The 57,671-nt window shown below is 44.9% G+C and carries 34 protein-coding genes, 2 pseudogenes and 3 CRISPR repeat arrays (1 of these 39 cut by a window edge); of the genes and pseudogenes, 23 read left to right on the top strand and 13 right to left on the bottom strand.

Translation table 11 applies throughout. The annotated features are described in order from the left end of the window. The 7 genes and pseudogenes from dnm_RS30935 to dnm_RS16125 form a co-directional block, all read left to right on the top strand. Positions 1 to 353 (top strand): annotated as a pseudogene (locus tag dnm_RS30935) (LamG domain-containing protein); its annotated part reaches 1,915 nt to the left of the window's first position; the annotation flags it as partial. 311 nt (positions 354 to 664) lie between these two features. Next, positions 665 to 949 (top strand): annotated as a pseudogene (locus dnm_RS31450) (LamG-like jellyroll fold domain-containing protein); the annotation flags it as partial. Positions 950 to 976: 27 nt separating this feature from the next. Then, positions 977 to 4,981, top strand: a complete 4,005-nt coding sequence (locus tag dnm_RS16105) for a LamG domain-containing protein (RefSeq protein WP_337833616.1) — start codon at positions 977 to 979, stop codon at positions 4,979 to 4,981. 312 nt (positions 4,982 to 5,293) lie between these two features. Further along, the gene (locus tag dnm_RS16110) at positions 5,294 to 5,509 is read left to right on the top strand and encodes a hypothetical protein (RefSeq protein ID WP_207677944.1); all 216 of its coding nucleotides are present in this window, start codon (positions 5,294 to 5,296) and stop codon (positions 5,507 to 5,509) included. 70 nt (positions 5,510 to 5,579) lie between these two features. Continuing rightward, positions 5,580 to 6,734: a radical SAM protein gene (locus dnm_RS16115; protein ID WP_207677945.1), complete on the top strand. Its 1,155-nt coding sequence runs from the start codon at positions 5,580 to 5,582 to the stop codon at positions 6,732 to 6,734. 1 nt (position 6,735) lies between these two features. Then, positions 6,736 to 7,833, top strand: a complete 1,098-nt coding sequence (locus dnm_RS16120) for a radical SAM protein (RefSeq protein ID WP_207677946.1) — start codon at positions 6,736 to 6,738, stop codon at positions 7,831 to 7,833. Between the two features lie 129 nt (positions 7,834 to 7,962). Further along, a complete protein-coding gene (locus dnm_RS16125) occupies positions 7,963 to 8,814 on the top strand; it encodes a hypothetical protein (protein WP_207677947.1) in 852 nt (283 codons plus the stop codon). Between the two features lie 46 nt (positions 8,815 to 8,860). Here the strand turns inward: dnm_RS16125 and dnm_RS16130 are convergent, their stop codons facing one another. After that, positions 8,861 to 9,148 (bottom strand): hypothetical protein, encoded by a 288-nt coding sequence (locus dnm_RS16130; protein ID WP_207677948.1) that lies wholly within the window; start codon positions 9,146 to 9,148, stop codon positions 8,861 to 8,863. Positions 9,149 to 9,403: 255 nt separating this feature from the next. On the opposite strand from dnm_RS16130, the gene dnm_RS16135 reads away from it, so the two are divergent. The 3 genes from dnm_RS16135 (at position 9,404) to dnm_RS16145 (ending at position 13,110) form a co-directional block, all read left to right on the top strand. After that, positions 9,404 to 10,426, top strand: coding sequence for a tRNA dihydrouridine synthase (locus dnm_RS16135; protein ID WP_207677949.1), 1,023 nt, complete (start codon positions 9,404 to 9,406; stop codon positions 10,424 to 10,426). Between the two features lie 33 nt (positions 10,427 to 10,459). After that, positions 10,460 to 11,887 (top strand): aminopeptidase, encoded by a 1,428-nt coding sequence (locus dnm_RS16140; protein WP_207677950.1) that lies wholly within the window; start codon positions 10,460 to 10,462, stop codon positions 11,885 to 11,887. Between the two features lie 302 nt (positions 11,888 to 12,189). Beyond that, positions 12,190 to 13,110, top strand: coding sequence for a lytic transglycosylase domain-containing protein (locus dnm_RS16145; RefSeq protein WP_207677951.1), 921 nt, complete (start codon positions 12,190 to 12,192; stop codon positions 13,108 to 13,110). Positions 13,111 to 13,119: 9 nt separating this feature from the next. Here the strand turns inward: dnm_RS16145 and dnm_RS16150 are convergent, their stop codons facing one another. Further along, complete coding sequence (locus dnm_RS16150) at positions 13,120 to 14,031, bottom strand: AEC family transporter (protein ID WP_207677952.1); 912 nt, start codon at positions 14,029 to 14,031, stop codon at positions 13,120 to 13,122. Positions 14,032 to 14,570: 539 nt separating this feature from the next. Between dnm_RS16150 and dnm_RS16155 the strand changes: the two genes are divergently transcribed. Next, the gene (locus dnm_RS16155; protein WP_207677953.1) at positions 14,571 to 14,759 is read left to right on the top strand and encodes a hypothetical protein; all 189 of its coding nucleotides are present in this window, start codon (positions 14,571 to 14,573) and stop codon (positions 14,757 to 14,759) included. Between the two features lie 26 nt (positions 14,760 to 14,785). Here the strand turns inward: dnm_RS16155 and dnm_RS16160 are convergent, their stop codons facing one another. The 6 genes from dnm_RS16160 to dnm_RS16185 form a co-directional block, all read right to left on the bottom strand. Further along, positions 14,786 to 15,892, bottom strand: a complete 1,107-nt coding sequence (locus dnm_RS16160; RefSeq protein ID WP_207677954.1) for an ABC transporter substrate-binding protein — start codon at positions 15,890 to 15,892, stop codon at positions 14,786 to 14,788. Further along, positions 15,882 to 16,679: an ABC transporter ATP-binding protein gene (locus dnm_RS16165; protein ID WP_207677955.1), complete on the bottom strand. Its 798-nt coding sequence runs from the start codon at positions 16,677 to 16,679 to the stop codon at positions 15,882 to 15,884. Before dnm_RS16165 ends, dnm_RS16160 begins: the two co-directional genes overlap by 11 nt. Before the next feature lie 49 nt (positions 16,680 to 16,728). After that, entirely contained in the window at positions 16,729 to 17,499 is a 771-nt protein-coding gene (locus dnm_RS16170; RefSeq protein ID WP_207677956.1) for an ABC transporter permease, read from the bottom strand. A gap of 138 nt (positions 17,500 to 17,637) precedes the next feature. Next, positions 17,638 to 18,678 (bottom strand): chemotaxis protein CheB, encoded by a 1,041-nt coding sequence (locus dnm_RS16175; protein ID WP_207677957.1) that lies wholly within the window; start codon positions 18,676 to 18,678, stop codon positions 17,638 to 17,640. Positions 18,679 to 18,741: 63 nt separating this feature from the next. Next, positions 18,742 to 19,713 (bottom strand): P-loop NTPase, encoded by a 972-nt coding sequence (locus tag dnm_RS16180; RefSeq protein ID WP_207677958.1) that lies wholly within the window; start codon positions 19,711 to 19,713, stop codon positions 18,742 to 18,744. Positions 19,714 to 19,754: 41 nt separating this feature from the next. Further along, positions 19,755 to 20,801 (bottom strand): chemotaxis protein CheB, encoded by a 1,047-nt coding sequence (locus dnm_RS16185; protein ID WP_207677959.1) that lies wholly within the window; start codon positions 20,799 to 20,801, stop codon positions 19,755 to 19,757. Between the two features lie 504 nt (positions 20,802 to 21,305). Here dnm_RS16185 and dnm_RS16190 point away from each other — a divergent pair. After that, entirely contained in the window at positions 21,306 to 21,548 is a 243-nt protein-coding gene (locus dnm_RS16190; RefSeq protein WP_207677960.1) for a hypothetical protein, read from the top strand. A gap of 578 nt (positions 21,549 to 22,126) precedes the next feature. On the opposite strand, the gene grpE is transcribed toward dnm_RS16190, so the two are convergent. The 5 genes from grpE to dnm_RS16215 form a co-directional block, all read right to left on the bottom strand. Further along, a complete protein-coding gene (gene grpE / locus dnm_RS16195; RefSeq protein ID WP_207677961.1) occupies positions 22,127 to 22,582 on the bottom strand; it encodes a nucleotide exchange factor GrpE in 456 nt (151 codons plus the stop codon). Continuing rightward, complete coding sequence (locus tag dnm_RS16200) at positions 22,579 to 22,866, bottom strand: hypothetical protein (protein WP_207677962.1); 288 nt, start codon at positions 22,864 to 22,866, stop codon at positions 22,579 to 22,581. Before dnm_RS16200 ends, grpE begins: the two co-directional genes overlap by 4 nt. 181 nt (positions 22,867 to 23,047) lie before the next feature. Further along, positions 23,048 to 25,189, bottom strand: coding sequence for a tetratricopeptide repeat protein (locus dnm_RS16205; protein ID WP_207677963.1), 2,142 nt, complete (start codon positions 25,187 to 25,189; stop codon positions 23,048 to 23,050). 358 nt (positions 25,190 to 25,547) lie between these two features. Beyond that, complete coding sequence (locus tag dnm_RS16210; protein WP_207677964.1) at positions 25,548 to 26,567, bottom strand: hypothetical protein; 1,020 nt, start codon at positions 26,565 to 26,567, stop codon at positions 25,548 to 25,550. Then, the gene (locus dnm_RS16215; protein WP_207677965.1) at positions 26,564 to 28,879 is read right to left on the bottom strand and encodes an Hsp70 family protein; all 2,316 of its coding nucleotides are present in this window, start codon (positions 28,877 to 28,879) and stop codon (positions 26,564 to 26,566) included. Before dnm_RS16215 ends, dnm_RS16210 begins: the two co-directional genes overlap by 4 nt. 459 nt (positions 28,880 to 29,338) lie before the next feature. Here dnm_RS16215 and dnm_RS16220 point away from each other — a divergent pair, with 459 nt between their 5' ends. The 11 genes from dnm_RS16220 (at position 29,339) to dnm_RS16270 (ending at position 56,961) form a co-directional block, all read left to right on the top strand. Continuing rightward, positions 29,339 to 29,902 (top strand): metal-dependent hydrolase, encoded by a 564-nt coding sequence (locus dnm_RS16220; RefSeq protein WP_276571803.1) that lies wholly within the window; start codon positions 29,339 to 29,341, stop codon positions 29,900 to 29,902. Between the two features lie 619 nt (positions 29,903 to 30,521). After that, the gene (locus dnm_RS16225; protein ID WP_207677967.1) at positions 30,522 to 32,960 is read left to right on the top strand and encodes a hypothetical protein; all 2,439 of its coding nucleotides are present in this window, start codon (positions 30,522 to 30,524) and stop codon (positions 32,958 to 32,960) included. 541 nt (positions 32,961 to 33,501) lie between these two features. Next, positions 33,502 to 35,163 (top strand): hypothetical protein, encoded by a 1,662-nt coding sequence (locus dnm_RS16230; protein ID WP_207677968.1) that lies wholly within the window; start codon positions 33,502 to 33,504, stop codon positions 35,161 to 35,163. Then, on the top strand, positions 35,144 to 36,913 hold the full coding sequence (locus tag dnm_RS16235) for an RAMP superfamily CRISPR-associated protein (protein WP_207677969.1): 1,770 nt from the start codon (positions 35,144 to 35,146) through the stop codon (positions 36,911 to 36,913). Before dnm_RS16230 ends, dnm_RS16235 begins: the two co-directional genes overlap by 20 nt. Positions 36,914 to 37,214: 301 nt before the next feature. After that, complete coding sequence (locus dnm_RS16240; RefSeq protein WP_207677970.1) at positions 37,215 to 38,780, top strand: RAMP superfamily CRISPR-associated protein; 1,566 nt, start codon at positions 37,215 to 37,217, stop codon at positions 38,778 to 38,780. A gap of 158 nt (positions 38,781 to 38,938) precedes the next feature. Further along, entirely contained in the window at positions 38,939 to 41,392 is a 2,454-nt protein-coding gene (locus dnm_RS16245) for a TIGR03986 family type III CRISPR-associated RAMP protein (protein ID WP_207677971.1), read from the top strand. 116 nt (positions 41,393 to 41,508) lie between these two features. Beyond that, positions 41,509 to 42,306 (top strand): GxxExxY protein, encoded by a 798-nt coding sequence (locus dnm_RS16250; protein WP_207677972.1) that lies wholly within the window; start codon positions 41,509 to 41,511, stop codon positions 42,304 to 42,306. Between the two features lie 128 nt (positions 42,307 to 42,434). Continuing rightward, on the top strand, positions 42,435 to 43,430 hold the full coding sequence (gene cas6 / locus dnm_RS16255) for a CRISPR system precrRNA processing endoribonuclease RAMP protein Cas6 (RefSeq protein ID WP_207677973.1): 996 nt from the start codon (positions 42,435 to 42,437) through the stop codon (positions 43,428 to 43,430). Positions 43,431 to 44,182: 752 nt separating this feature from the next. Further along, positions 44,183 to 45,810: direct repeats of the CRISPR family, unit length 36 nt; unit sequence GTTGACCAAAGACCCGGAAATGGAGGGGATTGAAAC. 799 nt (positions 45,811 to 46,609) lie between these two features. Continuing rightward, positions 46,610 to 47,687: direct repeats of the CRISPR family, unit length 36 nt; unit sequence GTTGACCAAAGACCCGGAAATGGAGGGGATTGAAAC. Positions 47,688 to 48,485: 798 nt separating this feature from the next. Beyond that, positions 48,486 to 49,968: direct repeats of the CRISPR family, unit length 36 nt; unit sequence GTTGACCAAAGACCCGGAAATGGAGGGGATTGAAAC. A 668-nt stretch (positions 49,969 to 50,636) separates the two neighbouring features. Then, positions 50,637 to 51,893 (top strand): IS110 family RNA-guided transposase, encoded by a 1,257-nt coding sequence (locus dnm_RS16260; protein ID WP_207677974.1) that lies wholly within the window; start codon positions 50,637 to 50,639, stop codon positions 51,891 to 51,893. 506 nt (positions 51,894 to 52,399) lie between these two features. Then, complete coding sequence (locus tag dnm_RS16265; RefSeq protein WP_207677974.1) at positions 52,400 to 53,656, top strand: IS110 family RNA-guided transposase; 1,257 nt, start codon at positions 52,400 to 52,402, stop codon at positions 53,654 to 53,656. Positions 53,657 to 55,704: 2,048 nt separating this feature from the next. Then, positions 55,705 to 56,961 (top strand): IS110 family RNA-guided transposase, encoded by a 1,257-nt coding sequence (locus dnm_RS16270; RefSeq protein WP_207677974.1) that lies wholly within the window; start codon positions 55,705 to 55,707, stop codon positions 56,959 to 56,961. The last annotated feature ends 710 nt before the right edge of the window (positions 56,962 to 57,671 follow it).

Here is a 57,671-nt window from a genome sequence, read left to right on the forward strand (position 1 = left end):
GCAGCTACGAGGACATTCTCGCGGGCACGGTCGCCGGCACCCACGGTGTCCTCGTGGAAATCAACAAGTCCGGCCAGGTGCGCTATTTTCACCGCTCACCCCCGGGAACCAACAACATCGAGATCCGTTCCGAAACCGCCTTCAATGACGGGGAATGGCACCATGCGGCATGTGTCAGAAGCGGCGCGGACATATTCCTGTATGTTGACGGCGAGCCGGCAGGCCGGAACTCGGGCGCAAAGGACTTTGACAAGGCAATAGATATGGTTCTGGGCAGGCTGGGCGCCGCACGGAGCGAGAGATACTTCGGAGGCCCCCTGGCCGAAATCCGCATCTGGGGCAAAGCCCGCAGCCAGTCGGAAATTCGGGCGGACATGACCCGGACCCTGACAGGGAGCGAGCCGAATCTCCTGAGCTACTGGCCCCTGACCGAGGGCTCGGCCGCGGATATCGGTCCCGGAGGCAGCCACGGCCAGATTCACGGAAATCCCGGAACCGTGCCGTTTGACAAAGTTCGGATTCAGACCGGGGAGATGCCGCTTCTGACGGCCCTGAAGCTCGACGGGCAGGACGATTATGTGGATCTGGGAGGAATTGACTTTGCCCGGGGGATTACACTGTCGAGGCATGGTTTGCCACCGCCGGCAGTTACGAGGATGTTCTCGCTGGCACGGTCGCCGGCACCCACGGCGTCCTTCTCGAAATCAACAAAGCCGGACAGGTGCGCTATTTTCACCGCGCCCCTCCGGGAACCAACAACATCGAGATCCGTTCCGAAACCGCCTTCAATGACGGGGAGTGGCACCATGCGGCATGTGTCAGAAGCGGCGCGGACATATTCCTCTATGTTGACGGCGAGCCCGCAGGCCGGAACTCGGGCGCGAAGGACTTTGACAAGGCAATAGATATGGTTCTGGGCAGGCTGGGCATCGCACGGAGCGAGAGGTATTTCGGAGGTCCCCTGGCCGAAATCCGCATCTGGGGCAAAGCCCGCAGCCAGTCGGAAATTCGGGCGGACATGACCCGGACTCTGACAGGGAGCGAGCCGAATCTTCTGAGCTACTGGCCCCTCTGCGGCGGCTCTGCCGCGGATCTCGGTCCCGGGAGCAACAACGGCCAGATTCACGGAAGTCCCCAAATCGTGCCGTTTGACAAGCTTCAGGCTCAGGCAGCCCAAGTTCAGTCTGTGATGGTTCTGGAGTTTGACGGGCAGGACGACTATGTAAAATCAGAAGGATTCCAATGGGCGGAAGGCGGACCCGTGACAGTCGAGTTCTGGAACAAAACCGGGGTGGCCGATCTCAGAGCTTCCGGTGTTTTCAGTGTCGGCAACCAGGACAATCCGAATCGCTTTCAGGCCCATGCACCCTGGGACAACCGCATTCTCTACTGGGATTACGGGCATTGCGGGGGAACCGGAAGGGTGTCCGTGGACTACTCTCCCCACCTGGACAAATGGACCCATGTGGCCCTGGTGTCCGAGGGAAACGGCGGGAGCTTCATGGGGATCTACCTCGACGGGGAGCTGGTCGCATCGAGCCAGAACTCGGACGGGCCGGACATTCCGCTTTCAGGACTCTGGATCGGATGCTGGAAAAATAAATTCCATAAAGGAAGCATTGCCGAGTTCCGGATTTGGAACAAGGTTCTCTCTTCCGACGAAATCCGGTCAAGAATGGAATGCCGTCTGAATGGCGATGAACGCTGTCTGACCGGGTACTGGAGATTTGAGGAGGGGCAGGACGCCCAGGCTGGCGACCTGAGCCTCAAGCTCAATCACGCGGATATAAAAGGCCCTGTCTGGACAGAGAGCGAACTTCAGTTTCGGCCGCCTTCTCCCCGTAATGCGGTCGTCAAATTTGACGGGGTGGACGATTATATTATCATTCCGGACGCTCCTGAATTAAGAGTCTCCGCGTATACGGCGGAACTCTGGATCAGACCTGAAGGAAAACCGCCCAATTTGGCAGGCATCATGGGCAAACCTGGACCGAACTTCAATATTTGGCTGAATCCGAACGGGTATGTTTTGCATTCGGACGGAGATTTGAGCATAAACACGCCAAACGGATCTGTCAGATGGGATGAATGGAACCATGTCGCCGTAACCAATGACGGCAAAGCCATGAAAACCTACATCAACAGTGAGGAGGCCGCATCAGCAGCCGTGAGCGGGCTGCCGGCAGTAAAAAATGAGGCAATTTGCATCGCCAGAAGTCTCTTCGGAGGAGATGGCTACGAGTTTAAGGGAGAAATAGACGAAGTCAGATTGTGGGATCATGCCCGAACCGGAGAACAGATCAGAAAATATATGAAGTGTAATCTGAGCGGCAAGGAGAGCGGTCTTGCAGGCTACTGGCCGATCCGGGTCGGCAGCGGTGTCACAATCACGGATTTCAGCCGCAATGACAACGACGGAAAAATTTTCGGAGCCTTATGGAATCTTGCTTCGGATGGTCTGGTCCTTTCTGATCCTGTTGTCGTTTCAAATCCGTGTGACTCCTATGAGATTCTGGATATTGATCTGTCCACCCTGCCCGAACCATTTAAGAGCCTCGGTGAGAGAATTGTCGAGGCCATAGAGAGCGAAGTGGGAGGCGTTCCCAAGGGAACGCTGAAAATAGACAGTCCGTTGCTCGGAGAATTTGACGTTTTTGGCAGTGTTTTTGGCGTGAATGTCACTTTCCTGGAGATGGAAGGAGCCAAGCTTTACATCCTGGGCGAAGTGGGCGGCGATGTGGGAGCGAAGAGCGCCGCCCTCAAAATCGGGCTTCGCATAGCTGGGACATGCTCGGTTTTCGGACTTGTTTCAGCGGCGATCAGTGCGGATTTCTTCCTTGAGAACATGGGAGAGCCTGGCACGCTCATAAAAATCCGACCGAATACGTCATGGGGAATCGGCGAGATACTGCCTGATGTTCCCATTGCCGGAGCGCTTCGTTTTGATGAGCCTGCCATTGTGATATCTTCCGATGACATAAACAATGACAAGGATTATCCCCTGGGCATTCTGAAAGGTTTCAATGCCTACGGCATACTTCCGATAGCATCTTCCTCCGATAAGATGCTGGCTTTTGTCGGAAACTTGCTGGGCGCTGAAAAAGTTGACTTTCACGCGGGAGTCAGCAAGCTCTCAACAGGTTTCAAATATCTGGTGGAAGGTTATCTGGAGCAGGAGTTCCCGATCATTTCAGGAGGAGATATCTTCAATGTCAAATACATGGGAGCAGGTATTGCCCTGGAGATCAGCGGAATTCCTCCGGAACCCTCAATTACGGTCATCAGCAACATGAAGATCACCATGAAATGGATCAATGCCGAGGATCTTTATTTTACAGGTGCCGTAAAGCTCGAACCCGAGTCCATCACTGCCTCATACACAATAAACAAGACTGGCAGCGGAGGCTCCGCATGGGAGGAGCCGTTTGGAATTCCAGGAATTATTATCCGAAACCTTGCTGTCCAGATCGGTTTTACCTATGCGCCCCCCTGGATTGACAATATCGGAATTGCCGGTGACGCGAAGCTGGGAACTGTTGACGCCAGCGCGGCCATTCTGGTGGATACAAACGATCCGGATCAGTTCGTCATCGCGTGCGAAACCCAGCAGATTTCTCTGCTTGAAATTCTGACGTTTATGGCTCCTGGAGCGTTTGTGGCATATCAGGCAGTGCCGGCCGGCATCCGAAACACACTGAACAATATTATTGATGTGTCGCTTCGGGATGTCAAGGTGAATATTGTTCCTTCGGCCACAAAGATAGGAGAGATCTATTTCAACGATGAGGGTCTGACGGTCATGGGCAGGCTGGTTCTCTGGGGATGGAAGGCTGAGGTGAATATCAATGTGTCCACCAAAAGCTTTCTTCTTGATGCGGCCATGGATCGGATTGATATCGCAGGTGTGTTCAAAGTGGAAGGTGCCCTTGGCACCCCCAATCCGAGAATGCATCTTCAGCTCGGCCTGGCCGGAAATCCTGAATTTTATATATCAAGCAAGATTTATCTGCTCGGAATAAGCCAGGAACTTCTTATCGCAGCTGACACCTCTGGTTTCATTTTCTTGCTGGAGAACAAAGTGGGTGATATTCTGACTTTGACACTCCGATGTGCATATGGAGATGGTGTTTTTCAGGCAGAGGGAAGCATAGACTTTAACCTGAATCTGAATACCGGCCCCATCACGATTGCCGGCATAAAGGTCTGTGACAATATTCCGATTGTGGATGTGGGAATGGATGCCAGCGCGTTCTTGAAAGTGACCATTGCCCCTTCTTTCAATCTGAAGCTTAACGGAAGTTTCACTTTCTGGGGGGCCTCGATTTCAATGCCGGAGATAGATATTTACCAGTCTCCCCAGGATTTTCAGAATCTTTTCGCCATGGTGCAGCAGCATATCATAAATAATGTTGAGGATATGTTCAGGGCCATCTTCCCGAGCCTTGCCGAATGGGCCAATGCTGTGAAAGACGGTCTGATCACATGCGGGGAAGCTGTTGCCAGCGTCGCGAAAAAAGTCTATAATGAGACAAAGGAAGCAGCGATAGAAGCTTATAAAATACTGGGGAAGGGTGCCCTGGAAATCACCCAGGGACTTGAGGACGCTTATGACCTGACTTCCCAGGCAGCGGCCATCGCCCTCAGAAATGCTGGTTTTGCCATTAATGAGGTGGGTGAGGCAATCGAAGATGTATATAATCTGAGTGCGGAGGGTATTTCCACAGCGCTGAAGGGAGCCGGATACGCGGTGGGAGAGGTCGGTAGTTTCCTTAAAAGCACAGGCAGGTTTACCGAAGATGTTATTAATAACGCACTCAAGGGCGCGGGATTCGCGGCTGACGCTGTGGCTGGCTTTATGGGCGATGTCTTCGGAGGAAAATGGATTCCGCATGTGGACATTCCCTGGGTGGATCTGATTCCCTGGGTGGATTTGTCCCCGCCGCATGTTGACTTGCCGTATGTTGACTTGGGAGGATGGTAGAGAGCGTGTATGGTCATCTCCAACGATGGAAAATCAGCAACAACTCCTGCTCTTACTCTTGTTCCAGCTTCTGACGGCCTGTTTGCATTGGGCCGAATGGACAGGATGAAGGGCAGGAACAAGAACAAGATTCTGTTCTGTTTAAATGATGGACATTCAGAAACAGATCAGATTAACTTGCATTAACTTACAGGGCGTATTTGTATTGTTTGGAGGAGACTTCTGCTCTTTCTTACGCTTCTGCCTGTTTCCGATCAGCAGCCAGAGAGCAAGTCCTGCAAATGCGCCCATATATATAAATAGGAGAAAATCATGGCTTACGACCAGGAAATCATGTTTCTGAAAAAGCTGATCGAAGACAAGTGCGCTGACAAATTAAAATCGATTCCGAAAGATGACTGGGGCAGACTCCAGAATCTTGCCCTTGATTTTGGTTTCAATGTGTCGGTAACCGGTCTGCAAGTGGTTTTGCCGGAAAAGTTTTATGAGGATTTTGGATGGAACATACCTGAGAAAATGAAGGCTTAGGCGGATGCCGGGTTCCGGGATCCAAGAGTCCGGAACCCATAACCTACAACCTACAACCGGAGGCAATCTGATGGTGCTTGAAGTCCGTCCTTTAAAGAACAAATGCAATCTTGCCTGTAAATATTGTTATGAAAATACTCTGAAAGATGCGGGGAATGCGAAAGACTTTTGTGAAATTGAGGCTGTAAAGAGTCTGCTGAAAAAAGAAGACAGACCTTTCGCATTATTCGGAGGAGAGCCGCTTCTACTTGATGAGAAAGAGCTGGAAAGCTTTTTTTCCCTGGGATTTGAACGCTATAAGCGGAATATAATTCAGACAAACGGCACTCTGATTAATGATAACCACATCCGCATGTTCGGACAATACAAAGCGGTCGTGGGTATATCCATTGACGGTCCCGGAGAATGCAATGATCTGCGCTGGGCAGGAACCCTTGAAAAGACACGGGAAGCCACTGCCAAAACAGAAAATGCCATCCTTCGCCTGTGCAGTGAAAATATCCCCACCGCCCTGATTGTCACGCTGCACCGGCAGAACGCGGTCCGTGAAAAACTGCCGGTAATGCTTGACTGGCTGCGAGGTCTGATTCGGAAGGGGGCCCGTTATGTCCGCCTGCACATTCTGGAAGCATATAACCCGGTGGTTCTGGGGAGATACTCGCTTTCTTCGGAAGAGACTTCCGAGGCCATGCTAGCGTTTGCAGCTCTGTCTGAGGAACTGAAGAGGGATTTTATAGACATATTCAATGATATGAAACATCTGCTTAAAGGTGACGACTCACGCGCGTCCTGTGTCTGGCGCGCGTGTGATTTTTACAGTTCCGAGTCCGTGGACACACTGGGAACAAACGGAGAGATGATCAATTGCGGGCATAGCCATAAAGAGGGTATTGAGTTTCTGAAAGCAGACACAAGAGGGTATGAACGCTATATCGCGCTGTATCACACCCCGCAGGAACATGGCGGATGCGGAGAATGCCGTTTTTTTCTGATGTGCAAAGGCTGGTGTCCTTCCAGCGCCATGAACGGTGACTGGCGCAACAGGACAGCGCATTGTGGGACGTGGAAAACGCTTTATAAGCATTTTGAACACAGAATGAACAGCCGGGGAGAGAAACCGCTCTCAATGCGGCAGATAAGAAAAGATGTGGAACAGGAAATGCTGGCCGCGTGGACCATGGGGCGGAATCCCACAATACGTTCTATTTTGAAAGATATGGATTAAAATGAAATACACAGGAGAATTCAGGAAGCATATTAAGGAAATATTCGAGAGAAAAATAGATATCTACGATTTGTACAGACATATAGAATTGGAGCTTACGAACAAATGCGGTAACGCGTGTTTCTATTGCGGTGTTTCGGAATCTCATAACGAGGGCGTATGTGAGATTGATTTTGAGGATCTGAAAGAATTTCTGGATAAAATATCTTTTTATTATTCGGCAAAAAATAAGAGGCCGGTCATTTCTCTGGCCGGAGGGGATCCGATATTGTATGCGAATTTTGACGAACTTGTTTCTTATCTTAAAGAACGGAACCTGCTTTTCACAATAAAGGGGAATCCTTCGACAATAAACCACGGGATTGTCGAATCTTTGAGGAATTATGACGCTGTAAATGTCAGATTCACATGTCTGGGAGGCAGGGCAGTTCATGACCGCATAAGAGGAAAAGATACAACAGAAGAACTGAAATCAAAAACAAAGTTGCTGAAATCTGACGGAATTCCAGTGAACTGGAATCTCACTGTCGGCAATTTCAACATAGAAAGCATAACGGACGCGCTGCCCCTCGTCATGGGGTCCGAGCCGGACTTTGTGGTGATCGGCCGCGTTGCCAGGATCGGCAGATTGAGACATACTGAATTTTCGGATATAACCCCCCTTGATTATAAAAAATTATTGTCAACAATGCTCGATTTTTATTATCAAAATTACAGAAAGGGATTCCGTCTTGGTTTCAAAGAGAAGCTATGGATCCCCTTGTTGGCCGAAGAAAGCCTGTTTGATCCTGAAGAATATGAGACCGGGTGTCCCAGACTCGGATGTTATGCTTATGGACCACAGATGCTTAACGTCAATCATAAGGGAGACATCGGATTATGCGGACTTATGCCCTGCCTCAAAATCGGGAATGTCCGGGACACAGATAATCTGTTTCATCAGCTTGAGGATTGCAGAATTCTCTCACCGGACGCGTCATCTCCCTGCCATATATGCAGATACACCAATTTCTGCCGGGGATGCCGCGCCATGGCATCGGCCAACACTGGAGGTCTTTACAACCAGGATCCCCAATGCTGGCTTGAAACGCCGCTCTGACACCCTGCTACTGCTATAAGTATGAAATATTCAAAGACAATGATTTCAGCCACTTGTCAGAATGTCTAACGACAGGCAACTGACAACTGACGAGCTTCATCTGAAACCAAGAAAAAAGTGAGGATCATATTGAAAACAGAATCTCCTGTTTTGCCGATATTTGTAAGATGGACCTGGACAGGATATCAGGCCAGAAAGGTGTGGGAAACCCGGGTCCGACGGGTTATGCAGGCATGGCCCCAGATTGAGATCGCTTCTGTGTCTGAGGGGCTTCGGGCATGTACATTTCTAAGAACACCTCCGCAGGATGTGCCTGTTTTGAGAAAGATGCTGAACAGACAGGGACTGATTGTGGCACAATGTCCCGCAACATCGCCTGTGCCTCTTAAAGCCAGCACCAAGGCAGAATATCATTCAATGGATGTGGTCATTGGTTCCGAAGAAAATGCAGCATTGTTTATAAACGCGTGTGAGAGACATGACCACGACGAGATCGGAAGGATGCTGGGCTATCCCGAATGCTGCCGTAAGTTTTATCTGACGGTCTGTGCGGAGCAGAAACATATTGACACGGTATGGCAGGCCGCCGGTAATACCCGGAACGGCTCACAGACTCCTCTGAAAACTCTCATTGAGACAGAGGGCGATCCCAAAGCAAACATGATTCTTCATAAAATGAATCTGAAAGCTGTGCCTCATCTTCCCTGTTCATTTGATTGCAGCGAAACAGCGATAATGGCCGACCAATTTGCAGACCTTGGAAAGCGCATCGGGTATAAAGACGAAATGGAATGGCTTCACGAAATCCTATCTTGGCCTATGGAATGGTCCGCGCTGCATGGAATTGCTGAAATCAAACTGCCGGTTTTCAAGATGATAACCAACACTGATGTGACATCAGATATGAGGGTTGTGCGCCGTATCAGCAGTGTTTTTCCCGAAGAGGGTGCCCGGGGGCTTACTTTCCCTTACAACCAATAATCAGGTCAGCCGGATTATTTCTTGTGACATATCTCCGCTCACGGTGTCATAACAAATATTCGTCACAAGAAGGTACACCGGCACTGTCTAAGGGGCGTCTCATCTGTCCGTCCTCATACAGCGGCTGACAGAAGATGACGCGGCGGAATATGTCCCATGTGTTGTGTATGAAGCCGAAATCAGCGAACCGCCACACCTGTTTTTTCCTCCTCAGTTCGACGAAACTGTCTTTTGGCAGAGATGTCCCGGCTTTCCTGACATATTCGGTGAGACGGGTACCGAAAATATAAAATATTTCGAGCGGTTCAAAGGCTACGAAATTTTCGCTGATCAAAAAAAAACGCAGTCACCCGTCAACACGATAAGAATCCCTTCACGGTAGATTTCTGCGGATAAGGTTTGCAATCTGTGTGATGATTCGTATCATAGTCTCTCCGTGATTGCTGTTGCATTTTCCACCGCGGAAAACCGCATCAAAGACTAAAACTTAAATATCTTTTAAAAATCAATCAATTAGGCAGACACTTTGTCCACATACTTAACATCTGACACCTGACACTTAACACCTTTTTCATAAGGATTATTTTAAATGAACACTGATCTTTCCAAGCTTCTTAACCGCCCGCTTTCCGTGGGAAACAAGTCCGTTGAAAAGCGGCTGATTCTTGCGCCAATGACATACCTCGGTCATATTGCGTTTCGGGAGATGGTTTCAAAATATGGAGGATTCGGACTGCTGTTTACAGAGATGTGCAGTGCGAAAAGAATTCCGTATGAGAACAGAGAAGTTTCTCCGTTTTTCAAGTGGAGAGATGAGGAACTGCCTTATCTGGTATGCCAGATTTTCGGCGCGGATGCTGAAATCATGGCCACAGCGGCCCGCAGGATTGAAAAACAAGGTTTTTTCGGCATTGACATCAACTTCGGATGTTCTGTCTCTTCGATATGTCGTCAGAACTGCGGGGCGGCGCTTCTGAAATTTCCCGAACTTGCGGCTCAAATTGTGGCAAGCGTCAGAAAAGCAGTTTCTTTCCCGGTTTTTGTGAAATTCCGCACTGGCTGGAAAGATGATCCTCAGATTGCCATTGATATGGCAAAAAGATTCCAAGACGCGGGGGCTGATGCCCTGACATTTCATCCCAGGGTCGCGCCTGACCGCCGTGCCCGTCCCCCGAAATGGGAATATATCAGAATGGTCAAAGAATCTGTCTCTGTTCCGGTTTTCGGGAACGGAAATGTTTTTGATCATAATGACTGTCGAAATATGTTGCAAACAACAGCATGTGATGGTATTGCAATCGGTCGGCTGGCGATTGCAAAACCCTGGATTTTTGCAAAATGGTCAGACGGCTATGACCCGGGGGCCGATATTTATCTCAGTTCGGCAATACAATTGGCAAAGCTTCTTATTAAACATTATGACCCGAAAAAAGCCATAAGACGATTCAGAAAATTCACATTATATTTTTCCGCGAATTTTTGCTTTGGACATACGCTGTATAACAAAGTCCTGAATGCAAAAGATATGGAGGAGGCTGAAGACATGCTTTACAGATTTTTTGAAAATCCGCCTGACCTTGCCTCTAAGCCTAATATGAATTTTTTTGTATAATTTAGATGCTTAACAAATTATGAGGAAAAAACAATGAACCCCAAACTCAGCAAAAAAGAAATTGAGAACCTTCGGAAACATACTGCACGGGAACCCTCTCTTGCCTGGGACGTTTTGAGCAAAAATGAAAAAGACAAGGTCTTTAAGTTTGCCGAAGCCTACAAAACATTTTTGGACACTTCAAAGACAGAACGGGAAGCGGTTTCCACCATACTGGAGATGGCTCAGAAAAACGGATTTGAAAATATTGATGAGGGAAATTCCAATTCCGGGAAATTCTATAAAATCCATCGTGATAAGGCCATTGCCCTTGGTATCATCGGAAAAAAACCGATGGCGGACGGTGTGCGCATTATCGGTGCCCATATTGATTCTCCCCGTCTGGATCTCAAGCAGAATCCCCTTTATGAAGAAACAGATATGGCCTTTTTAAAAACCCATTATTATGGCGGTATCCGAAAATACCAGTGGCTTGCAAGACCCTTGGCCATTCATGGTAAAATTATAAAAAATGACGGAAAGGAGTTAAATTTATCCATAGGCGAATCCGAGGATGACCCGGTATTTACCATTCTGGACCTGCTTCCGCATCTCGCGGGGAAAATACAGGGGGATAAAAAATTGTCCGAGGCATTTGAAGGGGAAAAACTGAATGTGGTTGTCGGCAGTCTTCCCCTCGGAGACAAAGAAACAAAAGAGCGTTTCAAACTCAGTATTCTTCACTATCTCTATGAAACGTATGGCATGATTGAGGAGGATTTTATCAGCGCTGAAATCGAAATCGTGCCTGCGGGAAACGCCAGAGATATCGGCCTGGACAGGAGTCTGATCGGCGCATATGGACAGGATGACCGTATCTGCGCATTCTCAGCCCTTGAGGCAATACGCGAGATTAAAAGGCCGGATACCACATCCGTGGCGCTCTTTTTTGATAAAGAAGAGATCGGCAGTGAGGGGAATACAGGAGCAAAATCCCGATTTCTGGAGGAGTTTGTTTCTGACCTTCTTGTCAAAGCCGGATCAGATGCAAGTGAGAGGAGTTTGCGTAAGACACTGATAAATTCAATGGCGCTTTCGGCTGATGTCAATGGCGCGCTTGATCCTGATTTCCAGGAAGTGCATGAGAAAAGAAATGCAGCGCGTCTCGGATATGGTGTATGTATAACAAAATTCACCGGATCAGGGGGAAAATCAGGATCAAGTGACGCGAGCGCGGAATATATGGGAGTGATTCGCAAAATTTTCAATAAAAGCAATGTGGTCTGGCAGACTGGCGAACTGGGTAAGATTGATCAGGGCGGCGGCGGAACAATCGCAAAATACTTGGCCGTTTATGGAATGGAAATTGTTGACTGCGGGCCGGCTCTTATCGGGATGCACTCCCCTCTTGAAATTGCCAGCAAAGCGGATCTTTATATGACCTTTAAAGCCAACAAAGCTTTTTTTTCAGCAAAAGGATAAGTTCGCACATGATATGACAATTTAGGCGGAAACAGGGGCAATCCTCCCCATATTGTCCTGTTCTGATTCAGCGGACACGGAGCAATTTTTTATTTCTCCGACCTGTCCGAATCTCAAAAATATCATTTTATTAAGAAACCGGATTTTTGCAAAAAAATCCGGTTTTTAACTACAGACATTAAGAAAAGAACTATCCGGAGTGCCAAACTGTAAGTTTGGCAATGGCATTTCTGCCAGACTGTAATTTTGGCACTCCGGAGTAGCAGAGATTTTCTTAAAAATGACAAAAGGAGTCCGTGAAAATGAAGAAGAACATTCTTTTTCTATTCATTGCCTTTATTATCTGTAATAATGAGGTATCAGGCATTTCTCAGAGCCATAAATTGAGGAAGCTTGGCTACAGTAAACATGAAGTTGAACAGATACTTTCCAATAAAAAAACAAGGAGACAGATTGATTATGAACACCGACTGATGACATCCGGCTATCGTGATTCGGACATCAGGCTTAAAAACCAGACCGATCATAAATACACAGAGATGAAGACCGGCCAGAGCCATCGCAGGGTTAAAAACTTATGTTCCAAGAAGAAAAAGAACCTGACAAAGCGTATTTTTGGTTTTCATGTGAATTCAAAAAAAAAATTGCAACAACACAGACGAATAAAGGCCAGGCATATTCATCATAAGGTTAAAAAAATATCTTCCAATAAAAAAAACAAACTGACAAAGCCTGTTTCCGCGCTTCAGGCGAATTTTAAAAAAAAATTACAGCCAAAGGAACTGAAATTTTATAAGATTATCAAATCTGCTGCAAATGAATATAATGTAGGCGTGAGCTGGCTGATGGCAATCATTAAAGTGGAGTCTGATTTCAATCAGAAGGCGGTTTCTCCCAAAGGGGCCGTGGGTCTGATGCAGTTAATGCCGGAAACTGCCGATTATCTCGGGGTAAAGAATCCGTTTGAACCGAAAAAAAACATATATGGCGGCGCAAAATATTTTGCCGAACAAGTTGAAACCTTTGGCCGCATGGACCTTGCTTTGGCTGCATATAACGCGGGGCCGACTTTGGTTAAAAGAGTGAGAAGAGTGCCGATTTTCAGCGAAACCATCGCTTATGTGGCAAAAGTTTTTGAGCATGAGGAAAACTATTCAATCCTTATTTCTCCTCTGAAAGCTTCAGAGTACCACGGAATTCAGAGACTGGCTCTCCAAAATTAAGATATCTGTTCATGCCAGATTCAGCCATAAGGAAAAAGTCAGCGCCGAGACCATGGTGCAGGCTGAAATTGCAGTGACCGCAAAATCAGCGTCACCGCCCATTTCCTTTGCCATTATAAAAACAATGGTGGCCGTAGGTGACGCGAGCAGAATAAGCCCGGGAATATACTCCTGTGGTGATGAACCCGCTAACTGATATAGCATAACCCCGATACCAGGAAGTATCATCAGTTTCATGACGCTGGTAAAAAGAACCGAACCCATCTGAAGCCGTACAGATTCAAAAGACAGGGAAGCGCCGATAATCAGCAATGCCATGGGAAGCGCCATACCGCTCAGTATATCAAGGCTCCGACCGATAACAAGAGGAATTTGCGCTTCTGTCAGCGAAAAAAGAATGCCTGCTATGGCAGACACAATCACGGGGTTGCCCATTACCTTTAAAAACAATGTTTTTCTACTGGCGCAGAATTCACCGCCATAGAACTGAAGCACGAAAACAGCAAGCACGTTTTGCAGGATCATGACAAAGCCCCCGATAATACCGGCACGGGCGAGTCCCTCGTTTCCAAGATGATAATAGGCCACAGCCAGCCCGATATATCCGATATTTCCATGAAAGGCGCTCTGCATGAATGTGGCAAGCCGCTTTCGTCCCACATGACAACTCAGACCCATTCTCCAGGTAATTGCAAAAATAATGATAACAGCACCCAGTGTGACACCAATGACCTCAAAATTGAAGCGGTTTGCCAGAGAAGCGCTTGAGACAGACCTAAAAATCATGGCAGGGATTGCCAGATAATACACCAGGCGATTTGCCGGGCCTAAAAATTCAGGTGACATAAACCCCTTGGTTCGGGCAAGCCAGCCAAGAAGAATGACGGTAAATATGGGAATGATGGTGGTTACAATATTCATGAAATTATAAGGGGTGTAAGGGGTGTTAAGTGTTAGGTGTTAGGTGTCAGGTGTTAAGTGCCAGGGTTTCAGACGTTCGGAACTTGCAGATTTGTTCTCCTTAACACCGAACACTTAACATCTTCTTTCTAAAACAGGTTGAATTTAAAATAAAAGCGATCCGAAAGACTCGTTTTCAGCCCTTAATCTTTATTTTTGTATGATATTTGGCGATAACCCCTATCAGAAGCTGAAAAATTTATCAATAATTTTTCACATATTCGTTGAATATTCAAGCTTCCCTTTTTTGATGTGCGTGAAGTCTCTTGACATTTTAGGCAATTATCGGTATATAAGATACAAACAATTTTCCTGTGGCTGCCCCGCAAAACTCTGTCAACTCATTCCCAGGTACCGCCTCTCTGCCATCAAGTTAAGCTTAACTGTTTTATCGTCTGTAATAAACATTGATAAGCGGGATGGCTTCGCGCCCTCCCTTGAAAGCCGAGGGTTGCCGCAAACAGATATTGTTACCGAATCGGAAAGGAAGCCAGGCCGTAATGAGGAAAGACAACGCCATGAAATTTTTACTGAGTCCGAGGCTTGACATTGTGTTCAAAAAGCTTTTCACTCAGGATACGGAAATTCTGACGGACCTTGCTAAGTACAGGACAAAAATTTCATTTTGGATTCTCGGAGACGCTTCGGTAAGGATAAATTATAAATTGATCCGCACCACGTTATTCTGATCCGGCACGCCGTGTGACCATGAATCTCAGAAATTCTGGGAAACTTTTATCTGAGTACTTACCGTCCTACAGGATTTTTCAAACACGCTCCGGGGTATATGAAGAATGCTCTCAACATCAGTAATCTTCTCCAAATTCGCTTCCTTTGCGAACTTATCCTCGACTAATCCCCTAATATCTTCTTTCTCTGTCAGCCCAAAATGTGCCATGAGTTCGGCCATATACTGCATTTCTTCCTCTTTGGGAATAAACTGGTTATATGCGATGCGGTTTTCCGGTGTTGTGAGGGCATATTCCACCAGTTCCACAGGCTGATTCCAGTAATCAGAGGCTATTTTTGCGGCTTTTCTGACATTTTTTTCGGCCCAGAGACCGGAGCGAGCCGCGCCCTGAACAAGTTTTTTAACGATGTCAGGATCATTCTCAATAAATGCTCCTCTTACCAGTACAAGATTGCAAATAAAATGCTTCCATACTTCTTCAACATAATAAAGAACTTCCGCGTCACCGTTTTTCACTGCCTGAGCTGCAAAAGGTTCTCCGACATAGTAGGCGTCCAGAGACCCGACAGCCAGAGCCGAGGCCATATCCGGAGGATTCATTTCCACGATATGAATCTGTCCTGCAAGTGCATTTTTCTCCATCATTTGCAAGATACTGAGGTTATGTCCGGAATAGCGCATAGGTACCGCAAGGGTCTTACCTCTCAGATCACTCAATTTTTCCGCATTCAGCTCTTTCCTCGCTACCAGAGTGCTTTCATGACGATTACCAATATAAATGATCTTCACGTCTTCCCCCTGCTGTCTCAGCACCACGGACAGCGGGGCGATCATAAACGCTGCCTGTATCTGATCATTACGAAGCGCTTCTCCCATGTCTGCAAACGAGGAAAATTTGAGCGCCTCAAAACGAAGACCGTTTCCGTTTCTGGTGGCGTAATCAAGAATGGGCGCTGCAAGATTGGTAATCACCGGCATATATCCCATTTTGACAACTCTCCGATTTCCGTGATCAAAATTGAGCCAGTAATGAAGTGAGGAAATAAAAACCAGCCATGCCAGTGCAAGAATGCCGATACCCCAGGGTAAAGGTATCTTTAAAATTTTCCTGCCAATCTCTCTAAACTGCATAATTGACACCCAGCATGAGATACACTTCATCCCGGAGCTTGCTCAGTTCTGTATTTTTTACAAAAGAACGGGGACGAGGAAAATCTAGTTTTTCCGAAAGCTTCACATGGGCCGGTCTGCCGCTCAGGACAACAATGCGGTCTCCCATGATAAGGGCATCATCAATATCGTGAGTCACAACCAGGATTGTTTTTTCAAAATATTCGTGCATGTTGACCACTTCCTCACGCATCTTCATATGAGCCAGAAAATCCAGGCCAGTGAAAGGCTCATCCATGAAAAGGGTATCCGGATTCACCGCGAGTGCCCGTGCCAGTTCAGCCCGGCGCTGCATTCCTCCGGAGAGCTGATAAGGATAATGGTTTTCAAATCCCTCCAGTTCAACAAGTTCGATATGCTCCTGTATTTGTTCCTTCATCATTTCTTTATCTTCCATGCCTCGCAAACCCAGTGCGACATTTTCCTGAACCGTCATCCAGGGAAGCAGCGCATTGTGCTGAAACACAAAAATATGATCCGAACTGGGGCCGGTAAGCGTTTCTCCGTTTATAACGACGCTGCCGGCCGTGGGTTTGTCAAACCCCGCGATAATACGAAGCAGGGTTGATTTCCCGCATCCGGAAGGCCCCAGAATCGTTACCATCTCGCCTTCACAAAACTCCAGGTTGATGTTGTCAAGAACAAGGACGCAATCCCCGATACATTCATTAGGCTCATCCTTGCTGCGTCGTTTATGACGACGATCAATATATTCTTTTCTTAAATTTTTTATTACAATATGTCCCATATCAGTCAAATAAATTGAGAATTGAGAATTGAGAATTCTCAATTCAATTTTACCGTGAACGCGTTCCCCAAAACACAGATTCAATGCGGCTTAAACGCATCATTGCATGATCCAGCAACAGCCCGATGACGCCGATAACAATCATTCCGTCCATGACATAATCCATGGTCAGAGCGTTACGGGAATCAAGGATCAGATATCCCAGCCCGGATTTTACCGCAATCATCTCCGCTGCCACGACGACCAGCCAGGCGATTGTTATGGTAATCCGAAGGGCCGTGATCACTGAGGGAAGCATTCCGGGGATGACAATCTTTGTCACGACTTCATACCGGGTAAAGTTAAAGTTCGCCGCGACATGAAAATATACGGGATTGATAGACTGCACCGCCACGGTGGTGGAAACAACCAGAGGAAAAAAACTCGCCAGGAAAATCAGAAAAACAGCGGGTTTGTCTCCGATCCCAAACCAGAGCATTGAAAGGGGAATCCATGCAAGCGGTGATATGGGTCGGAGAAACTGAATGACAGGGTTTAAAAAAACTCGGACCAGCTTCAGGCGTCCGAGAAGGATGCCCAGGGGAATACCGAGAAGAATCGCCAGATAAAATCCCACCGTAACTCTGAAAAGACTGGCGACAGTATGCCTGAGAAGCGTCCCGTTGGCAATTAACTCCCATAGGCTGATAAATACTTGCATCGGTCCTGGAAAAACATGAATACTCCATCCGCTGTAACGTGCCAGTATTTCCCACACCGCCAGAATAAGAGAAAAAGCGATAAAAGGAAGAAAAAAAGGTCTGTTTATTATGTTCATCATTTATTTTTAAAAGGGTGTTAAGTGTTAGGTGTTAAGGTGTTAGGTGTTAGGAAGAACAAATCTGCAAGTATCGAAAATTTGGCCCCCTAACACCTAACACCTAACACCTAACACCTAACACCTGACACCCATAAATCATTAAACAGAAAATCTTTTATTGATCTCTGCCGCGATATCACCGTCAGGAATGACAGAGGCAGCTTTGCATTTATGAATGGCGGATATTGCCATTTCCTTATAAAGACAAGTTTTTGGTTCCTGTATAATGGCAGTTCCTCCTGATCTCAGGATTTCCTGAAGACCTTCGGCACCGTCATTACCGGAACCTGAAAGAATTACGCCCATAGCATGTTCCTTCATAATTTCCGCAAGGGAGAACATGAGCATGTTAATGCCGCCCTTGTGCGTTGTAAAAGGTGCCGCGTTTACCGCCAAAGAGTATTCACCATAAAACGAATGAAAGGTGACATATTGCTTGCCGGAAACCAGATAACAAAAACCAGCTTCAACAGATTCGCCATCCACTGCCCGTTTCACCTTGAAAGGGCTGTTATCATCCAAATAACGGGCAAAAGCGTCCACATGGCGGGAAGCTTCATAAAGCACTACCAAAATTGCCGCGGGGAGATCAGACTGTAACTGAGGAATAATCTTCAGTAATGTGCCATATCCTCCTTCTGAAACCCCTATGGCACAAATATAATTGCATTTTATCTGTCCGGGTTCTGTTGTTTTTTTATCTGTTTTTGTTCTCAGATATCGAATCGTTCCGACTTCAACACCTGCGGCAAGGCTTATCTTTTTGACGATTGTACTGCATTGTTCCTCCAGACTGACAGGCTGAGTATTGGAAGGTTTATGAATAAAATCCACGGCCCCGTATTTCAGAGCATCAAAGGTCACTGCCGCGCCTTCCTGGGTAAGCGTACTGAGCATCACCACAGGCCGGGGAAATCTGATCATGATGTGCTTTAACGCGGTCAGCCCATCCATCACCGGCATGTTTATATCCAGCGTAACAACATCAGGATTAAGCTCAGGAATCATATCTAATGCCTCTTTTCCATTGGCAGCCTCACCCACAACCTGAATGTTGTTGCTTGCATCAAAAATTTTATTAATAACCCGACGCATCAATCTGGAATCATCAACGATCAGGAGCTTAATCGGATTTTTCACAAACTACCTCCGTTATAAAATTGAGAATTGAGAATAAAAAAAGATGAGAAAAAAATCAAGTTCTCAATTCTCAATTCTCAATTTTTGAGTCTCTTCCATAAGGCGGACTTTGCTGTTTTTAATCGGATGGTCCCAGGTTTCGGTTACGCGTTTGGCAATGTGCTTAATACACCGGGATGCAATGCTCCGGGGATATTGCGTAATAAGAACTTTCTTTTTTTTGGCTGCCTTACGAACCGAATCATCATGAAATATGAAACCAAAATGATCCGCTTCCACAGAAAGCCCTTTCATGAGAGTGTTGTCCAGTTTTTCCAAAACATTGAGTTCATCAGGATGATCTCCCATATTGAAAATGATTCTGGGCCGATAGTAACTGCATGTTTTCTGTACTTTTAAACTCAGTTGGGGATCTATATCCGCAATTCTGCGCACCAGAGAACTGAGTGTCAGCGGCTCGGATCTGATGGGCTGCTGAAAAGCGGTAATCAGCATATTGAGAACTTCCTGGTTATGGCGTGTCACATTGGAGACGACACGAAACATGAAATTTCTCAGAAACATGATAAAATTCATAATAGAGGCGGTTTCAAATGTGGTGATAATCATCCCTTTGTAGGCAAGGCCGTAAAAGTTCAGCGTATTGAACACCGTTCCTGCGCCAAGGTCCAGCACAAGATATTCTGCTGAAATTTTTTTAAGCTCTTTAAGCAAGGCAAGACGCTGATCATAAGAAATATTTGCCATGAAAGGTGTTCTGCCATCTCCGGGTAAAAATTTCAAGTTAGGAATACTTGTCTGCACAATAAGGTCATCAAATTTCACATGCTTTGTTTTCAGAAAATCACCGATGCCGGGATATTTATTCGGCATACCCAGGCAGGTATAAAGATTGGAGCCGCCCAGGTCCAGATCCGCCACCACAGTGGAATGCCCCATGCCGGCCAGCGCTATGGACAGATTCGCTGCAAAAATGCTTTTCCCAACCCCGCCTTTCCCGCTTGCTATGGGAATAATTGTTCTCTTATTTTCCATATGTTCCCTTAATTTAAAATCGGAAAGCAAATTATCAGTCGTCAATTCTCAACAATTGCCTCCAGAGTGCTGGCAAGTTTGTTATCGTCCAGGATGATATCCACAACGCCCTGCCGGATCGCGTTATCGGTCAGGTTGGGATAAACGCAACAAGTGGCATCCTTGGCTATGGTTATCCCGGATTCGTGTTTAATCCTGGCAAAACCGTCTGCCCCGTCGTCTCCGATTCCGCTTAATAACACGCCGATGGTGTTTTGACGAAAGATTTCCGCAGCAGAAGAAAAAAGGCAGTTCAGGGGATAATTTATTTTCGCGCCGGAATGTAACCGAATCTCTCCGTTTTCGTTCAGTCGGAGGGTTAACGAATCTTCATTTGAACTCATATAGCAGGTTCCCTGCTCCAGTGCCGAGTTATTTTTGGCCACCACGACATTCCACGGCACATATTCGTTGAATTGTTCCACAAAAGATGAAATAATTTTCGGAGAAATTTCCTGAATCACAATTATCGCAGCCGGAACCGTAGGTGAAAGTTTTGAGAGAAGGCGGATAACTGTGTTAGGCCCCGCAAGGGTTGTTCCGATAACAATAATATACTCCAACGGATAGAACTTATACAGGCTTTCCAGCCGCTTCTTTACATCCCATTTTTTAGGGAGCCGCACTCTGCGGACATTGTCAAGGTTCATTGCAAATGCCATTTTAACACGGTCTGTGATCTGCTGTCGTGATTTGTCAATGTCCGTAGAAATGGCTCCGGAAGGTTTCGGAACAAAGTCGGCCACCCCGAGCCGTAATGCTTCAAATGTGATAGCACCGTTGCTGAACAGAGAACTCAGCGCCACAATGGGAACAGGCGATTCAATCATAATATGTTTTATGGCGGTCAGTCCGTCCATTATGGGCATATCAATATCCAGTGTGATGACATCCGGCTGAAGTTCCCTGATTTTATACAGGGCTTCCAAGCCGTTTTTGGCTGCGTCTGCCACTTCTATCAGGGAATCCGATTCCAGAATTTGCGGAATCGCTTTTCTCATGAACGCGGTATCATCAACAACCAGAACTTTTATTTTATTATTTGTCATTTACTCAGACTGCTCTGTGCTTAATTTTGAAATTATTACGGATTTACGGAGTACTTCTCATTTAGTAATATATCAGGATAACAGCAGTTTCCGAAAATTCACCTGTCAGATGATAATCGTAAAACAGACAAATCCGATCATACCAGGTTACTGATTTTACAGATAAGAACCGCTTAGTTCAGATAAATTTAAATATTTTTATCATATCTGTCACTCAAAATCCAGTATTATTTTTTATTAGTCATTTTAAAAAGTTAAATAAAACAAATATCATGCCATATACTTTTAAAAAATGACAAACTATTTTTCAGCAGCTTGAAAACCTTAAAGAAAAGCCCCGAAAGGGTGACGTGTTTCAGCCCGATGTGAAGCCCGGACGCTCCGCCGCTACATGACCAAAATAAACATTGACACGCTGTTATTATGGCTTAAATTATGGTTAAAATTGCCTTCGCGCAAGAGCATGAAAATCAACAAAACAAACGAAATATGAGGTTATATAATATGCTGGACATAGATCACTTTGTCGAACAGGCTTACTATGCATTGTCAGAAGATGAGAGGAAAGATATTTATGAACGTCTCGTTGCTGACAGCAAACGGGTTGCGGATTCAGGTTCTGAAGAATCAGGAACACCGCTTCACGAACTTTTTTACATACCGTTTCTTCCCCAGGATACCGAGTTATACAACGGCTTTGTTGTCGGATTCTGGAACAGGCTGGCTGAAGAATTTAGTGAGAATTGAGAACTGAGAATTGAGAATTTTCTATCGTTTCCAACCTTAGGTTATATCTGAAGAAAACCATGCAGAACAGGCGAACTGATGCGAATAGCAGATTATCAGTCTGTCAGTTCTCAGTTCTCATTTATTAATTTCCAGTTCTCTGTCCGTTTCGTTTAACTCCTTGTTCTTTTAATAATATTTTGAAAAAATAGGTCGTTGCATTCCTGTTTGCTTTGCAGCCAATATCTGCCCGGGGAAGAAACCCGGCTTTTTTTCCGGAATGATGCTTCTCAGACAAAGGAAAAACCCGGGTTTCTCTGCCACTCGCAGAAAAAAAGCTGTATAAAAAACTTTTGCTCAGGTGCTTAACAAGGGCATTGAGGATAAAATTCTTTTCCACCTTATGAACAACTTTTTCCCTGATTTCCGTCTTAATCTTTTTAAGTTCCCTGATTATAAAGGATTTAGGGGAGGCTTGCCAAACCCCGCGGGCTTGGCAAGGGGGGCCTGCAAACCTGTTGCTACAAATATGCCGCCCTTACAGGGCTTGGTCGGCCCTCCCCCAAATCCGTTATAATCAGAAGCGTCTCTTTATTATCTCACTCATTCAAAACAGTAACCACCTCGGCTTTTCTCAGCACCGCGTTCTCTTCTTTGTTCATATACCCGTTTTTCACTATGGAAAGAATTGTCTCATTTTCCATACTATGAATAGCTTTGGTGTCAATGACCTTGCAATGATCCATTCGGGCCTTATTATCCGGGAATTCAATTTTGACAATGCGCCTCCCCCTCAGCACTCTGAGCAATTTTTTATGGATGGATCGGATATTTTTAGCCAGCATCCGGCCTGATTTGTCAAAATCAGCCTCCTTTGCAGACAGGTTTTCATCAAGATTCTCAAATGCGTCCAGAATTTCAAAAAGACTGAGATACAATTCTTTTTCTCTGGCCTGAAACGTCTCCTCCTGTGTACTGAGCCTATGGCTGAGGTCCGCGACCTTTAATTGGAATTCAACAAATTTTTCTCGCAGAAACGCTTTTTCTTTCTTCATAATCCATTTTCCGAGATATGGAGATATTTCAGATCAGAACTGTTCACCGAGGAGTCAGAATTTTCTGTTGATATCTGAGAGCGGCAGATTTCTAAAAAAGGCTTCACATCAATAAAACATATAAATTCATGGGCAGCTTTGGAAACAGGGTCCATGAGTTCTTTCTGCGCCTCGGCAATTTCTCTGCCGGAATATGTTCTCTCCCTCATGGCCTGCGCAGTGGCCCGGATGATATCGGCCTTCGAAGCTGTCTGATCAAGCTTTAATATATTATAAGGATTCATTTTTTCACCGAATTTAACTCTCAAATTTCGAGTTTCAAGTTTCAAGTTTCAACTTTCAAGTTCCGAGTTTCAAGTTTCAACTTTCAACTTTCAACTTTCAAGTTTCAAGTTTCAAGTTTCAAGTTTCAAGTTTCAAGTTCCGAGTTCCGAGTTTCAAGTTTCAAGTTTCAAGTTTCAAGTTTCAAGTTTCAAGTTCATGAATTATCGCGTCAATATCGTACAGAATAGAATGCGAATCATCCACTCTGGCGCACCATTTGAAAAAATCATTCAGGAGCATCACTTTTTCATGAGCGTCCATATCTTCTTCTTTCTCCAAGTGATTAAGATTACGCTCCATAAACTCGAAAAATTCGTCTTTTACTTCCTGATGCTCTGATTTTGCAGCGATGCGACATGCTTTATTCATTTTGTGTTTGCTTATAGCTTGGACAAATTCCTCCATTTCAATATCAATCTGCATATTTTTCAGTGTGATCCGGGCAAGCTCATTCTCGGGATTGAGTTTCAAAGCCCTGAGTATTGTTGCTTCCGTGCCTTTGCTGTTCATCTGATGCCTGTTATACATGCTGATAGCGCGTCTGACCATGACCAGGGAAAGGGTATCCTGAATCTCCTTTGTGGGTCTTTTTGAGTGAATTTCAGCCAGGGCAATTTCATACCGGCGCATCGCATCCAAATGATGCGACCCGAGAGCCTTGTCAATAAATTCTTTTTCATATTTTTTTGATTTTTCAAACAAAGAGACCGCATTTTCAAAATATTGTCCAAAGCGATTTTCCCCTTTTTCCAGGGAGTACAGCCCATAAGCAAAATGTACCCGTTCAATGCAATAAGCAACAAATTCAGCATCTCCGAGGTGTTCGGCCTGAGCATGGCCGGATTCGGGGAGGCTGGCAAGGGCTTTCTCATATTCCTCATGATCAATATGAAACAGGCTTTTTCCGGCAGATGAATAATAGCCGCCTGTCAGCAGATAGTGTTCCGTATCTGAAAAAAACGCTCTGTTTTCTCTGATTAAATGAATAATTTGTTCTGATATTCCGAATTCCCTGGCAAAACGCGGGGTACAAACCATCTCCGCAAGATCATTTTTATCTCCTGCAAGGGCATAAATATCCTTTATCGCCTGCTTCTCCACGTTCCAGGAAATTAAAGCAGAACCGGAGGAAATATCTCCGACATCAGCGTATTTCTTTATCAGTTCCTCTGCTTTTTGAATGAGGGACTGGCGTATCTTCTCTCTGTCTTCTTTGTTCGGAGACAGTTTTACAAATATCTCATGACGGTACAAAGCCGTGAGCCAGAACATCTTGAAATCAGAAAGATATTTCTCTGAAATTTCAGCCAATCTGAAAAGTATTTTTGCATAAAACGCTAATAAATCCGAGTCCGTTCGCGGCGGATAAGGAAGAAGCATCTCCCCTATTTTCTCATACTCCTCATCCTTCCACAATTGGTCAATCCACGCATATTTACAATATGAAACTTGAAACTCGAAACTTGAGACCTGACTGTCGGACAAACCCGTTTCAAGTTCCGAACGCCGGGCTTCGAGTTTCATATTTCTGATAAGGTACTCGCCTTCCTCGTAAAGAGCTTTGAAGTTCGGGATAGTTGTCCCGATCTGAGCATCGTCCGTTTGCAAGTGAGAGAAACGCTCACAGATATCCGAGGCCAGCAGGGACTGAACAGTTCTCTTTTGTTCCAAAAATTCATCAGTATCGGATTTGACAGCATCCCATACTTTCAGAGAATCATAGTATTTTTTTATTTTAGCGAGTGCAAAGCCATAGTCATATATGGCCTCCTGACTTGATAATGTAAGATTTTTAAATACGGAAACCGCGTCGTTAAATTTTTCAGCTTTGACAAGGGAACACGCCCTTTTAAGGAGAAGGTCTTCATCTTCCTGATTCGCATAAGCCTGTTCATAAAAATCAGCAGCTTTTTCATAATTTCCTGATTCCTCGGCCTCTTTTGCAGCTTCAAAGGAATTGCGGCCCAAAAAATCTGCTTTTAATTCGCTGATTCTCTCCGGAAGCCAGTCTTCGCCGGAGAGTTCATAGGCTTCCTCAAAACATCTGATCGCCTCTGAGAGATTTTTTTTCTTTGCGTTCTTTCTGCCCTTTTTTATCAGGTCTTTTACCTTGAGTTGTGTAATCTCTTTTTCACATATTCTGATTTTTTCCGCGATGTCATCATCTTTTAATATTCTGTTGATCTTCTCCAATTCCTGTTTTGCCAGCGGGTAGTTTCCCCTGTCAAACAATTTTTCAGCCCTTTCCATTACAGCTTCCGGGTCTCTCTTCTTTTTTTTCATGATCTTTCCATTTCATATCTTCTAAGGAATTTCCAAAAAAATAATCTGCCCGAAATGTAGGGTGGGTGCAGCGAAGCGGAACCCACCCTACATTCTTCTGAACCGGGTATATTTATTTCGAGTTCCCTGATGCGAAAAAAGTTTTGTCCATAATTTTTTTTAGTTAGCTTAATTTATTGATGATTTCCAGCAAAAATTTTCCTCAGACTTTTCGCTGCAAGGATATGATATAAGAAGAGGATTTGCTCCCTTTGTCACAACCTGTGTTTCTTATACTCAAGATAATCAAACTTTCTGATTATATGAAATCCGTGTAGCGAAATTCCCATGGCGGAATAAAAAACCTGATGATCGAGTATCACTTCAACAATATTCTGATCTTTCTTCCAGGTTTCAACTGAACAGCAGCGTCGGAAACAGACAACTGATTTTTCACCTCTTCCGTCGTGTAAAACTTCATGACAACAGATTCAAGTGTGTCGCCTTCCATTATCGTATAATTCCAATAAATTTTATTTCCCTTTCTCACAATGATACTGTTGTAAATATCCCTCAGAAGATCGGTATTCTTGAGAATTTTCAGGCGGACCCCTTTTCTGACCGAATAAATTCCGAGATGAGAATTGTGTTCAAGCAGAACCGGGTAATAATATCCTTCGCCATAATGCTGTTCTGAAATATCCCACAATGTGTCTTTGTCCGTGGCGCTGTAGAGCCGGAAATCTGAATCCGAAAGCTGAAAAAGACGAACAGCTTCCCAGTCTCCGATCTGAGCCGGAAACAGATCAGAATTGGAAACAGACGCTGCCTCCATGGGGTTCGAGGGCATTATCTCCGGGGGCTTTGTTTCTGAAAGCGGGTGTCTGACTGCATTTCTGGCCTGCAACTGAGCCTCCAGCTTTTCCAGTTTTAAACTCTGATTCTCCAATTTTTTTCCCTGGACTCTGAGTTCCGTAGTCTCCTTCTCCAGCTTTAAGCTCTGAGCTGCGAGTCTTGCGTTCTGGGTCTCCAACTCCCTGAATTGGTAAAACAAAAAAGCAATCATCACAATCATCAGGATCATAAGCAGAACAATGACAGATAATGTGACAATCTTCATTCCCCGAGATTTTTCTTTAACCTGCATCCGGGGGATGTCCTGATCTGAGTCAGACACGGGTTTCTCCGGGGGCAGTTCATCAGGGAGAGAATCCAATACTTTGAAACAATTCAGGTCTGAGTCGCACTGGGGACACTGGGCATTATCAGAGGAAATATTCTCAAGGCCGCATACAGGGCACGTCAGTTCATCACTTCTGTCTGATTGCCAATGCTCAGGAGGAACCGGTTCAAACTGTTCCTCCTTTCTGGTGTCAAAATTTAACCCTTCAGTTGTCATTTTGTGATATCCTTATAAATCCTGCCAGCTTTGGATTCATATTCTTCCACAACCTTATATGTTTCGGGCATTATTTCTTCGATCAGGTCCGCAGCTTTCTTTATATCATCCCGTTTGTATGCTCCCAATATATTTTCAATGGACTGATAAAACTTGGGCGCTTTTGAAGGATTATTTTCCATGCAAAAATCCCCGGCTTTCTGAATTTCCATGAGCATATTCACGACCCCGAGCTTTTTGTAAAGCACCTTGTTTAAGCTCTCAATGGCTTCAAGATTATCTTCATAACTGCCTCTTTCATCCATCTCCTCCAACCGCCTCATACTTTTTCGGATGGCGATCTTATTTTTCGGCGGAATGGCAGGTCCGAAATCATCAATGGCTGCTTCAGCATAATAAATGGTGGATCTGCCGCTATGCCCCTCTGCTGACATTTTTTTGGCTTTCTCAATTTTAAGCTCCGCCCGTGAAAAACGATCCTCGTTCACCTGCCCCGTGTCATCAGAAACCACGCCGTTGATATCTCTTATGGCGGACAAAGACCGGTAGGTAAGATCAAGCATGACATATTCGTTATATTTCTTCTGATTGGCCTCATTAATTGTCTCTTCCAAAAAAAGGAACAATTTTTCATCTGCCTTGCCCCGGGACAGGGTCCTTGAAACCTTCACATCAGGGCGTTCTTCCATGGCTGCTGTGACCTCAATCAGATTGTTCTCATCAATTTTTAGCGTGATCTGCACATGAAGCGGGCCTTCCTCCCTGGGCTTCGGCTTAATGCTCTCATCTGTGTCAATCCCCAGCCACAGATCACCAATGGATTCTTCCTCATCATTTACGATATTATAAAATTTCATGTGGACAAGCTTCTGTTCGGAATGGACCAGCCTGAACACTTCGGTCTGTTCGCAGGGCAAGGGAGTGTTTTTTTCTATAAACAGATATTTTTCGTCATTCTCCAGATGGATATAATAATCATGTGCGGCAGAGTGAACAATATCCAGAACGCCCTGGTCAATTGTGTATTCTTCCAAGTTAAACTGGCAATTCTCGCAAATGATTTCTGTCTGGGAAACTTCTTTGCCGCATTGCGGACATTCATAGGTGTCTGACAGCCGATGACTCAGGATGGCCGCACCTTCTGCAATGGCAAGCATGGGCCTTTCGTGAATCATGACCTTGTCCGCCCCGAATTCCTGATCCATTGCCGCTTTGACACTGGGAATCCGTGAACTTCCGCCCACCAGCAGCACTTTGTCAATGAGATCGGGTGTGTAATGAATATCCTCAAGCATTTTGCGGGTGAGTGCGATGATTTTCTCAACCATGGGCGCGATAATTTTGTCAAACTGGTCCCGGGTAAGTTCCACATCCACATCAATGCTGTCTCCGTCGCTGTCCTTCAAAACGCCCAATATTTCAATATATGCCTCATCGTCCTCGCTCAGACGGATTTTGGCTTGTTCCACTTTTTCTTTCAGTTCTCCGATAAAGCGGTTTCTGTTATCTTCATTCTGGGATTCGATGAATTCTGTGATATCGTCTATATTGTTCTCTCCCGCGGTCTCCTGGAGAACATAATCCGCGATCATGCGGTCAATATCCTCACCGCCCAGCCACATATCACCGCCTTTGCCTGCTTCAAGGAACTGGCCCCCGCTGATGGTGAGAACCGAGAGATCAAAGGTTCCGCCGCCGAAATCAAAAACAAAAACCGTCTGCGCCTCATCCCCTCTGACAGTATCCGCACCAAAGGAGACGGCTGCTGCCGTAGGCTCGGGAAGCAGTCTGCGGACCTTTAATCCGGCCAGGGCTGCGGCGGTTCTTGTGGCGTGCTTTTGTTTGTCATTAAAATAGGCAGGTACGGTAATCACCGCATATTCTGCGGTATCATCAAGAATTTTTTCTGAATCTGTACGGATTTTGTCCAGAATTTTGGAGGAAATTTCCTCCGGAGTGTATTCTTTCCCTCCCAGCATAACGGCCAGGCTGTTTTCTGTTCCTTTTGAGTGTCGTTCAATTTGGTAACGCAACCTGCGGTCCGCCCTGATATTCTGAATTTCTTTATCCTGGTAATTTCTTCCCATCAGGCGTTTGACCGCCACAATGGTGTTTTCCGGGTCCTGCTTCATCCATTCCAAAGCATGTTTGCCCACCACAAACTCCGGCTTTCCAAAAAACTTCTTTTTAACAGTGACACAGGACGGGGTGATAAAATCCCCTTCCGTGTTTTTCAATACCTCTGTATGAACCTTTTTTATTGCTCCCACGGAGTTGGTTGTTCCCAGATCAATTCCGATTGATTTGGACATGGATTTTTTCCTTTCTCAGGCTTATGAACTCTGTAGAATTCATTTTTTAATTTTATCTAAATATAAAACTGAATATCTATCAGAGTATTTTATAAAATTCAACTTGATTTTTTAGTGAACAGTAATTTATATGTATCATCTGTCTGTGTTATCTGCACGGACTGGCGATGAGCAAAAAAATTTTATGTTTTTTATTAAAAATCAGTTGACTGTCGTTAATTTGCTCAGATAAGGGCATTTCATCTGTCTGAAGCCGGATTAAAGGATTAAGGGATTTTTGGGATTAAATATCAGACACAAAAACAACGGGTTAATTCTGTTATTTTTTTACCGTGAAAACACCCATGAAAATACTGACACCTGGCACTTAACACTTAACACCTAACACTTAACACCTGACACCTAACACTTAACACCTGACACCTGACACTTAACACCTGACACCTGACACCTGACACCATGAGTCCTGTGACACATTTACTGATGGGTTGGACCGTTGCGAACATCAGCAGCCAAACCGACCGTAAGGAACGAATTTTTATCACCGTTGCCGGTATAATTCCGGATATTGACGGCCTGGTGATCATCGCTGATCTCCTGACCCGGAATTCTGATCATCCCCTTGAATGGTGGGGGAAGTTTCATCATGTTCTGGCCCATAATCTCGGATTCGGTCTTCTGGTGTTTCTGGTGATTTTCTTTTTATCAAATCAGAGGACCGCGTGCCTGGCTTTTCTGAGTTTCCACATTCATCTTATCTGTGATCTGCTCGGTTCCCGGGGACCCGAAGGATATCAGTGGCCGATTCCCTATCTTTTGCCGTTTTCCAATGCCTGGCAGCTCTGCTGGGATGGGCAGTGGGCTCTCAATGCCTGGCCCAATTTTCTGATAACAGGAATGGTCATATGTGTTATTTTTTATCTTGCCTGGAAACGGGGTGTCTCACCGCTTGAAATTGTTTCAGAAAAGGCAGACAGGGTATTTACAGACACTGTCCGAAAACGCTTCGGATATCCGGTCTGACCGGCCGCGTGTTAAGAAAATAAACAACGGAGATGTTAATGCACAAATTCTGATTATCACTCGATAATCAAGTTTTTTTGATCCGATTCGAACAAAAAGTCTGTCATTCCTGCTTTCGCAGGAATGACAAAAAAAACTTGATTATCGAGTATAACGAATTTAGGGGAAGCCGACCAAGCCCCGTGGGGGCAGCATATTTGTAGTCACAGGCTTGCAGGCCCTCGTCAAGCCCCGTAGAGGCGGCATATTTGTAGTCACAGGCTTGCAGGCCCTCGTCAAGCCCCGTAGAGGCGGCATATTTGTAGCATGCAAAAATGTCGCCTACGGGGCTTGGCCGGCCGGCGTGATAAACGGATGCTACAAATATGCCGTCCCTCCAGGGCTTGACCGCATATGCATCAGGCTAAGATTACAACCTACTGTTTTTATTAACTCTGATTTTGCCGGACGGGGTTTGCAACCCCGTCCGGAATATTTTCCCGGATCGCCGCCCGCAAACGTTTCGGACGGGGTTGCAAACCCCGTCCGGCAGCCGTCCCTCATTCTTAGCCTGATGCATATGGGGCTTGGCCGGCCTCCCCTAAATCTGTTATAATCAAAAAAACTATAAGGTAACATAATGAAACAACACATTTTTTTTCTCGGCGGACATGATGCTGAAATGTTGGAAATACGCAGCATTCTCAAAGAAAAAGGGGAGCAGTTTTTTGATCATCACCTTTCCTGGGGAGCCTCGCTCTCTGCTTATGAAGAAGAATTAAAAACGCTCTCTGATGACAGCATTCCTGTCTTCATCGAACTCAGACCCGATTGCCAATACCCAAAAAATACAATCCTTGTTGACCACCATAATGAGAAAGCCGGAAAAGACCGGAAAACCTCTATTGAGCAGGTTGCCGACCTTCTCTGTATCCCACTTGACAGATATCAGCAGCTGATCAGTGCGAACGATAAAGCCCATATCAGAGGGATGAAAGCCTTACATGCTTCTGAAAAAGAAATCTCGGAGATCAGATATGCTGACAGAAAGGCCCAGGGAGTCACCGAAGATGACGAAAGACTTGCAGAGGCATCAGTGAATAACCACCTTGAAAAAATCGGAAACAACGCTGTGATCATTGACAGCCTTACGAATAAAGTTTCCGCTGTTTTCGACAGGCTTTATGATCAGTACAGCCATGTCTTTGTATTCACACCTGACGGACAGATGAATTATTCTGGTAAGGGGGAGATGGTCTGCGGTCTTGTGAAAATGTATGAAGAAAAACAAAAGGACAAGTCATCCAAAAATTTTTTTTGGGGCGGAGATATGCCGGAGTATGGTTACTTCGGAACCACCGAACCTTTGGATAAGGAGGAGATCAGAAAAATGGCAAACGAGATGCAGGAAAGAATCATATCCCAGCATATTTTTATGTTTCCTTTCCGAATATCAAATCAGGGAGAAAAGGAAAACAGTCCGGCTGACATACGCAGCGTATTTCATGAGTTTCGTAACTCAGGATGGAAATACAAATCTTATAATCCCACAGATTCAGCCGCCAATTACAATGAATATTTCTATTTCCATGAGTATATCCGCAAGGCAATATTTGAAACAAGAGCCAGCGGGAAAATTGAAGAATGTTTGGAAAAGGGTGCGGCCGAGGTCATCTCTTATTATTTTGAAAGGGAAACAGGCGAGGATTCGCAAATGGTCATTCATATAAAGGATGACCCTGACAATCCTGATACATTAGGCCCTTACAAACTCAGAATTGATCATCTGTCCCTCAGATTGTTTGAGACAGGAATCGGTATCATTTCCATAGAAGTGCTGAACCATGACTATGAAAAAATACAGGATGTTTTATGTATCAATGATTTTGGCAGGCGGTTATATCCCCAATTTCTTGCTGAACCGGAGTTTGGCGACTTGAATCCGACAAAAGGCAGTTTCCTGGCTGACAGAATAGAATTTCAATGCAAAGATTTTCAGTCAGATGAAACCCTTTTGTTTGAAAATTATTTCAAACAAGAATTGCAAGTTGCTGAATATATGCGAAAATTGACAGGAATCCATTTCCTTGAAAAGTTTAAATATGTTCCCATATTAGATGACCGGATGTACACGGTCTGCTGGTATGGAAGTGACTGGTGGAGCAGAAAGCTTGCTGAAATGAATGAAGAGACCGGAGAATTCGCTTATAAATCTTCAGATGAATGGTACAAATTCATCTTTGTGGATGGCAAAAATGTGGGATGCGCTCCCGGAGAAATGAAGACAGAGCTTATAAAAAAGCATACTTATTCCAGATGGGCCTCAGGGGGAAGCTTTTTCGGCGTGACTCGTTACAGTCTGATGTGTCTGACTAATCAGGAATTCTTTGGTTCCAATATCATCAGGACTCATATGCAAACCATGTACTGCCAAATTGCCGTCCTCCTTCTTGCCCAGCGGGCCTCCATCCTAAAATTTTCAACCGATGTGACAAAAATCAGCGGAGAAATAGAATCCTTTGTCAGATCAGATAAGGGGGAGAAATTCGAACCCATTGAGCAGGAGATAAAAAAACTCCATTCAGCCTATATCCGTTTTGTGAACAGGCTGTGGTTTACAGAAGTCACGCCCCAGGAGCAGGGCATAGAAATTTACACCATGGCCCTGAACGCAATGGGGTTAAAGGAGCAGACTGAGGAACTCAGAGATGAAATAAGAGAATTGTATGAGTTTGCAAAAACAGAAGAGGATGCCAAAATAAACAAGAGACTGAGCATCCTGAACACAATTATATTCTTTTTCATGCCTGCCACGCTCATTGTTGCCTTGTCTGATTTTATCATCGGATTTCTGCCAGATGGGGGAGGCAGCAAAGGAAGGTGGATCGCCGGCTTGTTTATTTTTCTCATGATCGCTCTGAGCGGATATGCTGCATCTCGAAAACTTCTGGAAGCAGATTATGAGGATGAAATTGAGAAGCTGATCAGACCTCGTACCTTTTTTGACATATTGTCCCAGTTCTCGGTTTTCATACCTCTTTTGCTGGCATTATGGTTAATTATTGAGATAATTTTCTAACTCGTCAGTCGTCAGTTGTCGGTTGTCAGTTGTCGGTTGTCAGTTGTAAAATATTTTGACAACTGTCTGAAATTAAGTACCTGACCAAAAATTTTTTCTGATTATAACGGATTTCGGGGGACCCGGAATATGACAGCGGATAGGAGGATGAAACAGATATGTCCGTCCGGCACCGGACCGGGAACATGGCGTCGGACGGGCGGACGGGACGGAAATCCGGTTAATCCCGAAATCCGCTGTCATATCATTCTGACCGGCCTCCCCCGAATCCGTTATAATCAGAGTTTTTTATATTCAACCAGCCAACAGGAGGCCAGAAGGTAGCAAATTGCTACCTCCGAATACTCTCTTTACCCTATTGATCTGTTTCCATTATTGCTCTATGCAAGTGGATGGACTTTATGAACAAGAACAGAGAAAGGGGATAAGAAAGGGAATTTTTTTTCCTTTTCTTATCCTCTTTCCTTGTTCTTCTTGCTAAAAAAGAACAGGGAAAGGGGATAAGAAGGGGAAAACAACAATAAACCAAAGAGGAAGCGGAATGGCAAAATATTACCTGCGGATGGAAGCGGTAAATCTTTACGCTTTCATAGGGGATACTTATGATTTAAGCACTATCCGGGGCGGGGGATTGCTGTTGCTGGAATCTGCCAAACAGGTTCAAACTAAATTCAGTTCTGCCCTCACAGTCATCAGCACAGGCGCATCTATCGGCTTTTTTTCGTTTGAAGCGGAAGATGATGCCAACGCTGAGGCTTTGCGGCGAAATGTTGCGGAATTTTTAAGAAATGATGAAAATTTGCAACATGCCACTTTTGTGGTGGATTTTGAAAAGGCTGACAAAGATTTTCTTCAGACAAGGGAAATGGTGCTGGCAAAAAATCGCTGGCGACAGTTCCAGCAGCCCACGGTGGTCATTCCAGAGCCAAATGAGCATATGGATCACTTCTGCCCTTTGGATAAGGTGCGTCCCGGGACGGAAAAATCTAAAGTCAAGGGTAAGGAAGAAATTATTTCCAAATCTGTGGCACAACGTCGCAGTCATGGCATAGATCAGAAAAAGAGGGATTTTTATATTTCAGAAATTGGTGAATTCTGCGGAAGTGCCATAACCGCCGATTTTGTAAGTAATCTGGAATCTCTGACAGATGACACGGAACAGGGCAATCTGCATCACAAGATGGCTGTGATTTATCTGGATGGCAACGGTTTCACCAAAATCAGGAACAAATACTGCAACGACGAAAATACACTCAGACAGTTTGACATACAGCTCAGAGGGTTTCGGGCGGATGCTTTGAAAGCCCTGCTGGACAGGATGGATGACGGCAGCTACCGGGATAAAGATGAACGCTACAGGCTGGAAACCCTGCTCTGGGGAGGGGATGAACTGATCTGGGTCGTTCCGGCCTGGAAAGGATGGAATGTGCTGGACTGTTTTTACACAGCTTCCGCTTCCTGGGAATTTGCAGGCCAGAGGCTGACCCACGCGGGTGCCATGGTCTTTTGTCATCATAAGGCACCGATTCACCGGATCACCCACTTATGTCAGGACCTGGCAGACTCGGCCAAGGCAGCAACCTATTTCAAATTAACCAGACAATCTTTCAGCGCGCTGAAAAAAGAGGGGTTTCCTGACCTTATTGAGAAGCTGACCAGCTTGAGAGATACGGTGTATGAAGGTAAGGCGGACTTGATATATGCGTTAAGCAGAACACTGGAAAAAGATCAGTTTGATCAGCATAACGCTCTGATTTTGAAACATGCTGAAAAAGCAGCAGGCAGAGAACAGAACCTGTTCCAATATCTGGTTCTGGAATCCTTTGATCATATTGGCAGTGACCTGGAAACTTACCGAAACCTCCAATGTCCCATCCCCTGGAAGATTTCATTCAGCGGGGAGGACATGGCGGACATGGCGGATAATATCCGTGCGCTCAAGGCGGATTTTCCCCGGGGCCAGATTTACAAAGCAGTTCATTCTGCCCTGTTTTCAGTAAAAGAAAACCAGGAACAGGCATCTTATTATGATCAGTTTGAGGAACGCCTGAAACAAATTTTACCTGAAGAGGTTTTTAATAAGGCAGAAAAGCTGATTTCCGGCGGTTATTTCGGAACCAGTCCCGGTGCATGGCTGCATCTGGCCGAACTTTGGGACTATATCCCTGAGGAGGAAAAGCATTATGAAGGAAGTAACGCTTAGTGTGATCCTGACGTTAAAAGGGCCGGTCATTGCCGGTTCTTCTGCCGCGGGGGCATTCGGCATTGATCTGCCCTTTGCCAAAACCGGATCAGGCGAACTTTATCTGCCGGGAACCCATGTCAAAGGCCGTCTGAGAGAAAGTATCGAGGCGATTCAGTCTGCTCTGGAACTTTCTGAGGATGAGATTGAGGAATGGCTCGGACAAGGCTCCTCTGAATATAATCGGCCCAAACGGGGACGTCTTATTTTTGAGGATTTTGTCACTCTCACGAAGGATGGGAAAGGCATTCGCACCAGAATCCGCATGGACCCGGAAAGAGGAGCCGTCAGAAAAGGGGCATATCTGGTGATCGAATCGCCGTTTAAAAGCGGAGAGATGGTTGAATTTAAAGGCCGTATTCGCTTTTTTTGTGAGAATGACGGTGAATTTTCAAAGATAAAGACGATCATTCATAAGGGCCTGCGCTGGATACCCGCACTCGGAGGCCAGCGGAGCGCAGGCTTTGGCTGTCTCACACATGTGAAGCTTGAGAAGGAATCCGAAACCCTCATTCCCGAAATCGTGACGCCTCGCACTTCGTGCGAGGCATTGAACCTGAAACTTTTTCCCAAGTCTCCTTTTTGCATTGCCATACCCAGGAAAGCGGAAAATCTTTTTGAATCTGATTCTGTCATTTCCGGAGGGGCCATCAAAGGCAGCATTGCCAACACGCTCAACCGCATTCTTGGAAAACCACTGAATGAGGAAATAGATGATTCCCTGCCCCCGCCATGGACAGAACTGGGCCGGTATTTCTCGGACATCCGCTTTGACCATGGGTTTCCATCTTCCGAGGAAGGAGGTCGTCCCACGCATTACCCGCTTTCCACGGTCAGAACGCAGAAAGATGAAGAATCAGATAAGGCCGAAACTCACGACGTGATTTTCTGGTCCGGTCCGAGGCTGATTCATGGAAAAGCCCCTGTGTTTTCAACAGACTGGAAAGGGAAAGATTTTGAAGCCGTGGAGAGTGAGTTCAGGTGGGGAAAGCGGCCGAACACGATTTTACGGGTCAGAACCGCAATGGATAAGGACAAACGCCGGTCAGACGAAGGAAAGCTTTTTGCTTATGAAATGATCAATCCGGAGGGTTTTGTGTGGCACACCCGGGCGAATCTCACAAAAGTTCCTGAAAAGGAAAGGGTCAACGTCCGTTCCCAGTTGGAGACACTGCTCACGGAATTCGGAATCAGATATCTGGGAAAGACCAAAGCAGATGTGGAAGTCATTGTCTCTCCGGCTGAGAAACAGACCGTTCCTGATCCTGCAAAAGAGAATCTCTGGGTGATCACGCTTCAGACACCCGCACTCATGACTGAGCCGAAAACTTCGCTCAATGAGGCTTTGGTGAATTCTGAGATTTTGTTTAAGGAATATAATGCGTTCTGGAAAGAGATTTCCGACAACACACTGACGCTGATCCGTTTTTTTGCCGAGCAGAAACTTATGGGCGGTTATCTTCATTACCGATTTCAATCCGGCAGGCCCTACAATCCGTTTTTGCTCACTTCGGAAAAGAGTGTGTTTCTCCTGAAGTCAGATGAGGGAAAACCGTGGAAAGAGACAAAAAAACTTTTCAAAGACTGGCTTTCTCTGGGGCTTCCGCTACCAAAGTGGGCTTTGAAAAAGTACGGTGGCGAGGACGGCATTTCCTGGAAAAATTGTCCGTTTGTTCGGGAAAACGGTTTTGGGGAAATCACCTTGGGATAATTGAGAATTGAGAATTGAGAATTGAGAATTGAGAATTGAGAATTGAGAATTGACAATTTCCTGATTCTAATGGATTTTGCTGACAGGCTGGCTCGAATGACAGCAATCTGTGCGCTGATACATAAAGTACAAGGAAAGAGGATAAGAAAGGGAAGAGGATAAGAAAGGGAAGAGGATAAGAAAGGGAAGATGCATTTTCCCTTTCTTATCCTCTTTCCTTGTACTTTTGGAGGCATAACGGATCAAAAATCCTTTAGATTCAGACAATTTCTGTGTCTGATAGCTGATAGCTGGGGGAATAATGGAACGCTTAACTTATGTTCGATATCGCATTGACGGAATATTGAGGGCAATGACACCGCTTCATGTTGGTTCGGGAGCGGAAAGAGATGCTGTGATTGACGATGAAAAAGTAAAAGTATCGGAGGTGGTCAAAGACAGTAAAAGCTTTCCCTGTCTGCCTGCAAGCACGCTCAAGGGAAAGCTTCGTTCTGCTGCTGACCGGTTCTCAAATGAGAAGGCTCTGACTCGTGAACTTTTTGGAACCGGAGAAAAAGATCAGGAGGTCGGCGCGCGTCTGTTATTTCAGGATGCTTTGCTGGACAGGGATTTATCAGAGATTCCGCCGCTTTTTGAAATGCCGCTTGAAAACGGAAATTTCCCGCTTTACTGGGATGCCTCCTGTTTCACTTATATTTCAACGGGTACGGCTTTAAACCGAGTAACCCGCACTGTGGAGAAGCATAAGCTTTTTTATCATGAAACCGTGCCTTCGGGTGCTGTGTTCCGGGTGAGTATTTTCGGGGAGGGACTTACGCATGAAGAACTGGCGTTTCTGCTGAAACTGCTTGAAGGGTTTAAGGGAGAACACGGAATATGCCTGGGCGGAGAAACAGCTCATGGTTTCGGACAGATGCAATGGGAACACCCGGAAGTGAGCGGCGTGACCAGCGAGGATGAACTCCGGGAATGGCTCAACGGGACAGCCACAGGATTTGAGGGGTTTCCGAAAATTTCCGGAGAAAGGTTAAAACACATCCAGGATAAAATCAGCCTGTCCGCTCCGGTTTCGCGGGATGTCCTGTCTTTGGAACTTAAACTTTGTTTTGACGGTCCCTTTATGGTGAATGATCCGTCCCAGGCTTATAAAGCTGATGACGGGGGCCTGAGTCATACTTATCTCAGAAATGAGAAAAATCAGATTGTGCTTCGCTCCAGGTCTTTTCACGGGGCATTGAGAAATCAGGCCGAGCGGATCATCCGCACGGTTGCCCCGGAGGAACTCAGAGCAAAAAAAGCCTGCTATATTGAGGACCATAAGACATCCTGCCCCCCAATTCATAAAAAAGAGCAGACAGAGAATCTCTGCATGGCGTGCCGTCTGTTTGGCGGAAACGGATGGCGTTCTCCCATCATGATTTCTGATTTTCTGCCTGTGCCCAACGGACACGGAGAAGAATGTGAACAGGATTTTGTGGCAATAGACCGATATACCGGCGGCGCGGCAGATCGGAAAAAATTCAAAGCCTGTTATCGTTTCGGCCCCATACTCAAAGGCAGGCTCAGGATAGATTTGAGCCGCGTCGGCCCCGTCCATGTCGGTGTTCTGGCGCTTGCCTTGCGTGATCTCCTCGAAGGCGATATGTTCATGGGGTTTGGCAGGAGCAAGGGCTTGGGAGCCTGCCGGGGAAAGATTACGGAAATAAATTTGCCTCAGCATTATCCGGAATGGATGAAAAAATTTATGTCATCCTCTGAAAACTGGGAACAACTGGCTCAGACCGAGCTGCCGATGAACCCTTTGCAAACTGAGCTTCTGGAACATCTGGTGGCGGACTTTAACGAAGCAGTCAGTATTGAGGCATAATCAGCAGATGGAAAATTCAGACTCATGCTCGTTCCCATGCTTCGCGTGGGAACGAGATTCCGGAGTGCAAAAATTTTATTTTTGCACTTGCGAAAATAAAATTTTCGCACTCCGGATAATGTTACGTTTCAATACCTTTCTGTTAAGGAGTGAGAGATATGGCTGATATTATTGTGGGAAAAATTCATAGTCTGAATGCTAAGTTTGGTCTTGCCCGGTGTGAGCAACTTGGCAACAAAGATATTCGATTTCCAATCAAAGACGCAAATGGAAACCTTATTGTTCCTGAATTGAAGATGGGCATGTTTCTGGGCTTTGAAAGGGCGCATTTGGAACCCTGGCTGGGTAACTGCTTTAAGGCAGCGACTTACCAGGCGGAGAAGGATCCCGAGAAAAAAAATGAGTCGTCAAATACCTCCGAACCGGAGACACCAGGCAGAGATACGGAGGTACCGAACAGAGATATGTTCACCTATCCGTATAATTTTGTTCATCCTGCCAACCCTCTGCATGAAAAAAAACCTGTCTGCGGACTTCATGACCGGTTTTATGCGAATCGCCATTCCGGGGAAATCGTCTGCGTTCTCACCACGAAAACGCCTGTATTTATACCGAGTTCCCAGGAATGGAAAAAGGCTGTGACGCTTGAGGGACATACAAAGGAAAAACCAAAGATTCACTGGGAAAAACCTTTTTACACGCTTCCGGATGACACCTTTGCCATTCCCGGATCATCCCTCAGAGGCATGATTCGCTCTGTTGCCGAAACAGCTTCCAATTCCTGCTTTTCTGTTTTTGATGACAACAGCCGCTTTGCCTACCGGCTGACGAAAAGGCTTCCTTTTCGTCGTCCCGGCAGGATTGTCAAAGTAGGAGAATCGTTAAAAATCAGCCAGATGGGTATCGTTAAAATCAGTATGGATGCCCTGTCCGTTCTCGGCATTCCGAATCATGTCAGTGTGTCCTGCGATGACAACAAGATTAAATTTATGTGTGTGGATTGCTTTCGGAGAGGCGAGCCTGAAGTGATATGGGCAAAGCATGATGGTAAAGAATGGCCGAACATCAGTCCGAAGGAAATAACAGGGACAAAGGGAAAGGTCGTTGATCGTAGCGGCCGGTATTTTATTGAAAAAGATGGGATGAGTTACAGACTTCCAAAACCCATGGGCCAAAAATACAGAAATACGACGGTGAGTTTCAAAGCAAAAAAGTTTCCACGATTCAGCAGAGGCGCACAATGGTATGTTTCGGAAATAAGCGGTGAACCGACCATTGGTAGGATGAAGACGGGCTGGGTAAAATGGGCGGACGTGGGAAAAGAGGGAACGACCAAGAAGACGCATCAGGTCTTTTTTGAAGAGACCCGTCCCCGAACCTTTGAGACATCTGATACGGTCATTGAGAATTATAAAATCGCCCAGGAAGGCAAAGACAATAAAAACCCGAAGAAACTTGAAGAAAACCAACTGGTCTTCTTTACCTGTGACAACGAGGAAAAATTTGTCACCAGTATCGGCCCGGTTCGGATGCACAAAGATGTGTATCGGTATTCCACAGGCCATTTCCTGAAACAGCTTGGAAAAGATGTTACGGGTGATGAAGATACGTTTACGCCGTGCGATGACCCGGATCGGGTATGCCCGGTGTGTCAGTTGTTTGGTTTTATTCCTGAACAGAAAGACAAATCAGAGCAGGGGATTGCCGGACGTATTTTTATCTCAACAGCAAAGCTGATTTCTGCGGTTCCCGAATCTGTGCCTGTTCCGCTGCGTATTCTCGGGGGACCCAAACCCAAATACTATCCGTTTTATCTGACGGGTGAAAAAGGAAAGATTCACCAGGGATTTGATAATGACCGTCCCAATGGGAGATATTCATGGGAAAGCGATTTGGCCCGGATGCCGGGCCGGAAGTTTTACTGGCATCATCCGAATTTTGTGAACCAGCCGGAAAACAAGGACTATCTGAGCCATCATCCTGGTGAGAATGGTGAAAAGATTGAAGAGCCGAGAACAGATCAGAATATTACTGCTCGTGCGCTTCCTGCTGCCTGTGAATTTCGCTTTGCTGTCCGTTTTGAGAATCTTTCTTCCGAGGAACTGGGGCTTCTGTTATTTGCCATTGATTTTAATGACAAGGCTGACGGAAATCATTGCCACCATGTCGGCATGGGGAAATCATTGGGAATGGGCACGGTAATGCTGAGAATTGATGCGGTGAAACTCACGGACAGGAAAGAGCGATACAGCTCTCTTCAAAAGAGCGGAGAACTGGAAAGAGATGAGACTCTGAAATGCCTGGAGCGTGCCCGGGAGGAATTTGCCAACACCATGTCAGCGAAAAACGGGGGGGGTTCTTTTGAAGAGATTCCCAACATTCGGGACATGCTCAGAATCACTGATATTACAAATCCGTCTGAGTCTTCGGATGTTCGATATCGCCCGCTGAATCTCCGGCCCGATGAGAATTATGCCTGGTTTGGCGGAGGCACTGTTCGCCGTGACGGATGGAGCAGAGGCAGAAAATATATTCGTCCTCATCAGAAGCTTCCCTCCGTTGCCGAGGTTGTGGAAAATAATGTGAGAGTTGGCCAGGGAGAATGGGACTAGTGAAAAAGAACAAGGAAAGAGAACAAGGAAAGAGGATAAGAAGAGGAATAAGAACACTTTTTCCCTTTCTTATCCCCTTTCCCTGTTCTTTTTTGAGACACTGAGGAACATCTCTTATGCACGAAGAACTGACATACGCCATCAACAACTGTCTGTTTGAAGTGTTCAGGAAGCTGGGCAACATTTGGAACGAGAATGTTTATGAAAGCGCTGCGGAGCTTGAACTCCGGGCCAGGGGGATGAAAACAGAACGACAGAAAGAATTTGACGTGCTGTATTTTGACAGGCGTGTGGGGCGTTGCAGGACTGACCTCTTAGTTGAGAACACGGTCATTGTGGAACTGAAAGCCGTGCGGAACATCCTTCCATTGCATCGGGCGCAACTGATTTCCTATCTGAAAGGCATGAACATGCCATTGGGAATTCTCGCAAACTTCGGCGGTTTCAAAGCAGAATGCCGGACTTTCCCAAATATTGCAAGCCTCAAAACGCCGCTGAGAGATGATTTTGATTTTGACAAAATCCGTCTGGAAGGCAAGGAAACCATAAAAGAACTGCTTTTTATGGCAAATCGGATTCTGACGACACTGGGGGTCGGTTATGTCCATCATATTTATCGGCGGGCGTTTTACTGCGAACTGAAAGAGGCCGGTATTGATTTTGAGATAAAAAAGGAAGTTATTGCCCGATACCGAAATCAGACAGTCGGTTCAAGGGAAGTCATTTTTTTCATTATGGGGGATCTGTTGCTCTCGGCCATGGCTGTGAGGGAACTGGACGATCTGATCTTGCACAAATTCTGCAACTACGGACGTTATCTTAAAAAAAAACGGGGACTAATTTTCAATTTCAACAGCCTGCATCTGGATTTCAGGTATTTTTCGGATATGAACAAGAACAAGGAAAGAGGATAAAAACAAGGAAAGAGGATAAAAACAAGGAAAGAGGATAAAAACAAGGAAAGAGGATAAGAAAAGGAAGAAGACCGCCTTTTTCCCCTTCTTATCCTCTTTCCCTGTTCTTCTTTCAAAAGGACCCAATCATGTTTGACAACATCAGTTTTTCACGATTTAATGCGTATTTCACGGTTCAAAAGCCTTTGGAGCTTCCGCCTTATACGGGTTCGGCTTTCAGGGGCGTTTTGGGGCACGCTATGCGAAAGGTCCGCTATGGCATGAAAAAGCAGTGCGAGGCCTGCCCGGTGCGACCCCAGTGCCGCTATGAAAATCTTTATGCGTATCTTTTTGAATCTCCCCGGGACCATCCTTATCTTGTAAAAGCGGATCTGTCCCAGAACATAAGGCAGGAGAAAAACTATCCCCGGCCTTTTGTTCTTGATCCTCCGGCTGGAGGCGCATGGAAAGCAGGGGATATGCTATGTCTTTCCTTTACGCTGGTGGGCAGGGCGATTTCCTGCTTTCCCTTCATGGCCTGCGCCCTGGGTCAGATGAACAGCATCGGTTTCGGAGCGGCTCAGGGAAATATTTTTCTGGAGGCGATTACGGACGGTTTTCCTTCCGAGGATGGCGGCGAGACTGTCATTTATGATGGCGAAACCGGTGTCATCGTGGGACCCGGACAGATTTTTGATTTTAATATGATGACTGAATGGGCCGCCCGGCGCCTGTATTCCGAGGGACACGCTGAGAGGTTTTGTGTGCTATTTCTCACTCCTTTCCGCTTCAAAGACCGGGGCAGTCTGGGAAGGTCGCTTTCCTTCAATGTTTTTATGAGAAATGTCCTTCGCAGGCTCACGTTTCTTTCCGTACACAGCCCGCTTTCTTTTGATATCAACTTTGAGGATATCCTGGACAGGGCGAGGAGTGTAAAAATAGTAACCTCCGACCTTCGCTGGTATGACTGGCAGCGATATTCTGCCCGTCAGAAAACAAAGATGAACCTGGGCGGGCTTGTGGGAGAGGTTGTATTTTCCGGGGAACTGGACGAATTCCTGCCTTATGTCAGGCTGTGCGAATTCCTGAATGTGGGAAAATCCTGCACTTTTGGGCTGGGGAAGTATGAATTGAAAATTGACTGATTATAACGGATTCTGGGGAGGCTCCGGCCGTGAATATGACAGCGGATAAAAAGGATGAAACGGATATGACTTTTCAGATCGGCTTCCCGCGGTGCCGGATTACGGGCTGCCTGCCGGGATAAGGGATAGGGCTTTCCGGATCGGAAACACCCTTCGGGGAACCGCTGTCATATCGGCCGGTACTATCCGTTTCATCCCCTGAATCCGTTGTCATATTGCCAGCCTCCCCTAACTCCGTTATAATCAGAAAATTGAGAATTGATAATTGATCCGGAATGCAGAAATGAGGCGGAGCGAAGCGGAATTTTTGCATCCTTTGATAATTCTCAATTCTCAATTACTAATGCGGTCTGAAAAAAATTGTTTGACCTGAGCAGCCCATATGTTTTATATGTTCTGAATATTTCATATTGGTGTCCCGGTATTAAAAATATGTAAATTTCGAAATACTAAAAAAAGATGTTTTACTGGGTAAAAATCTGTAAAAAAAATTTCGAAAAAATCAATTTTAAAGAGATATATCTTGTATCCAACATCTAACTATTTGAAATAATTATATAAAAATTTTTCAGAAAAAAATAACCGAAAAAAGTTAGTTTATTTTCTTTGATATCAGGATGTTAAATCAGATTTTCCCGATATCGTTCCGACATAAAAAATCGAAGACAAAAGGAGGTTTTTAAGTGGATTTATTCTTTATTATCAAGAAATTAAAAATTTTTAAAGACGTAAATCACGTCTCGTGGGAGGGGGTTGACCAAAGACCCGGAAATGGAGGGGATTGAAACTAACCGCCGTACGTTGCTTTGCAGAAACATACAGGTTGACCAAAGACCCGGAAATGGAGGGGATTGAAACCGAGAAAAAATGGCATCGGCAAGATTAATAAATTTGTTGACCAAAGACCCGGAAATGGAGGGGATTGAAACCTGCCTGCAACTTCAATTCCACATCCCCCCCCGTGTTGACCAAAGACCCGGAAATGGAGGGGATTGAAACCACCATCCTCTGTCATAAGCCTCTTTTTCTTTATCGTTGACCAAAGACCCGGAAATGGAGGGGATTGAAACCCAACAATAACCCCTTTGACTATATTAGTCATGTTGACCAAAGACCCGGAAATGGAGGGGATTGAAACTCTACTCTTTCTTCGTGAATAAGACCTTCATAGTTGACCAAAGACCCGGAAATGGAGGGGATTGAAACTGCTTCTGCATAGCCTGTGCCATAATTGTCATAGTTGACCAAAGACCCGGAAATGGAGGGGATTGAAACGGATTTTCGCGCGACCATTCGCTGTCCTCATTTGTTGACCAAAGACCCGGAAATGGAGGGGATTGAAACTAAAATTATGACCTGAAAATCCTTTCCCGCAGTTGACCAAAGACCCGGAAATGGAGGGGATTGAAACCATATTTTCGATGCTGAAAAATCATATTTTCCCAAGTTGACCAAAGACCCGGAAATGGAGGGGATTGAAACTCCTAATTACCTCTTTGCCAAAGGGGGTTTCGGGGTTGACCAAAGACCCGGAAATGGAGGGGATTGAAACTCCAAAATATCATGAAAATTATCAAAATTTGTTGACCAAAGACCCGGAAATGGAGGGGATTGAAACCCCGATTTCCGCGTCCGTCATCATAAACGACTTTGTGTTGACCAAAGACCCGGAAATGGAGGGGATTGAAACTTGTTCCCAGAGGTCGGAGGCTAGGTCAGGATCAGTTGACCAAAGACCCGGAAATGGAGGGGATTGAAACACGGCACCAGAACCAGTCTCCACGGTCTCAGTCGCGTTGACCAAAGACCCGGAAATGGAGGGGATTGAAACATCTTTCTTGGTTGTCTTCCCTTGAGCCAAAATGGTTGACCAAAGACCCGGAAATGGAGGGGATTGAAACTCTGGTTCTGGTTCTGGTTCTGGGATTTTCTTAGTTGACCAAAGACCCGGAAATGGAGGGGATTGAAACTGTTAAGATCCCCATCTTGTGCTTTCAACCGTGTTGACCAAAGACCCGGAAATGGAGGGGATTGAAACGACCATTCCCTGCTGGGCTTTCCATCGCCCTTCGGGTTGACCAAAGACCCGGAAATGGAGGGGATTGAAACCTCGCTTTCCAGGTATCCAGTCTTTGGAGCTGTTGACCAAAGACCCGGAAATGGAGGGGATTGAAACTATAACTATATCTGCACTATTTATATTGTATATAGGTTGACCAAAGACCCGGAAATGGAGGGGATTGAAACATGCAAATGATGACTCTTCTCCGGCTTTAGTTGACCAAAGACCCGGAAATGGAGGGGATTGAAACTCTTCTTCTTAACCTTAGGTTCAACGGCTTTGTTGACCAAAGACCCGGACATGGAGGGGATTGAAACCAAACTCCGGGTTCGGTTTTTTCGATCTGCCGGACGGGGTTTGCAACCCCGTCCGAAATATTTTCCGACCCCCGAAAACAAACGTTTCGGACGGGGTTGCAAACCCCGTCCGGCAGTCTTATAGATCGGCTTCCCGCGGCACCGGATTACGGGCTGCCTGCCGGGATAAGGGATAGGGCTTTCCGGATCGGAAACACCCTTCGGGGAACCGCTGTCATATCGGCCGGTACTATCCGTTTCATCCCCTGAATCCGTTGTCATATTGCCGGCCTCCCCTAACTCCGTTATAATCAGAAAATTGGAGAATTGATAATTGATCCGGAATGCAGAAATGAGGCGGAGCGAAGCGGAATTTTTGCATCCTTTGATAATTCTCAATTCTCAATTACTAATGCGGTCTGAAAAAAATTGTTTGACCTGAGCAGCCCATATGTTTTATATGTTCTGAATATTTCATATTGGTGTCCCGGTATTAAAAATATGTAAATTTCGAAATACTAAAAAAAGATGTTTTACTGGGTAAAAATCTGTAAAAAAAATTTCGAAAAAATCAATTTTAAAGAGATATATCTTGTATCCAACATCTAACTATTTGAAATAATTATATGAAAATTTTTCAGAAAAAAATAACCGAAAAAAGTTAGTTTATTTTCTTTGATATCAGGATGTTAAATCAGATTTTCCCGATATCGTTCCGACATAAAAAATCGAAGACAAAAGGAGGTTTTTAAGTGGATTTATTCTTTATTATCAAGAAATTAAAAATTTTTAAAGACGTAAATCACGTCTCGTGGGAGGGGGTTGACCAAAGACCCGGAAATGGAGGGGATTGAAACCTAAATACCAGAAACCCAACCACCATCCTTTATCGTTGACCAAAGACCCGGAAATGGAGGGGATTGAAACTTAGCAATCTTAAATGCATCGCTAAAAGTACTTCGTTGACCAAAGACCCGGAAATGGAGGGGATTGAAACCGAAGGTCTCCTCCGATTGCGGAGTCAACTTCGATGTTGACCAAAGACCCGGAAATGGAGGGGATTGAAACCCAAAACCCCGACCACCATCCTTTATTGTAAGCTGTTGACCAAAGACCCGGAAATGGAGGGGATTGAAACTCATCGGGATCGACGAAGTGGACAGTGGCATATGGTTGACCAAAGACCCGGAAATGGAGGGGATTGAAACCAAAGTTACCTCTCCAATGTTGTGCTGGTTTTTGTTGACCAAAGACCCGGAAATGGAGGGGATTGAAACTATTTTTTTAAAAGTTGAAGTGCCTTCTTAAGGGTTGACCAAAGACCCGGAAATGGAGGGGATTGAAACAAACAAGGGTACCGCCAAAATTAATAGACAGGTTGACCAAAGACCCGGAAATGGAGGGGATTGAAACCTACTCCAATTTTTCCGTCTCCACTCACATCTGCGTTGACCAAAGACCCGGAAATGGAGGGGATTGAAACAAGTTGAAGTGCCTTCTTAAGACACTTCAAGGGTTGACCAAAGACCCGGAAATGGAGGGGATTGAAACACATATTGAATTTTGATACTGTCCCTCTCTTCCAGGTTGACCAAAGACCCGGAAATGGAGGGGATTGAAACTGTCTCCATACACTTTTCATCAAAAATTATGAAAGTTGACCAAAGACCCGGAAATGGAGGGGATTGAAACACATATTGAATTTTGATACTGTCCCTCTCTTCCAGGTTGACCAAAGACCCGGAAATGGAGGGGATTGAAACCCCATCCGCCGCAAGCTCAACGCCCGAAATGTTGACCAAAGACCCGGAAATGGAGGGGATTGAAACAATAAAAATCAATTCCTCCTGCCCGAATCTTCGGTTGACCAAAGACCCGGAAATGGAGGGGATTGAAACAGCATAAACTGCCTCTGAAAGCCGATCTGCCGGACGGGGTTTGCAACCCCGTCCGAAATATTTTCCGACCCCCGAAAACAAACGTTTCGGACGGGGTTGCAAACCCCGTCCGGCAGTCTTATAGATCGGCTTCCCGCGGCACCGGATTACGGGCTGCCTGCCGGGATAAGGGATAGGGCTTTCCGGATCGGAAACACCCTTCGGGGAACCGCTGTCATATCGGCCGGTACTATCCGTTTCATCCCCTGAATCCGTTGTCATATTGCCGGCCTCCCCTAAATCCGTTATAATCAGAAAATTGAGAATTGATAATTGATCCGGAATGCAGAAATGAGGCGGAGCGAAGCGGAATTTTTGCATCCTTTGATAATTCTCAATTCTCAATTACTAATGCGGTCTGAAAAAAATTGTTTGACCTGAGCAGCCCATATGTTTTATATGTTCTGAATATTTCATATTGGTGTCCCGGTATTAAAAATATGTAAATTTCGAAATACTAAAAAAAGATGTTTTACTGGGTAAAAATCTGTAAAAAAAATTTCGAAAAAATCAATTTTAAAGAGATATATCTTGTATCCAACATCTAACTATTTGAAATAATTATATAAAAATTTTTCAGAAAAAAATAACCGAAAAAAGTTAGTTTATTTTCTTTGATATCAGGATGTTAAATCAGATTTTCCCGATATCGTTCCGACATAAAAAATCGAAGACAAAAGGAGGTTTTTAAGTGGATTTATTCTTTATTATCAAGAAATTAAAAATTTTTAAAGACGTAAATCACGTCTCGTGGGAGGGGGTTGACCAAAGACCCGGAAATGGAGGGGATTGAAACTGCCTCTTTGCACTCGTCTTGAACCTCAAGGGTTGACCAAAGACCCGGAAATGGAGGGGATTGAAACCCGTGTATGTGAATATTCACAATCTATTAATTGTTGACCAAAGACCCGGAAATGGAGGGGATTGAAACAGAATTTTCATCGACAACGGTTTTATTTGTGTTGACCAAAGACCCGGAAATGGAGGGGATTGAAACCCATAAAGAGGGTTAAAATCCATACTCATGGTTGACCAAAGACCCGGAAATGGAGGGGATTGAAACACGTTGTCATTGAGTGAAGCTTTTCGGTCTTCACTGTTGACCAAAGACCCGGAAATGGAGGGGATTGAAACAACGACAGGCATCCCAGATGCTCCTCTGAGACCGTTGACCAAAGACCCGGAAATGGAGGGGATTGAAACTTTTCCCCCAAATTTGGCAAGCAAGCTCGCTACAGAGGTTGACCAAAGACCCGGAAATGGAGGGGATTGAAACGTCGCGCCTGCTTCCCGCAAACCAGTCAAGTGGCTGTTGACCAAAGACCCGGAAATGGAGGGGATTGAAACAGATAACGGGTCGTCTATGTTCCGCATCTTTTTCTGTTGACCAAAGACCCGGAAATGGAGGGGATTGAAACATCCTACTTTCCCGCCAACAAGATTTTCATCCTTGTTGACCAAAGACCCGGAAATGGAGGGGATTGAAACTCACTTCATCACCAGCTGAAAAACCTTGATAGAGTTGACCAAAGACCCGGAAATGGAGGGGATTGAAACTTATTATCTTTCCAGGCTTCTAGTACGTTTTCTTGTTGACCAAAGACCCGGAAATGGAGGGGATTGAAACCCCTCAGAAATGCCGTCGACAGAAACATCAGCTACCGGTTGACCAAAGACCCGGAAATGGAGGGGATTGAAACCCAGTTCCGGTTCCAGCCACAACACCAAAACGTTGACCAAAGACCCGGAAATGGAGGGGATTGAAACTCAATTTCTACATTTTTTCCGTCAGGTACGGGGTTGACCAAAGACCCGGAAATGGAGGGGATTGAAACTCTACCAAGACATCAGAAATTTTATAACCAGGTTGACCAAAGACCCGGAAATGGAGGGGATTGAAACCTTTCACCTCTATTATATTCAACATATCCCTCTGTTGACCAAAGACCCGGAAATGGAGGGGATTGAAACAAAGCCCCTTCCCGTCTTCGAATCCCATTCTTGTTGACCAAAGACCCGGAAATGGAGGGGATTGAAACCGATTAATACCCCCCTGTTCAGTAAACTGGGGGTTGACCAAAGACCCGGAAATGGAGGGGATTGAAACTCCACCACCATCATCATCCACATTCGGGTCACGTTGACCAAAGACCCGGAAATGGAGGGGATTGAAACCTCCGATTGCGGAGTCAACTTCGATCATCCATGTTGACCAAAGACCCGGAAATGGAGGGGATTGAAACTGAAACACTTCCCTCTTTAAAAGAGAAAAAAAAGTTGACCAAAGACCCGGAAATGAGGTTTCTCGGATATTATATCCGAGAGAGGGATGAGAGATTATTCTCTTAAACTCAGCGTCGGGACGCCGACATGCAGGATGTTATAGGATTTGTCTCTCCGGAAGGGGGGAAGGAGGGAACTCCGGAGGGAAATTCGGAGGGAAAGTGAAAAAAATGGCGGAAAAAGAAAACACCTCTCCTGTGCATCCCGTTTTCGAGGATCGGAGAGATTCAGCGGGATTCCGTGAGACCGGCATTTTTTTTCGCAGTTTAATTCTGATTGTAACGAATTTAGGGGAGGCTGTTAAAGCCCCGTGGGGGCGATATATTTGTAGCATTCATCATGCCGGGCCGACCACAAGCCCTTACGGGGCCTGGCAGGGGGGGCGGCAAATCTGTTGCTACAAATATGCCGCCCTTACAGGGCTTGGTCGGTTCTCCCCTAAATCCGTTATAATCAGAAAATTTGTAATTTTTCCTAACACCTGACACCTGACATCTAACACCTTTTTCATATAAACTCCCATGTCCTGCGGACACAACAAAGGATGAAACTTTTGATTTTTGGTTCAAAATGTCATAACTACTCTCAGAATAAATATTTATCAACAATTATAACAGGAAGGACGGTTATGACTAAAAAATCAGACACCCCGATTATTTCAGTAATGCATCCCGTTTGTTGCGGACTGGACGTTCACAAGAATATTATTTCAGCATGTCTTATTACTCTGAATCCCCTTGGCTCGCCGCAATATGAAGTGAGGGAATTCCCGACTTTTACAGACAGCCTTTTCCTTTTAAGGGACTGGCTGACCGACAATAATTGTCCGACAGTTGCAATGGAAAGTACAAGTGTGTATTGGCGTCCGGTTCACAATATCCTTGAAGGACATCTGGATGTTGTCCTGGTAAATGCGCGCCATATAAAAAATGTTCCCGGCAGAAAGACGGATACCGAGGACAGCAGATGGCTTGCCAATCTCCTTCGCCACGGGCTTGTGAAAGGCAGTTTTATTCCGGCAAAGGAAGTGAGACAATGGCGTGACCTGACAACGCTTCGGAAAAATTACACACAGACTCTCGGAGATTACAAGAGGCGTGTTCATAAACTGTTCGAGACCGCCAATATCAAAATCAGTTCTGTGGTGACCGATCTGTTCGGAGTGACAGGACGTAACCTGATCAGTCTCCTTTGTGACGAAGATGCGGATTTAAGCCTTGAAAATATTGAAAAATGTGCGAAAGGAAGTCTCGGTTCCAAAAGTGCGGAACTTCATCGCAGTATTCAGGGTTTTTTTGAAGATCACCATCGTTTTCAGTTAAAACTGCTTATGGATACAATTGAGGCAACGGAGCGGAATATTAAATCCGTAACTGCCCGTCTTGCCAGGCTTATGAGGCCTCATCAGGAAGTTTTGGATCGTCTGGACGAAGTATACGGGATTAACACAGTGGCCGGTCAGTCAGTGCTCAGTCATATAGGATTCACACTGGAAGAATTCGGAAATGAGGCTGCTTTCTGTTCCTGGGCAGGACTTTGTCCCGGAAATAATGAAAGTGCCGGCAAGCGTAAAAGCGGCAGGTCCCCGGTCCGAAATCATCCCTTTAAAACAGTCATGGTTGAAATTGCATGGTCTGCCATTAAGAAGAGGGACTCATATTATAAGGACAAATATTATCGTATAAAATATCGGCGCGGAGCCAAAAAAGCTGTTGTCGCAGTTGCTCACAGCATAGCAAAGGGAATTTATCATATAATAAAATACGGAGAATCTTTTGAGGATCTGGGTAAAGGATATCTTTCCGGCAAAAATCAGGAAAAAAAGATAAACAGACTAAAAAAACAGGCCGCACAGTTAGGATATGACCTGGTTGCTTCCGCTTAACAGAGAATAACCTTAAAATAAATTGAAAACTGTAAAGAATATGAAGAATATACCGAATCCGTTTTTTAACAGGAAAGGATAATAACAGCCTGATGTAAATAAAACTGAAGCACTTCACATTTTAAGGTCGGTGAAAAAATGGCGCCGCGAGCCCGATATAAACATGACCGGCCGGTCACCTGCACAACAAAATGTCAGCTCTTTTAAGAGACTACGAATATAAAACTTTTTTTTCAGGACCGGCCTCATTTTTTAAGAAGTGCGGAAATATTTTAAAAAGTCGTTCGGAGACTACGGGACAAGTGTTTTTTTACTCTGAATATCCGTATTCGGCAATTATTTTATTCAGATAACGAACTAAATTTATTTCTTATTAATTAGAGTTTCATATAAACTCCCATGTCCTGCGGACACAACAAAGGATGAAACTTTTGATTTTTGGTTCAAAATGTCATAACTACTCTCAGAATAAATATTTATCAACAATTATAACAGGAAGGACGGTTATGACTAAAAAATCAGACACCCCGATTATTTCAGTAATGCATCCCGTTTGTTGCGGACTGGACGTTCACAAGAATATTATTTCAGCATGTCTTATTACTCTGAATCCCCTTGGCTCGCCGCAATATGAAGTGAGGGAATTCCCGACTTTTACAGACAGCCTTTTCCTTTTAAGGGACTGGCTGACCGACAATAATTGTCCGACAGTTGCAATGGAAAGTACAAGTGTGTATTGGCGTCCGGTTCACAATATCCTTGAAGGACATCTGGATGTTGTCCTGGTAAATGCGCGCCATATAAAAAATGTTCCCGGCAGAAAGACGGATACCGAGGACAGCAGATGGCTTGCCAATCTCCTTCGCCACGGGCTTGTGAAAGGCAGTTTTATTCCGGCAAAGGAAGTGAGACAATGGCGTGACCTGACAACGCTTCGGAAAAATTACACACAGACTCTCGGAGATTACAAGAGGCGTGTTCATAAACTGTTCGAGACCGCCAATATCAAAATCAGTTCTGTGGTGACCGATCTGTTCGGAGTGACAGGACGTAACCTGATCAGTCTCCTTTGTGACGAAGATGCGGATTTAAGCCTTGAAAATATTGAAAAATGTGCGAAAGGAAGTCTCGGTTCCAAAAGTGCGGAACTTCATCGCAGTATTCAGGGTTTTTTTGAAGATCACCATCGTTTTCAGTTAAAACTGCTTATGGATACAATTGAGGCAACGGAGCGGAATATTAAATCCGTAACTGCCCGTCTTGCCAGGCTTATGAGGCCTCATCAGGAAGTTTTGGATCGTCTGGACGAAGTATACGGGATTAACACAGTGGCCGGTCAGTCAGTGCTCAGTCATATAGGATTCACACTGGAAGAATTCGGAAATGAGGCTGCTTTCTGTTCCTGGGCAGGACTTTGTCCCGGAAATAATGAAAGTGCCGGCAAGCGTAAAAGCGGCAGGTCCCCGGTCCGAAATCATCCCTTTAAAACAGTCATGGTTGAAATTGCATGGTCTGCCATTAAGAAGAGGGACTCATATTATAAGGACAAATATTATCGTATAAAATATCGGCGCGGAGCCAAAAAAGCTGTTGTCGCAGTTGCTCACAGCATAGCAAAGGGAATTTATCATATAATAAAATACGGAGAATCTTTTGAGGATCTGGGTAAAGGATATCTTTCCGGCAAAAATCAGGAAAAAAAGATAAACAGACTAAAAAAACAGGCCGCACAGTTAGGATATGACCTGGTTGCTTCCGCTTAACAGAGAATAACCTTAAAATAAATTGAAAACTGTAAAGAATATGAAGAATATACCGAATCCGTTTTTTAACAGGAAAGGATAATAACAGCCTGATGTAAATAAAACTGAAGCACTTCACATTTTAAGGTCGGTGAAAAAATGGCGCCGCGAGCCCGATATAAACATGACCGGCCGGTCACCTGCACAACAAAATGTCAGCTCTTTTAAGAGACTACGAATATAAAACTTTTTTTTCAGGACCGGCCTCATTTTTTAAGAAGTGCGGAAATATTTTAAAAAGTCGTTCGGAGACTACGGGACAAGTGTTTTTTTACTCTGAATATCCGTATTCGGCAATTATTTTATTCAGATAACGAACTAAATTTATTTCTTATTAATTAGAGTTTCATATAAACGGCCATGTCCTGACGGTCACAACGAAGTATGAAAGTTTTGAAGTTTTTCCTAACACTTAACACTTAACACCTGACACTTTCATATAAACGGCCATGAGCTGCCGGTCACAACGAATGATGAAAAATCAGTAGATCGAAAAGAATTTGTAACATACTGTTTTAAAACAACTGCGAGGAGTGCAAAAATGAAGCGAAGGCGAAATTTTTGCAAAAATTCCGCGTTCGCTTCATTTTTGCACTCCTTTTGTCCCGGAAACTTTTCGATCCATTGAAAATTTGTAATTTTTCCTAACACCTGACACCTGACACCTAACACCTTTTTCATATAAACGGCCATGAGCTGCCGGTCACAACGAATGATGAAAAATCAGTAGATCGAAAAGAATTTGTAACATACTGTTTTAAAACAACTGCGAGGAGTGCAAAAATGAAGCGAAGGCGAAATTTTTGCAAAAATTCCGCGTTCGCTTCATTTTTGCACTCCTTTTGTCCCGGAAACTTTTCGATCCATTGAAAATTTGTAATTTTTCCTAACACCTGACACCTGACACCTAACACCTTTTTCATATAAAACGGCCATGAGCTGCCGGTCACAACGAATGATGAAAAATCAGTAGATCGAAAAGAATTTGTAACATACTGTTTTAAAACAACTGCGAGGAGTGCAAAAATGAAGCGAAGGCGAAATTTTTGCAAAAATTCCGCGTTCGCTTCATTTTTGCACTCCTTTTGTCCCGGAAACTTTTCGATCCATTGAAAATTTGTAATTTTTCCTAACACCTGACACCTGACACCTAACACCTTTTTCATATAAACGGCCATGAGCTGCCGGTCACAACGAATGATGAAAAATCAGTAGATCGAAAAGAATTTGTAACATACTGTTTTAAAACAACTGCGAGGAGTGCAAAAATGAAGCGAAGGCGAAATTTTTGCAAAAATTCCGCGTTCGCTTCATTTTTGCACTCCTTTTGTCCCGGAAACTTTTCGATCCATTGAAAATTTGTAATTTTTCCTAACACCTGACACTTAACACCTAACACCTTTTTCATATAAACGGCCATGAGCTGCCGGTCACAACGAATGATGAAAAATCAGTAGATCGAAAAGAATTTGTAACATACTGTTTTAAAACAACTGCGAGGAGTGCAAAAATGAAGCGAAGGCGAAATTTTTGCAAAAATTCCGCGTTCGCTTCATTTTTGCACTCCTTTTGTCCCGGAAACTTTTCGATCCATTGAAAATTTGTAATTTTTCCTAACACCTGACACCTGACACCTAACACCTTTTTCATATAAACGGCCATGAGCTGCCGGTCACAACGAATGATGAAAAATCAGTAGATCGAAAAGAATTTGTAACATACTGTTTTAAAACAACTGCGAGGAGTGCAAAAATGAAGCGAAGGCGAAATTTTTGCAAAAATTCCGCGTTCGCTTCATTTTTGCACTCCTTTTGTCCCGGAAACTTTTCGATCCATTGAAAATTTGTAATTTTTCCTAACACCTGACACCTGACACCTAACACCTTTTTCATATAAACTCCCATGTCCTGCGGACACAACAAAGGATGAAACTTTTGATTTTTGGTTCAAAATGTCATAACTACTCTCAGAATAAATATTTATCAACAATTATAACAGGAAGGACGGTTATGACTAAAAAATCAGACACCCCGATTATTTCAGTAATGCATCCCGTTTGTTGCGGACTGGACGTTCACAAGAATATTATTTCAGCATGTCTTATTACTCTGAATCCCCTTGGCTCGCCGCAATATGAAGTGAGGGAATTCCCGACTTTTACAGACAGCCTTTTCCTTTTAAGGGACTGGCTGACCGACAATAATTGTCCGACAGTTGCAATGGAAAGTACAAGTGTGTATTGGCGTCCGGTTCACAATATCCTTGAAGGACATCTGGATGTTGTCCTGGTAAATGCGCGCCATATAAAAAATGTTCCCGGCAGAAAGACGGATACCGAGGACAGCAGATGGCTTGCCAATCTCCTTCGCCACGGGCTTGTGAAAGGCAGTTTTATTCCGGCAAAGGAAGTGAGACAATGGCGTGACCTGACAACGCTTCGGAAAAATTACACACAGACTCTCGGAGATTACAAGAGGCGTGTTCATAAACTGTTCGAGACCGCCAATATCAAAATCAGTTCTGTGGTGACCGATCTGTTCGGAGTGACAGGACGTAACCTGATCAGTCTCCTTTGTGACGAAGATGCGGATTTAAGCCTTGAAAATATTGAAAAATGTGCGAAAGGAAGTCTCGGTTCCAAAAGTGCGGAACTTCATCGCAGTATTCAGGGTTTTTTTGAAGATCACCATCGTTTTCAGTTAAAACTGCTTATGGATACAATTGAGGCAACGGAGCGGAATATTAAATCCGTAACTGCCCGTCTTGCCAGGCTTATGAGGCCTCATCAGGAAGTTTTGGATCGTCTGGACGAAGTATACGGGATTAACACAGTGGCCGGTCAGTCAGTGCTCAGTCATATAGGATTCACACTGGAAGAATTCGGAAATGAGGCTGCTTTCTGTTCCTGGGCAGGACTTTGTCCCGGAAATAATGAAAGTGCCGGCAAGCGTAAAAGCGGCAGGTCCCCGGTCCGAAATCATCCCTTTAAAACAGTCATGGTTGAAATTGCATGGTCTGCCATTAAGAAGAGGGACTCATATTATAAGGACAAATATTATCGTATAAAATATCGGCGCGGAGCCAAAAAAGCTGTTGTCGCAGTTGCTCACAGCATAGCAAAGGGAATTTATCATATAATAAAATACGGAGAATCTTTTGAGGATCTGGGTAAAGGATATCTTTCCGGCAAAAATCAGGAAAAAAAGATAAACAGACTAAAAAAACAGGCCGCACAGTTAGGATATGACCTGGTTGCTTCCGCTTAACAGAGAATAACCTTAAAATAAATTGAAAACTGTAAAGAATATGAAGAATATACCGAATCCGTTTTTTAACAGGAAAGGATAATAACAGCCTGATGTAAATAAAACTGAAGCACTTCACATTTTAAGGTCGGTGAAAAAATGGCGCCGCGAGCCCGATATAAACATGACCGGCCGGTCACCTGCACAACAAAATGTCAGCTCTTTTAAGAGACTACGAATATAAAACTTTTTTTTCAGGACCGGCCTCATTTTTTAAGAAGTGCGGAAATATTTTAAAAAGTCGTTCGGAGACTACGGGACAAGTGTTTTTTTACTCTGAATATCCGTATTCGGCAATTATTTTATTCAGATAACGAACTAAATTTATTTCTTATTAATTAGAGTTTCATATAAACGGCCATGAGCTGCCGGTCACAACGAACGATGAAAATTTTATATTTTTTCCTAACACCTAACACTTAACACCTAACACTTAACACCTGACACCTGACACCTGACACTTTCATATAAACGGCCATGAGCTGCCGGTCACAACGAATGATGAAAAATCAGTAGATCGAAAAGAATTTGTAACATACTGTTTTAAAACAACTGCGAGGAGTGCAAAAATGAAGCGAAGGCGAAATTTTTGCAAAAATTCCGCGTTCGCTTCATTTTTGCACTCCTTTTGTCCCGGAAACTTTTCGATCCATTGAAAATTTGTAATTTTT

Source organism: Desulfonema magnum (assembly GCF_017377395.1).
In the GTDB taxonomy this organism is placed as follows: Bacteria; Desulfobacterota; Desulfobacteria; order Desulfobacterales; family 4be13; genus Desulfonema_C; species Desulfonema_C magnum.

What these genes read in the sequence shown, in the direction of transcription:
- dnm_RS16110 (WP_207677944.1), top strand. Translation starts at nt 5,294, where the DNA reads ATGGCTTACGACCAGGAAATCATGTTTCTGAAAAAGCTGATCGAAGAC.
- dnm_RS16115 (WP_207677945.1), top strand. Translation starts at nt 5,580, where the DNA reads ATGGTGCTTGAAGTCCGTCCTTTAAAGAACAAATGCAATCTTGCCTGT.
- dnm_RS16120 (WP_207677946.1), top strand. Translation starts at nt 6,736, where the DNA reads ATGAAATACACAGGAGAATTCAGGAAGCATATTAAGGAAATATTCGAG.
- dnm_RS16135 (WP_207677949.1), top strand. Translation starts at nt 9,404, where the DNA reads ATGAACACTGATCTTTCCAAGCTTCTTAACCGCCCGCTTTCCGTGGGA.
- dnm_RS16140 (WP_207677950.1), top strand. Translation starts at nt 10,460, where the DNA reads ATGAACCCCAAACTCAGCAAAAAAGAAATTGAGAACCTTCGGAAACAT.
- dnm_RS16145 (WP_207677951.1), top strand. Translation starts at nt 12,190, where the DNA reads ATGAAGAAGAACATTCTTTTTCTATTCATTGCCTTTATTATCTGTAAT.
- dnm_RS16150 (WP_207677952.1), bottom strand. Translation starts at nt 14,031, where the DNA reads ATGAATATTGTAACCACCATCATTCCCATATTTACCGTCATTCTTCTT.
- dnm_RS16155 (WP_207677953.1), top strand. Translation starts at nt 14,571, where the DNA reads ATGAGGAAAGACAACGCCATGAAATTTTTACTGAGTCCGAGGCTTGAC.
- dnm_RS16160 (WP_207677954.1), bottom strand. Translation starts at nt 15,892, where the DNA reads ATGCAGTTTAGAGAGATTGGCAGGAAAATTTTAAAGATACCTTTACCC.
- dnm_RS16165 (WP_207677955.1), bottom strand. Translation starts at nt 16,679, where the DNA reads ATGGGACATATTGTAATAAAAAATTTAAGAAAAGAATATATTGATCGT.
- dnm_RS16170 (WP_207677956.1), bottom strand. Translation starts at nt 17,499, where the DNA reads ATGATGAACATAATAAACAGACCTTTTTTTCTTCCTTTTATCGCTTTT.
- dnm_RS16180 (WP_207677958.1), bottom strand. Translation starts at nt 19,713, where the DNA reads ATGGAAAATAAGAGAACAATTATTCCCATAGCAAGCGGGAAAGGCGGG.
- dnm_RS16185 (WP_207677959.1), bottom strand. Translation starts at nt 20,801, where the DNA reads ATGACAAATAATAAAATAAAAGTTCTGGTTGTTGATGATACCGCGTTC.
- dnm_RS16190 (WP_207677960.1), top strand. Translation starts at nt 21,306, where the DNA reads ATGCTGGACATAGATCACTTTGTCGAACAGGCTTACTATGCATTGTCA.
- grpE (WP_207677961.1), bottom strand. Translation starts at nt 22,582, where the DNA reads ATGAAGAAAGAAAAAGCGTTTCTGCGAGAAAAATTTGTTGAATTCCAA.
- dnm_RS16200 (WP_207677962.1), bottom strand. Translation starts at nt 22,866, where the DNA reads ATGAATCCTTATAATATATTAAAGCTTGATCAGACAGCTTCGAAGGCC.
- dnm_RS16205 (WP_207677963.1), bottom strand. Translation starts at nt 25,189, where the DNA reads ATGAAAAAAAAGAAGAGAGACCCGGAAGCTGTAATGGAAAGGGCTGAA.
- dnm_RS16210 (WP_207677964.1), bottom strand. Translation starts at nt 26,567, where the DNA reads ATGACAACTGAAGGGTTAAATTTTGACACCAGAAAGGAGGAACAGTTT.
- dnm_RS16215 (WP_207677965.1), bottom strand. Translation starts at nt 28,879, where the DNA reads ATGTCCAAATCAATCGGAATTGATCTGGGAACAACCAACTCCGTGGGA.
- dnm_RS16220 (WP_276571803.1), top strand. Translation starts at nt 29,339, where the DNA reads ATGAGTCCTGTGACACATTTACTGATGGGTTGGACCGTTGCGAACATC.
- dnm_RS16225 (WP_207677967.1), top strand. Translation starts at nt 30,522, where the DNA reads ATGAAACAACACATTTTTTTTCTCGGCGGACATGATGCTGAAATGTTG.
- dnm_RS16230 (WP_207677968.1), top strand. Translation starts at nt 33,502, where the DNA reads ATGGCAAAATATTACCTGCGGATGGAAGCGGTAAATCTTTACGCTTTC.
- dnm_RS16235 (WP_207677969.1), top strand. Translation starts at nt 35,144, where the DNA reads ATGAAGGAAGTAACGCTTAGTGTGATCCTGACGTTAAAAGGGCCGGTC.
- dnm_RS16240 (WP_207677970.1), top strand. Translation starts at nt 37,215, where the DNA reads ATGGAACGCTTAACTTATGTTCGATATCGCATTGACGGAATATTGAGG.
- dnm_RS16245 (WP_207677971.1), top strand. Translation starts at nt 38,939, where the DNA reads ATGGCTGATATTATTGTGGGAAAAATTCATAGTCTGAATGCTAAGTTT.
- dnm_RS16250 (WP_207677972.1), top strand. Translation starts at nt 41,509, where the DNA reads ATGCACGAAGAACTGACATACGCCATCAACAACTGTCTGTTTGAAGTG.
- cas6 (WP_207677973.1), top strand. Translation starts at nt 42,435, where the DNA reads ATGTTTGACAACATCAGTTTTTCACGATTTAATGCGTATTTCACGGTT.
- dnm_RS16260 (WP_207677974.1), top strand. Translation starts at nt 50,637, where the DNA reads ATGACTAAAAAATCAGACACCCCGATTATTTCAGTAATGCATCCCGTT.
- dnm_RS16265 (WP_207677974.1), top strand. Translation starts at nt 52,400, where the DNA reads ATGACTAAAAAATCAGACACCCCGATTATTTCAGTAATGCATCCCGTT.
- dnm_RS16270 (WP_207677974.1), top strand. Translation starts at nt 55,705, where the DNA reads ATGACTAAAAAATCAGACACCCCGATTATTTCAGTAATGCATCCCGTT.